The organism is Bacillus sp. 123MFChir2 (genome assembly GCF_000383235.1).
Classification (GTDB): Bacteria; Bacillota; Bacilli; order Bacillales; family Bacillaceae_G; genus Bacillus_A.
Genome location: NZ_KB910948.1, coordinates 1 through 57671, shown reverse-complemented (window position 1 = coordinate 57671; position 57671 = coordinate 1). Strand labels below are relative to the sequence as shown.

The window sequence follows — 57671 nt, the reverse complement described above, 5'->3', positions numbered from 1 at the left end:
ATAAGAATTAAAAGTTTAGTAAGCATGAAATAAAAAATTTTTATGCTTATTTTTTGTAAGTATTATTATGTCATATATAATTGACATTTCCTTTATTTCACTATAAGATGTCATATATAAATGACAAAAACATACAGGGGGCTTGTATTTGAATAATGTTCGAAAATATCGAAAGCAGGAAGGGCTTTCTCAGTTGGAGTTAGCTAAAAAAGTCAATGTTGCTAGACAAACAATCAATTTAATTGAGAACAATAAATATAATCCTTCTTTAGCTTTATGTATTGAATTGGCGAAAGCATTAAAAACAGATTTAAATACTTTATTTTGGGAGGAGAGTTAAACAATGAAAAATGAATGGAAAGAAAAAATATATTTAAATTTCATAGGAGCGATGAGTGAGAGAGACGAATATCAAAAACAAGAGATAAATAAGGAATTAGCTGTGGCAGGAGTACTGTTATGGTATTTGAATATGTTAGTGATGGTTATCATGTTGGTAGTTGATACGATTCATAACACCATATCGATAGGGACGATAATTGTTTTTGTAGTTAATATGATTTATGTAAACTATTTAATATGGAAGGTACAAAAGAAGAGATTAAATGAAACAGAGTGTGCCACAGAAGAAGAATATTTGGAAAGAAAAAAACAGTTAAAAAAATCTGGTTTAAAAGCGGGACTACTTTGGGGATTTCAAATGTTCGTTTTAATGTGCTATATTTTTCCTTATTTAGGTTCAGAGGAAATATCTATTTCTCGATATGATGTGATTATATGGAGCTGTGGAGGAGTATTTTTCGGACTATCTATGTATGGAATAGGATTGCTTAATTTGAAAAAATTGTATTAGAGAATAAAAATATCATATATTATGTTTCTTGAAAATGTCATTGAAATGTCTTTATCTGTTCTAGTGCAATAAAATGAATTATGCTATGATGTGAACAAATATAAGCTATCTATCGGAGGGATTCGTATGCCGCATGTTGTGTTTCGTGGAGTTACCACTGAACAATTAAAGAGTATAAGCAAACCATTAGTAGAAGAACTCGCAGAAATTTGTGAGTGTGGTACGGATAATTTTACGCTTGAACTACCGAATTCTACATCTATATTCAACGGAGAAGAAATAGAGGTCTTTCCTCTTATTGAGGTGAAATGGTTCGAGCGTGGGCAGGAAGTTCGTGATCAGTTTGCTAAGGCTATTACTACATATTTAATGGATTTTGGGCTTCCTGAAGTAGAGGTTGTGTTTACGGTTTTCACAGAGTCAGCGTATTATATTAATGGAAAGCATTGCGCAAGTTAAAGCTATAAACTTTTATACATAGGAGGAAGTAGATATGATCGTTACAACAACTTCTGCTATTCAAGGAAAAGAAATTGAAGAGTATATTGATATCGTAAACGGCGAAGCAATTATGGGAGCGAATATTGTTCGTGATTTATTTGCTTCTGTTCGTGACATTGTCGGCGGACGTTCTGGTGCTTATGAAAGTAAATTAAAAGAAGCACGTGATATTGCAATGGAAGAAATGAAAAGTCTTGCAGCGCAAAAGGGTGCAAACGCAATTGTTGGCATTGATGTTGATTATGAAGTAGTTCGCGAAGGCATGTTAATGGTAGCTGTAAGCGGAACGGCAGTTAAAGTTCGATAAGAGAATGATTTTATGAACCCTTTCTCAACTAGGAGGAGGGGGTGAATCGTTTAAACTATTAGGGACTGACCTAGGTCAGTCCCTAATAGTGTGTTTGGCGTGTCTAATGTTGTCGAAGCGCCGATATATCAGAGGATAGATTTTTTACATTGTTGAATTTGACATAGCAATTGCTCATATTCGTTTTCAAGAGTGTTAATATCATCGCGGCGTTCTGGCATCGAAATGCGTCCAATTACTTCTGTTAATTTTGTTTGCAGACGCAGTAGTTCTTGCTCTGCTGGATTAATAGAAGATTGTTCAGTTCTTTTCGTATACTGCTCGTAATTGCCTTGAAAGATCCGCGGTTCGTCTTCATCTAGGTGTAAAATGTGGTCGGCAATTTTATGAACGAAGGCGCGGTCGTGACTAATGAATAGTACAGTCCCAGGATAATGTTTTAGCATGTGCTCTAGTTCTTCTTGCGTAGCGAGGTCTAAATAGTTTGTCGGCTCATCAAGAAGAAGCACATTGTAGTCGCCTAAGAAGATTTTTGCTAGTGCGACCTTTACGCGTTCGCCTCCGCTTAAGACGTTTACTCGTTTATAAACATCTTCTCTTCGAAATAGGAGACGCGCAAGGATTGTCCGTACGAACGCTTCGTCATAACGCGTTTCTTCCATCACGTTTTGTAAAATGGTTTTGTCGTTTTGTAAAATAGCTAATGTTTGTTCAAAGTAACCAATTTTACAGCTTTTTGAAAGCTGAATTCCTCGTTCTTTTGTTTGCATCATATGAAATAGCGTTGTTTTTCCACTTCCATTTTTTCCGAGAATAGCAAGCTTTGCACCTGGAACGATACTTCCGTTTATATTGTTAAAAAGGGTGCGGCTACCCATTTTTTTCGTAACCTTATTAAATTGCACAGCCGTTTTACTATGAATGGGTGCATGGTATTGTATATCAAACTTTGTATACGCAATTTCTTTTGGTTTTTCTTTCTTTTCCAATTGCCCTAATCTTGTTTCTAATGCTTTGGCGGCTTTTTGGACGTTGCTTTGGCTATAAGCTGCGCCCATTCTGTATAGCTTAGATTCAGAAGAACTAAAGCTTGATCGGATTTTTGTCATACCGGAAGCTCGCTGTTGTCTGTTTACAATTGCTGTTTCTAAGCGATGTTTTTCTTTCGTATATTTTTCATATTCCGCTTGCTCGTGCTGCCTTTGCTGCTGCTTTTGTTCCCGGTAGCTTGTGTAATTGCCTTTATATTCACGAACAGTACCATCTTCAATTTCGATCATCTTTGTACAAATGGCGTCTAATAAGGCGCGGTCATGAGAAATTAAAATAATCGCTCCCTTATAAGATTGTAGTGCCTGCTCTAGTTGTTCTGTGCCATGCATATCAAGATGACTTGTTGGTTCATCAGCAAATAAGATAGATGCTTCTTGTTCAAGAGCGTGAGCAATTTTTAAACGTCCGCGTTCGCCGCCGCTCATATTCGTTGTGATATGAGAAATACCCCATTGTCCTTTTGCAAGAGAAGAGGCTGCTTCTAGTGTTTCCTCATGGAACTGTGGAATGATGGCAATCGAACCGTAATGAGTAATCGTTCCTTCATCAGGTGCTATTTCTTTACTTAATATTTGTAATAGCGTTGATTTCCCGGCGCCGTTTACACCGACGATTCCAATGCGATCGTGCGCATGGATATCAAGTGCTTGTAACGTAAATAAAGTGCGGTCACCAAAGCTTTTTTCAATGTTTCGTGCTGTTAAAATGGTCATAAAAAAACCTCCCTAGTTTCACTAGAGAGGATAGATTTCACCCGTAGTATGTAAAAAGAGATGCACAAAAAAGCTGTACACGTATTTTTACATGTTCCTGTCAAAAGAAAGTTATCGACAAAAGGGCAGACTAATCCTCTTCTAGTTTTCATCATTTTGTTTCACTATTTGTGATGGATGAATAAAAAGAGAATTAGAACTTCATTGGTCGATGTACCTTCCTTTCATAATTTTATCTTTATTGTATGCATTTGGATGTTCGTTTGTCAAATCATTCTGTTAATTTATCTTAAAAATTTGATTATATAGATTGACCTTTTCGATTGCGTCTTTGTCATTTACAATCTCTTCTGGTGCATTGGCAGACCCATGATACATGATATAACCTTCAAAAGAAGCGCCGACAAAGTCAAAACTGTGTAATGAGCGGAAGTGCTGTTAATTTGTAACTACTCAGTCGTACATTTCATTTAGAAGTTTGGTAAGGGGTATGATTCCAACGAAAATGCGCCCCATTACCTATAGAAAGCTATTTTCATTTTCTAGCATATAGATTACTGTCATGAAGATAAAAATGGACCTACACCTCGCTACCTCTCTTTGTTTTAAAACGTTGCGCGTGGCAGGAAAAGGCCCTGATCGCTTCTATGCATGGCCAGTCCCTCAGGACCATTTAAAAAGATGCTTTTCTGCCTTTTTTCATAGAGTGACTGAGTAGTTACGTTAATTTTGGATTGTCACTGCTGTTGATTCGCGAAGTTTTGCACATGATCTAAAAATATTTGAATCGCTTTAGAAGGAATGAAATATTTTCCACGTACAATGGAGAATGGACGCGTAAGCTTTTCATTTGGAACAGGTATGTGGCATACTTCACCAGCTTGCAATTCTTTACGCACTGTCCAGTCTGATAAAATGGCAATGCCAAGTCCGGCAGCAACGGCTTCTTTTACACTTTGAATGCTGCTAAATGTGAAGTAACGCTTCATTTTTAAATGGTGGTCGTGAATAAAGCGGTCACTGTAAGCTCTCGTTCCTGAACCGGTTTCGCGGAGCACCCAAACTTGGTCTTGCAGCATGTTTGTTTGAATCGGGCTTGTCAGTGTCAGAGGATGATTTGGCGGAACGACAAGTTTCATTTCATCTTCCATAAATGATTCTACATCTACATCTGTGTAGATAACTTGCCCTTCTACTAAGCCGATATCTAGCTGATTCGAGCGAACGCCCTGTAATACCTCATCAGTATTCGAGATAAAGGTATGCACTTCAACGCGTGGATGTTCTTGTGCGTAGTTTGCTAATATTTTCGGAAGAAGATACTCTCCGATTGTAAAACTAGCGCCGATGCGCAGTGTCCCTGTAACGATATTATGAAGTTCATTAATTTCTTGTTTTGCTTCTTCATACAGTGTCAGCATTTGTTTAGCATGTATGTATAAAATGTTTCCCGCCTCTGTGACTTGGACATGTTTTGGTGAGCGCTGAATGAGCGTTGTGCCGAATTCATTTTCTAAATTGCGAATGTGCATACTTACACCTGGCTGGGAAAGGTTCAACATTTCAGCAGCTCTTGAAAAATGTTTTTGTTCTACGACTGTTACAAAAATTTTTAAAATGTCTGTGTTTATGAGACCCAGTCCTTTCGTTTTTAAAATTTTATCGTAACTACTCAGCTATACATTTTATTTAGAAATTTGGTAAGGGGTATGATTCCAGTGAAAATATGCCTCTTATTACCTAGAGAAAGTTATGTTCATTTTTCAGCATATAGATTGCTGCTCGTTAATGCGGGGTAAAAATGGACTTACACTTTGCTGTCTTTCTTTGTTTTAAAACTTTGCGCGTGGCAGGAAAAGGCCCTGACCGCTCCTATGCATGGCCAGCTGCTCTCGCCCATTTAAAAAGAAAAGGGGTTTATGTCAGTTTTTTAATTTATATTTATCATAGTTACATTCTATCATAAGTTTTATTGATGATTGAAATAGTATATTGGTATTAAACTTATGATTAAAATGCTTTTATAATGAAAGTAGAACGAACATGTATGTTACAAGATAGGTATTGGAGTGGTAAAAAGTGAATCAAATGATAGCGTTAGAAAAGGAGAAGCGTTTCGGATTTGCACAGGGCATTGGGATTACGTTACTCATTGCGATTGCTGCAAAATATTTGGCGCAGCTCCCGTTTTTAAGTATTATGGGCCAATTGGTCATTGCTATTCTAATCGGAATGATATGGAGAGCGGCAATTGGTGTGCCGCATCAAGCGATTGCGGGAACGAATTTTGCGAGTAAAAAATTACTGCGTCTCGGAATTATATTACTCGGTATGCGATTAAATTTAGTTGATATTGCAAAGGCGGGTCCAAAGGTATTGGTCATGGCTGCAATTGTTATTACATTTACGCTTACTGTTGTATATGCGTTAACCCGTTTTTGTAAAGTAGAGAAGAAGCTTGGCATTTTAACAGCATGCGGAACAGCGATTTGCGGGGCAGCGGCTGTTGTGGCAATTGGACCACAAGTCAAAGCAAAGGATGAAGAGGTTGCGGTGAGCGCAGCAATCGTTGCGATTTTAGGGACAATTTTCACATTAGCATATACACTACTATATCCTGTGCTTAACTTGTCTCCGTATGGATATGGTGTTTTTTCCGGGGCAACATTGCATGAAATTGCGCATGTTATTGCAGCGGCAGCACCTGGCGGCAGTCAATCGGTTGATATTGCAGTCATTATGAAATTAACGCGCGTTGCCTTTTTGGTACCTGTAGCAATTTTAATTGGCATATGGTTTCAGCGCGGAGAAGAAACGGGAGAGAAAAAATCTTGGCGCGATATTCCAATTCCGTGGTTTATTTTTGGTTTCCTAGCAGTGAGTGCGTTTCATTCACTAGGAATTATACCTGAAAAAATCGCAAGTGATATTGTTGTTATTTCTTATATGCTTATGGCGATGGCAATGGCGGGGCTTGGTTTAAATGTTGAATTTAAGACATTTCGTAAGCTCGGAACGAAAGCATTTGTTGCCGGACTAATTGGATCGGTATTACTTTCTGTTCTTGGGTATACGCTTGTGTATGTGTTGCATTTTGTGTAGAGGATCGATTGTTTAGTTCGTAAAATAAGAAAGGGACAATATTGTTTTCTGATAATATGAGATGTATAATGTAGCTGTAAGGCAATACCTTTATTTAATGGTTTTAACTGATTAATTCAGTGCATAATAATAAAGGACAGAATGCTGCGAACATTCTGCCCGATTTGTAACTACCGCTGTTAGGTGGTTGGTTGCAAAATCATATATTACTTGTTCTTTGAACCACCTTTTCTACGTTTGGCTGACGTTGAGGTGGTTCTTTTACGTTTATTATTGCCTTTTACTAGCTTATTTGCATAAGCTGTCGCAAAAGTTGTGACGAACACCGCTACGAATAGTTTCGTAGCATCCTGCAATAATTGTTGTAAAAACTCCATTCGGTTCACCTCCTTTCCCTCTAAAAGTAGAGAAAGAAAGGTACAACCTCCCACCGCGCGTCCTCAGTTACTAACTACATTATACTGTAATGCCTAAGCAGAGAGAAGTTCATATTCAAACATTAATTATTATATCGTAGCTACTCAGTCCCTTTATGAAAAAAGGCAGAAAACTACTTTCTTTTTAGGTTGGTGAGAGCGACTGGCAGTGCGATCTTTTTCGCAATTTGTGCCTGGGAGAAACGAAAGCTGAAAAATCTTGAAGATGATGAATAAGAATGATTGCGATAAGAGCTGTTTACAACAAATTTGATGTAAACAGCTTTTTATTTTGATAAATCCTCTTGAAACTGACGTTACGTCACCTTATATAATGAAAATGAGAGGGTGATGGAAATGATTTCTATACAGCAACTAACGAAGGAAACGGGCGTTACGGTAAGAACACTTCGGTATTATGATCAAATTGGTTTGTTAGAGCCGAGTGGAAAAACGGAAGGTGGTCATCGGTTATATAGTGAGCCTGATGTATTGAAATTGCAGCAGATTTTGTTTTTTAAAGAAATGGGATTCGCATTAAAAGAAATCACGAATATGTTGGAAACAGAGCGTGTAAATTTCAAAGAGGTTTTGCAAAAGCAATTGTTGTTCGTACGAGAAGAGCAGCAGAAGCTTTCGAGTATAGAGAAAATGATGCAAGCTGTTTTACATTCTACTGAGCTGGAAGGGGACTTGAATTGGGATATTATGTTTGAGCTTATGCAGCTTTCACAACAGTCCCCGCGAATGCGTCAGCAATTTCAGCAACAAGTATTTTCACAGGAAGAAGAACACTTACTTAAAAATTTGCCAAACATGAGTGAGCGAAATGAAGAAGTACAAGAGTGGATTCTTTTACTAAAACGAATGCGTCAGTTTATGCAAAAGAAGAGAGCGCCAAGTGATGCTGAAGTGCAAGGAATTACTGGAATCATCTCAGAGAAATGCAGGGAGATGGCAAACGGTGATGAATCGTTTTTAGATAAATTGTGGGAAGTGCGTAAGTCAAAAGAAGATTCGAAAAGGATGAATATGTATCCAATTGAAGAAGAGCTTTTGCAGTATATGGATGAGGCTTTTGAATTGTATATAGAGGGAGTGGGGAAAGTATGAATATATTAACCGAGTATCGCTGGGCATTTTTAATTGGCGCTGAAATTGTATTTTGGAGTGCCGCAATTAGTTTCTTTTTACTGCGGTATGCTTTTCGATTGCGTAAAGCAAGTTTCATAGCAGGGATTGTATTATTGCTGAATGAATTATTTATTTTAGCGTTAGGTGTCGTTGATTATTATGAAACAGGGGAGATTTCTCAATTTCAAATTATTATCGTCATCATCTTATTGTATGCTGTTTTTTACGGAAAGAAAGATTTAAGGAAGCTAGATTTACGTATCCAACGAGTAATTGCAAAGTGGCGGGGAGAAGTATTGCCAATGATAGAGGAACCAGTAGAATTAACGGGCTGGGCACATACGAAGCAAGAGTTGCTCCATTGGGTGCCTCACTTTATTATATTTGTGGGTGTACACATTGTATTTTTCTTTCTGTATGGACTAGTACCACTTGAAAACATATCAAGCTGGGAAGCTGATGTGTTTTCAAATGAAACTGCGAATCGTGTGAGTAAAGTGTGGAGAATCGTTTTCGGTGTAGATACGCTTATTACGTTTTCTTACGTAGTTTTTCCGAAAAAGAAAAAAGAGGTGCTGTCTCGTTAAGGACAACACCTCTTTTTGTTTATTATGCAACGTCTTCTTTTTGTTCATTTTTCAACGTACTATTTTTGTAACCGTAGCTGAAATATACAACTAATCCGATAATTAACCAAACGACAAAGCCAATCCATGTTGTTGCTGGAAGTTGCAATGTTAAGTATCCGCAGAATAGAACCGCTAATATCGGAAGCAATGGTACGAATGGGACTTTAAAGGCACGGGGCAGGTCAGGCTGTTTTTTGCGTAAGATGATAACGCCGATTGATACAACGATGAATGCGAATAATGTACCGATGTTTGTTAACTCTGCTAGCTTGTCTAATGGAACGAATCCAGAAAAGAAAGCAACCATAGCTGCTGTAATCCAGCTGTTCATAACAGGTGTTTGCGTTTTTTTGTTTACGCGAGAAAATGCTTTTGGTAGTAAGCCATCACGGCTCATTGCATAAAATAAACGAGTTTGTCCATATAGCATAACGAGTAATACTGTTGTAATCCCAGCAATTGCTCCTAAAGAGATAAGTCCAGCAACCCAATCTTGATGAATATATTGCAGTGCAAATGCAACAGGGTTCTTTACGTCTAATTGATTGTAGGGAACGATTCCTGTCAATACTAATGAAACAACGATATATAAGATTGTACAGATTGCTAAGGAAGCGATAATACCAATTGGCATGTTACGCTGTGGATTTTTTACTTCTTCAGCAGCTGTTGATACAGCGTCAAATCCGATATAAGCAAAGAATACAGTTGCCGCTCCAGTAGTTACGCCAGAGAAACCAAATGGCATGAATGGTGTCCAGTTCTCAGGTTTTACATAGAACGCACCAACGCCGATGAATAGAAGAACAACAAATACTTTGATAGCTACCATAACCGCATTAAAACGCGCTGATTTTTTTGCGCCTCTTGTTAATAAAAATGTCATGATGAAAATAATACAAATTGCGGGTATATCTACGTATGTGCCAGCTGCAGGATTATAAGCGCTTGTTAAAGCGTGCGGCAGTTGAATGCCAAATCCAGATAATAATCCTTGGAAATATCCTGACCAACCAGATGCAACGGCTGAGGATGCTAGGCCGTATTCTAGAATCAAGTCCCAACCTAAAATCCAAGCAATGATTTCTCCAAATGTTGCATAGCTGTAAGTGTACGCGCTACCTGATACTGGTACAGTTGAAGCGAACTCGGAATAACATAATGCCGCAAACACGCAGGCTAAACCGGATAAAATAAACGATAAAATAAGTGCTGGTCCTGCATGTTTTGCTGCTGCAACGCCGGTAAGAACGAAAATACCTGTTCCAATAATAGCGCCGACTCCTAACATTGTTAAATCAAATGCACCTAGCTCCTTTTTTAAAGAAGTGCCTTTCTGCTGCGATTGCGCTAGCAGTGCCGAAATCGATTTTTTTCGGAATAGATTCATATAAGCTCCCTCACTCTCTTGTTGTTAAAATATTCTGAACTTTAAGTTCGATTTGTCGTATAATGTCGAATCTTTAAACGTATTGTAATATGAAAAGAGGGTGTTGTAAATACAAAATTTTTAGAAAATTTAACCTATGCAAAAAAATAATAAATTTCTTGTCGATATTTGTATAAGTATTTTTGTTGCTACACTAAGTTATTTCATTTTGAATGGTAGTATAAAGCGAAACTTCTTCCTGCCCGCGAATAGTGGGATGAAGTCAAAATGGGTTGGAGAGGATTAAGATGAGAAAAGGAATTGTCTTATTGTGTTTGCTATTCTACATAGGCGGTTTGACGGGGTGTTTATCCTCTGTAAAAACGGGAAATCAGAAAAATGATGAAACAAAAGTCGATAAAAAGAGTGATATCATCGTAAAAATAGGTGGAGCTTCTAATTTAGATAAGTTTCAGCGGTTTTTAACTCATGTGAAAAATGGTAAAGCTGATAAAGTGCGTATTGTAAATTATACAGATGAAGGGGATCCGATTTTTCAAACATTAGATTATGATGGAATCAATATAAACTATCTTTTTGATGATTCCAACGACAAATTTGGAGGAAGTAAAAAAGGGAAAAAAGTGATGTGTGTAAAGGGATTATGAAAGAAAAAAGCGATGAATCTGTAAGTTATAAATTAAGTGAATGTAAAGAAAATCATAAGAATATGAGCTATTTTTTGCTGGAGGTACCTCATGAATAACTATGGGAAGATGCTGAGTAAATAAGCATCTTTTTTGTTGTTATATTTTGAATTTGTAGAAATGGTGTCGAATTGTTTATCGAATATCTGTTCGTTTTTTTGGTTTTTTTATGAGCGTTCGTGTTAAAATGAAAATACAGATTTTTTACGAGGAGGGCGGATTTATTTGGAGCATCAATTTGAGATTGTCTCAGAATATTCCCCGCAAGGTGATCAGCCAAAAGCGATAGAGAAGCTTGTAGCTGGGATTAAAAACGGTAAGAAACATCAAGTGTTGCTTGGAGCGACAGGGACGGGTAAGACATTTACAATTTCAAATGTTATTAAAGAGGTGAAAAAGCCAACACTTGTAATGGCTCATAATAAAACGTTAGCAGGACAGCTATACAGTGAGCTCAAAGATTTCTTTCCGAACAATGCGGTGGAATATTTTGTTAGTTACTACGATTATTATCAACCGGAAGCATATGTACCGCAAACCGATACATTTATTGAAAAAGACGCAAAAATTAATGATGAGATTGATAAATTGCGTCACTCAGCGACGTCGTCTTTATTTGAAAGAGATGATGTCATTATTGTAGCCAGTGTGTCTTGTATTTACGGTTTAGGTTCTCCAGAAGAGTATAGTGAGCTTGTTGTCTCTTTACGCGTTGGTATGGAGAAAGATCGCAATCAATTGCTTCGTGAACTTGTTGATGTGCAGTATGGCCGTAATGATATTGACTTCCAGCGCGGGACGTTTCGCGTGCGCGGTGATGTAGTTGAAATCTTCCCAGCATCTCTTGATGAGCACTGTATCCGAATTGAATTTTTCGGGGATGAAATTGATCGCATCAGGGAAGTAAATGCATTAACAGGTGAAGTATTAGCGGAACGTGAACATGTGGCAATCTTTCCGGCATCTCACTTCGTTACACGCGAAGAAAAAATGAAAGTTGCCATTGAAAATATTGAAAAAGAATTAGAAGAACGTCTAAAAGAATTAAATGATAACGGTAAATTGTTAGAAGCGCAGCGGATTGAGCAGCGGACACGTTACGATTTAGAAATGATGCGTGAGATGGGCTTTTGTTCTGGAATTGAGAACTACTCCCGTCATTTGACGCTCCGCCCTGCTGGTTCAACACCATATACATTATTAGATTATTTTCCGAAAGATTTTCTCATCGTAATGGATGAGTCGCATGTATCAGTGCCGCAAGTAAGAGCGATGTATAACGGAGATCAGGCACGTAAGCAAGTGCTTGTTGATCATGGATTCCGTCTGCCATCAGCACTTGATAACAGACCGCTTATGTTTGAAGAGTTTGAAGAGAAAACCAATCAAGTTGTGTATGTATCAGCAACACCGGGTCCATATGAACTAGAACATTCCCCGGAAGTCGCGGAACAAATTATTCGTCCAACAGGGCTATTAGATCCAGAAATTGATGTAAGGCCAATTGAAGGGCAAATTGATGATTTACTAGGAGAGATCCAAGAGCGAATCGCGAAAAATGAGCGTGTATTAATTACGACATTAACAAAGAAAATGTCAGAGGATTTAACAGATTATTTAAAAGATGTTGGGATTAAAGTAAACTATCTTCATTCTGAAATTAAAACGTTAGAGCGGATTGAAATTATTCGCGATCTGCGTCTTGGCAAGTTCGATGTGCTTGTCGGTATTAACTTGCTTCGAGAAGGACTCGATATTCCAGAAGTGTCGCTCGTAGCTATTTTAGATGCGGATAAAGAAGGATTTCTTCGTTCGGAGCGCTCGCTTATTCAGACGATCGGCCGTGCAGCTCGTAATGCAAACGGTCATGTTGTAATGTATGCTGACCGAATTACAAAATCGATGGGAATCGCAATTGAAGAAACGAAGCGTCGTCGTCAAATTCAAGAAGCATATAATGAAAAGCACGGAATTGTACCGAAAACAATTCAAAAAGAGGTGCGTGATGTTATCCGTGCAACGATGACAGCGGAAGATACGGAAACGTATGAAGCAGCGCCGCTATCGTCTAAGAAAATGACGAAAAAAGAACGAGAAAATGTAATTGCAAAAATGGAAGCGGAAATGAAGGAAGCTGCAAAAGCGCTTGATTTTGAGCGGGCAGCTGAGCTTCGGGATCTATTATTAGAATTAAAAGCAGAAGGGTGAAGACAATGGGTAAAGATTTTATCGTTGTAAAAGGTGCGAGAGCCCACAACTTAAAAAATATAGATGTCACCATTCCAAGAAATCAGCTTGTTGTTGTAACAGGGCTATCTGGTTCAGGGAAATCGTCGTTAGCGTTTGATACGATTTATGCAGAAGGACAGCGCCGGTACGTAGAATCGCTATCGGCGTATGCGCGGCAATTTTTAGGGCAAATGGATAAACCAGATATTGATGCAATTGAAGGGTTATCGCCGGCCATTTCAATTGACCAAAAAACGACGAGCCGTAACCCGCGCTCAACAGTTGGAACAGTGACGGAGATTTCCGATTACTTACGCTTATTATTTGCGCGTGTGGGGACTCCGATTTGTCCAAATCATGGCATTGAAATTACATCGCAAACAATTGAACAAATGGTAGATCGTATTTTAGAATATCCAGAACGCACGAAGTTGCAAGTGCTCGCACCGATTGTATCAGGTCGTAAAGGTGCGCATGTGAAGCTATTAGAAGATATTAAAAAGCAAGGGTATGTCCGCGTTCGTGTTGATGGAGAAATGCTTGATATATCAGAAGAAATTACGCTAGATAAAAATAAAAAACACTCCATTGAAGTTGTCATTGACCGGATTGTAGTGAAAGAAGAAGTTGCCGGTCGCCTTGCCGATTCATTAGAAACGGCTTTGAAACTTGGTGAAGGCCGCGTTTTAATTGATGTGATTGGAGAAGAAGAGTTGCTGTTTAGTGAGCATCACGCTTGTCCGTATTGTGGATTTTCTATTGGCGAACTTGAGCCGCGCATGTTTTCTTTCAATAGTCCGTTCGGTGCGTGTCCGTCTTGTGATGGTCTTGGTTCAAAGTTAGAAGTAGATCTTGAGTTAGTCATTCCAAACTGGGATTTATCATTAAACGATCATGCAATTGCACCTTGGGAACCGTCAAGTTCGCAATATTATCCGCAGTTGTTAAAGTCTGTTTGTAACCATTATGGCATTGATATGGATGCGCCGGTAAAAGATATTCCGAAGTATTTGTTTGAAAAGGTGTTATACGGAAGCGGAGATGAAAAAGTGTATTTCCGTTATGTGAATGACTTTGGTCAAGTGAAGGAAGGCGACATTGTTTTCGAAGGTGTCATTCCAAACATTGAGCGCCGTTACCGAGAAACGAGCTCTGATTATATTCGTGAGCAAATGGAAAAATATATGGCGGAGCAAGCTTGTCCGAAATGTAAAGGCGCTCGTTTGAAGCCAGAAACCTTAGCTGTTTTTGTAGGTGGAAAAACGATTGCTGAAGTCTCGCAGTTTTCTGTGCAAGATGCGCACGAGTTCTTTACAAATATTGAATTAACGGAAAAGCAACAAAGTATTGCGAAACTTATTTTGCGTGAAATTAAAGAGCGTCTTAGCTTCTTAATTAACGTGGGACTTGATTATTTAACGCTTAGCCGTGCAGCTGGAACATTATCGGGCGGAGAGGCGCAGCGTATTCGCTTAGCGACGCAAATCGGTTCGAGCTTAACGGGCGTATTATATATTCTTGATGAACCTTCCATTGGTTTACATCAGCGTGATAACGATCGCTTAATTCAAACACTGAAAAATATGCGTGATTTAGGAAACACGCTTATTGTAGTTGAGCATGATGAAGATACAATGATGGCGGCGGATTATTTATTAGACATTGGTCCTGGTGCAGGGATTCACGGCGGGCAAGTCGTTTCAGCTGGGACGCCGCAAGAAGTAATGGATGATGACAATTCGTTAACAGGACAATACTTATCAGGTAAAAAGTTTATTCCAGTTCCGCTGGAGCGCCGCAAAGGTGATGGACGTAAGATTGAGGTTATTGGAGCGAAGGAAAATAACTTAAAAAATGCGAAGATGTCATTCCCGCTAGGCACTTTTGTTGCTGTGACGGGTGTATCTGGTTCGGGGAAAAGTACATTAATTAATGAAGTGCTATATAAAGCAGTGGCTCAAAAACTATATAAATCGAAGAGTAAGCCTGGTATGCATAAGGAAATTAAAGGCCTTGAGCATTTAGACAAGGTAATTGATATTGATCAATCACCAATTGGGCGTACACCGCGTTCTAATCCAGCAACATATACAGGTGTGTTTGATGATATTCGTGATGTGTTTGCACAGACGAATGAAGCGAAGGTCCGCGGTTATCAAAAAGGACGTTTTAGTTTTAACGTGAAAGGTGGCCGCTGTGAAGCGTGCCGCGGTGATGGGATTATTAAAATTGAAATGCACTTCTTACCAGATGTGTACGTTCCGTGTGAAGTTTGTCATGGAAAACGTTATAATCGTGAAACATTGGAAGTAAAATATAAAGATAAAAACATTTCTGACGTGTTAGAGATGACAATTGAAGATGGGGTAGAGTTCTTTGTGAATATCCCAAAAATTAAGCGTAAGCTCCAAACGCTTGTGGATGTAGGGCTTGGTTATATGAAGCTCGGTCAACCGGCAACGACGCTATCAGGCGGAGAAGCGCAGCGCGTGAAGTTAGCATCTGAGCTGCACCGTCGTTCAACAGGCCGCACGTTGTACATTTTAGATGAACCGACAACAGGGCTTCATGCACATGATATTGCTCGTCTATTAAAGGTGCTTGAGCGCCTTGTTGAAAATGGTGAAACGGTACTTGTTATTGAACATAACTTAGATGTTATTAAAACGGCAGATTATTTGATTGACCTCGGTCCTGAAGGCGGCGATAAAGGTGGGCAAATTGTTGCAACAGGTACGCCGGAGCAAGTTGTGAAAGAAGAGCATTCTTACACAGGCAAGTATTTAAAAGGTGTTTTAGAACGTGATACAGCACGTATGAAAGAAAAAGTGAAGGAAGTAGAATTAACACAGTAAAGGAACATGTAACAGAGAGGCGATGCTTCTCTGTTACATGTTTTCTGTTATCCCGCTATTCGTGGGCAGTAATCCCCCACCTCAAGATTGAGAGAGAAACAAAGAAGATAGGTAGGGGATAACTGTCCGTAAAAGCCCGATCGGGCAGGCTTTCCATCAGTGGGGGGAAACTCCCCACTGATGGAAGTTTCACTTTATATGCATCCAAAGGGGATGAAGATGTGGATTCTACCGAAAAAGTGTTAGCCTCTTGTTGTTATTTTAGTATTTTTGTGGCTCCGTTGTTATTTCCAATCATTGTGTACTTTGTTGTTCCTCATGAAGAAGTGAAATCTCATGCAAAGAAAGCACTCATTTCGCATTTATTACCGTTCTTTTGTTTATTTCTCGTTTTTCTACTTGGATTTATGATGAACACACCAGAACAATTGGGTGTGATGGTGCTTATTGCACTGTTGTTATTTGGATTTGTGAACCTTGTTATTTTTATCTGGAATATTGTCAAAGGTGTACAGTTGCTTGCGAATGAGTAAAGGATTGTTTGTAAGGAGAATCTTATATGCGGTTTCATTTGTTCTTGGTATTTTTGGCGGAGTTGACGTATTATTGTTAGTATATAAATCCACTTTGATTTTTTACGTACAAATCGAAGCCATGCAGAATACAACATGCCTGCTCCTTTTGATTTAAACCTGGTATGTGGCAGGAAAAGGCCCTCCCCTATAAAAAAAGGAGTTTGTATGTCGTTTTTTTAATTTGCATTTATATATGTAGTTTGAGTATTCATTGTCCCTAGTGAAAAGGAAGTGTAAAGAACATGAGATTGATTTTATCACTTATTGTAAATAGTATTGTGCTAATTGTTGTATCAGGTCTTCTTAAAATATTTGCACCAGGTGCGTTTGAAATAGCGAATATACAAACAGCAGTGATTGCAAGCGTTATTTTGTCTCTTTTAAATGTGTTTGTTAAACCGTTATTAATTTTAATTACGCTTCCAATTACTGTGTTAACATTTGGGTTCTTTTTAATCGTTATTAATGCAATTACGCTAGAAATTACCGATTCGATACTTGGTGATGCGTTTAATTTATCTGGATTTGGCGCAGCAATTATGGCAGCGATCTTTATTTCAATTTTAAATATGTTAATTGAGAAAGTGATCATTGAACCGTTATATGAGAAAGACTAATCGGACGACAGAAAGTATCCAACAAAACGTAAAACATTTTGCGCAAAGCGTGGAATGTTTTTTTCTTTTTCAAAAGAAACTGTATTTCTTGTTTTAAGCAAAAAATGGTACAATAGCGGGTAGAGTGGTAGTACGCTGCCTAGATACATTCCGCAACGTGGAGGTTTATATATGCCAAAAGTTCGTACGAAAGATTTAATTGAACATTTTCAGTTAGAATTAGTAAGTGGTGAGGAAGGAATTCATCGTCCCATTGATACAAGTGATTTATCACGACCTGGAATTGAAATGGCAGGTTTTTTCACATATTATCCAGCCGATCGTGTGCAGCTTCTTGGGAAAACCGAGCTTACTTTTTTTGATACTTTAACAGTTGAACAAAAGAAAAAGCGCATGCAAGCGCTTTGTACAGAAGAAACACCGTGCATTATCGTAACGCGCGGTCAGGATGTACCAGAGGACCTAATGCAAGCATCTCGTCAGACCGGCGTGCCGATATTATGTTCACCGTTAAAAACGACACGTTTATCCAGCCGTTTGACGAACTATTTAGAAAGTAAATTGGCGCCAACAACAGCCATCCACGGTGTATTAGTTGATATTTATGGCGTTGGTGTAATGATTACAGGACAAAGTGGTGTCGGGAAAAGCGAAACAGCACTTGAGCTTGTGAAGCGCGGACATCGTCTTGTTGCTGATGATAGTGTAGAAATTCGCCAAGAAGATGACGATACACTAGTCGGAAGTTCACCGGAGTTAATTGAGCATTTACTTGAAATTCGTGGACTTGGCATTATTAACGTTATGACGTTATTTGGTGCAGGTGCAGTGCGTAATCATAAACGTATTTCACTTGTGATTAATCTTGAGATTTGGGATCAAAAGAAGAACTATGATCGCCTTGGCTTAGATGAAGAAAAAATGAAAATTATTGATACAGATATTACAAAGATTACTCTACCAGTACGACCTGGTCGAAACCTAGCTGTCATTATTGAAGTAGCAGCGATGAACTTCCGTTTAAAACGTATGGGCGTCAATGCAGCGCAACAATTTTCAGAGCGTCTTATGAGCGCAATTGAACTAGGGGATTAAAATTAAATACCAAGTGAAACTTCCATTAGTGGAATAGAAAGGGTGTAGAGAATATGCTGTTAGGGTCTGTACCGCAGCTTGATCGCGTAGCAATTCAGCTTGGGCCGTTTCCGATTTATTGGTATGGTGTCATTATTGGTACGGCTGTGTTGCTTGGATTATGGCTTGCAACCCGCGAAGGAAAGCGTCTCGGTATTCCAAAAGATACGTTTATTGATTTGGTCCTAATTGCAGTGCCGATTGCAATCATTTGTGCACGTGCATACTATGTTATTTTCGAATGGGACTATTATTCCCAAAACCCGAGTCAAATTATTAACATTCGTCAAGGCGGTTTAGCGATTCATGGCGGATTAATTGGTGCGGTTCTTACCGGAATTGTATTTGCAAAAGTACGCGGTCTATCTTTTTGGAAGCTAGCAGATATCGCAGCGCCAAGTATTTTACTTGGACAAGCGATTGGCCGCTGGGGAAACTTTATGAACCAAGAAGCTCATGGCGATGAGGTAACGCGTCAATTTCTTGAAAGTTTACATTTACCGCAGTTTATTGTCAATCAAATGTATATTGATGGTGTATATTACCATCCAACATTTTTATATGAATCACTATGGAATTTTGCTGGGGTTATTTTACTTCTATTTCTTCGGAAAGCAAATTTACGCCGCGGAGAGCTATTTTTCACATATTTAACTTGGTACTCTATCGGTCGTTTCTTTGTAGAAGGATTGCGTACAGATAGTTTAATGCTTGGTCCGCTTCGCATTGCGCAAGTCGTATCCATTGTCTTAATTCTCGTCTCTATCATTTTTGTTGTTGTGAGACGCAAAATGGGGTATGCGGATAAACGGTATTCAGAAAAATAATGATAGAAATTCAGTGGTGAATGAGGAAAAAGTAGCGTCATACATGCGGCGCTGCTTCTTTTCATATCCTGCTTGTAAGAGCCCGATTGGGGGGCTCTTACAAGTAACTTTGAATGGAAGTTTCACATATAACAACTAAGGGCGTGGAAAAGATGAACATCAATACAGTGTTATTTGATTTGGATGGAACGTTGATTAATACAAACGAACTTATTATCTCTTCATTTTTATATACTTTAGAAAAGTACTATCCAAGTCAGTATAAGCGCGAGGATGTACTGCCGTTTATTGGTCCATCATTGCATGATACATTTAGTAAAATTGATGAAAACCGAGTTGAAGAACTCATTCAATGTTACCGTAACTTTAATCATGAACATCATGATGAGTTAGTAGAAGAGTATGAAACAGTGTATGAAACTGTTCAGGAATTGCGAAAGAACGGTTATAAGGTTGGGATTGTAACAACGAAGGCGCGCCAAACTGTCGAAATGGGATTAAAGTTATCGAAATTAAAACAGTTTTTTGATGTTGTGGTGACAATTGATGATGTAGAGCATGTGAAGCCGCATCCAGAGCCGATTCAAAGAGCGTTGCAATTATTAGAGGCAAAGCCGGAAGAAGCGTTAATGGTAGGAGATAATCATCACGATATTGTCGGCGGACAAAATGCTGGCGTGAAGACAGCAGCTGTTGCATGGACAATTAAAGGACGCGAATATTTAGAGTCTTATAAACCGGATTATGTATTAGAAAAAATGAGTGACTTGTTAACGATTTTGCCTCACTAAACCGACAACAAGCCCCTTTTTTAGGTGGTAGAGAGGGATCTGGCCATGCATAGAAGCGGTCAGGGTCTTCTTCTGCCACACGCGAAGTTTAAACAAAGGGAGAAAGTAGCAGACTCCTTTTTTCTGCATAGCAGTGACGTATAGAAAATGGATTTATAGTAACGAAGTGGAGCGCAAAAGGGGAGAGAATGGTGCGACGGACAACACGCTATCCTATGTCAGGAGCAAATTCATTATGGAACGTATATAAGACTGTTTCATTTTGGAAAGTGATGAGAAACTTCATTGTCATTCAAATTGCGCGTTATACTCCATTTTTACGGATGAAAAACTGGTTATATCGCACATTTTTGCGGATGAAAGTTGGAGAGCAAACTTCTTTTGCCCTTATGGTTATGCCGGATATTATGTTTCCAGAGAAAATTACGGTGGGGCGTAATTCGATTATTGGTTATAATACAACATTATTAGCTCATGAATATTTAATTACAGAATATCGCCTTGGTGAAATTATCATTGGAGACGAAGTAATGATAGGAGCAAATTCAACTATTCTACCGGGAGTTGTCATTGGAGACGGAGCGATTGTTTCAGCTGGTACACTTGTTCATCGTGATGTACCGGGCGGTGCTTTTGTTGGTGGAAATCCGATGCGTGTTATTTATACGAAAGAGGAAATGGCAGCGAGAAAAGGGAAATGTTAGAAATGTAACATTTTCCTTTTCTTTTCGGTAATGAAAAGGAAATATTTGCGTATAATATACTGTTTTGTTTTTAGAAGAATCGTTTATACTTATAGATAGAAGAATGAAATAATGGAGGATCTATGGGGAAAAATCAAGAAATTCATAAAGATAACGGACAAGTTATTTCTTTTAATCAATTAGCCGATTTCTTTTATGATAAAGGAATGAAGGCTTATCGTAACCATCATTTAGCCGATGCAATTAAATATTTTAAAAGAGCGGCACAAAGTCAGAAAGAGCCGTTTATTTTATGTCAATTAGCAACGGCATTATCAGAAGCGGGAGATTATCACGAATCGAATCAAATTTTTTTACAAATTGTTCGTACGGGTGAACAAATAGAAGAATGCTATTATTTTATGGCAAATAATTATGCGTATCTTGGTTTATTCCAACAAGCAAAAAAGTATGCAGAGCGGTATTTAGAAGTTGCGACGGACAAAGAATTTATTGAAGAAACGATGGAACTTTTAGAGATTATTGAAGAAGAAGAAATGGATGCACCGGAACTTGAAGATGAAGATGGATTAATTGTGATGCAAGAGCAAGCAAATCATTATATTCGGAACGGTCAATTAGAAGAGGCGATTGCTACGCTTGAAGGCGTTATAACGGAATATCCGGAATTTTGGTCGGCACATAATAATTTAGCAATTGCTCATTTTCAGCTTGGCAATGTTGATCAAGCATTGAAAATGACAGAGTTAATTTTAGAGAAAAATCCAGGGAATATTCATGCCTTATGTAATACGCTTATTTTTCTATATTCTATTGGGGAACATAAGCAAGTAGAAAAGTTAGCAGAACAACTGGAGACAGTGTATCCGATGTCGTTTGAGCATCGTGTAAAACTAGGGACAACATTTGCGACAATTGGTCGTTTTGAAAGTGCATATAAATGGTTAAAAGTTTTAAAGCGTCAAGGTTACGAAGGTGATGTTAGTTTTTATTATTGGTTCGCATATTCTGCTTACATGGTAAAAGATGAACAAACAGCAGAAAAAATGTGGGCGCACGTTGTGGATTTACATCCTGATAAAAAAGGGAAGGAGCCTTGGAATGCTATTAATTTAGCAGATGAAGGCCAAAATATTTTATTTGGAGAACTGCAGCAATCATTTCAGCAAAGTGAAACGTTAGAAGAACAAATGCTAGCTTTATATTTAATGAATGAGCTGACAACACCAGAGAAAGTTGGCTTTTTCTTTGATGTGATGCAATCTCCTAAGCGTGTTCCAATCGTATCACAGCTCGCGCACTATTTCTTTTTAATTAATAGTCATAAAAGTATTCCACAAGAGCTTCAGCCGTTTGAACAATGTGTTCATATTGCTGATGCTTTATACAACTATACAAACAAAGATGATGAGCTGATTGAAGAGTGTTTACATCTTTGGTTTTGTACATTTATACGCTTATATACGAGCGGAACGGCGTTTACAAATGTATATGGCTGGTCAGCGGCAGTTGAATATATTGTAAGAGGCGAATGTCACGATAAGTTGACGCAGGCAGAGCTTGGGAATATATATAATGTATCGGTAGCAACTGTACGAAAGTATGTGCAAGCAGTAAGATGTGTGCATGAGTAAAGTGAAACTTCCATCAGTGGGGTGGGTTCATCGCTCCGCTGATGGAAAGCCTGTCCAATCGGGCTTTTACGGGAAGTTTTCTTCCCTGTGCTTACCCCGCATTTACTGCCCACGAATAGCGGGGTAAGAGCAAGCAAATCATTGGGAAAAAAACATTGCCGGCAGTATAATGAGGGTATTACAAGAGCGTTAAGAACAGGAGATGAAGAATATGGCAGAAGAAAAAATTTATGATGTAATTATTATCGGAGCTGGCCCGGCAGGAATGACAGCAGCTGTGTATACATCTCGAGCAAATTTAAGTACGTTAATGTTAGAACGCGGCATTCCGGGCGGACAAATGGCAAATACAGAAGAAGTAGAAAACTATCCAGGTTATGACCATATTTTAGGACCAGACTTATCAAATAAAATGTTTGAACATGCGAAGAAATTTGGTGCAGAATATGCATATGGTGATGTGAAACAAATTGTCGATGGAAAAGAATATAAAACAGTAATTGCTGGAAAGAAAGAATATAAAGCACGCGCCATTATTGTTGCAAGTGGTGCGGAATATAAGAAAATTGGTGTGCCAGGCGAGAAAGAACTTGGCGGACGCGGCGTATCATACTGCGCAGTATGCGACGGTGCATTCTTTAAAGGGAAAGAGCTTGTCGTTGTTGGCGGCGGCGACTCGGCTGTTGAAGAAGGTGTGTATTTAACACGCTTTGCAACGAAAGTAACGATTGTTCATCGCCGTGACCAATTGCGTGCACAAAAGATTTTACAGGACCGTGCTTTCCAAAATGAAAAAGTTGATTTTATTTGGAACCACACTGTAAAAGAAATTAATGAAACAAACGGAAAAGTAGGCAGCGTAACACTTGTAGATGTAAATAGTGGTGAAGAGCAAGAGTTTAAAACAGAAGGCGTATTTATTTACGTTGGGATGTTACCACTTTCTAAACCATTTGCAGAGTTAGGTATTACAAATGAAAATGGTTATATTGAAACAAATGAGCGTATGGAAACAAAAGTTCCTGGTATTTTCGCAGCTGGCGACATTCGTGAAAAAATGCTTCGCCAAATTGTAACAGCAACAGGCGATGGAAGTATTGCAGCGCAAAGTGCACAGCATTACGTGGAAGAGCTGTTAGAAGAACTAAAAGTAGAAAAATAATAACTCGAGAAGAGAAGTTGCCTTTACTGAGGTAGCTTCTTTTTCATTTGTCGGCGGATAGTGTACGGCGACTTATATAGGATTTGCGCTTGTATCATATTTTAGTAAGAAATAAGTGATTGAGGGATAGTCCTCGATCACTTATTTTTTTTATTTGTAAAAGCTTAAACCCATTCTTTTTAAGGGAGGAGATGAGAGCAGCGATCAGGGCCTTTTTTTGCCACATGCGATTCCTAAAACAAAGGGAGGAAGCGAGTGGAGGGCATATTGTATTCTGCATAGCATAGACTTCTGTGTCGGAAAACAGATTAGTTATTATTTTTTATTAATATTTTTTGTATTTTTTACCAATAATATGAAAAAAGATAAATTTTAAGAAGCTATTTGCGATTATACATGAGTCATTTCCATAAATAGCTGTCGATGTAATAAAAACAAATGAAACTGAAAATGAATCTAATTTAATTGAGAAAAAATGTTTGAATGCGAATTCCATAACAGAAAATCAATTCATTATTCGGTTTTGCTATGTACTTTGTCTGTTATGAAATTGATTCACATAAGTAAAAAAATGAAAAGAATTATTGCCTTTATTTTTCTAGTTTACCTCGCCATTCGCAAACAGTAAGTCTCTTGTCACAAAACAGAGGAGAAGATAGGTGGGGACCTATTTGGAGGTGTCTATATGAAAGTGTCGGTATTTATTACTTGTCTTGCTGATGTCTTTTATCCAGAAGTAGGAAAGGACGTTGTTGAGATTCTTGAAGATTTAGGCTGTGAAGTCGATTTTCCTAAAAAACAAACTTGCTGTGGTCAGCCTGCTTATAATAGCGGATATCAGAAGGAAACGAAAACGGCCGCAAAGCATATGATTGAAGCATTTGCTGGTTCAGAATATGTTGTGGCACCATCAGGATCTTGCGTTATGATGGTTCACGAGTTTTCAAGTTTATTTTCTGAAAGTGAAACAGAGTGGCGCGAAAAGGCTACGGAACTTGCAAAGAAAACATATGAATTTACACAGTTTATTGTAGAAGTGTTGGGCAAAGAAGCTTTAGGTGCAAAGCTTCATAAAAAAGCAACTGTTCATACATCGTGTCATATGAGCCGATTAATGAATATAAAAGAGCCTCCGCAAACATTATTAAAACATGTAGAAGGATTGGAAGTTGTTCCATTGTCCCATAATTATGATTGCTGTGGATTCGGTGGTACATTTGCAGTGAAGATGGCGGAAATCTCTGAGGAAATGGTTGAGGAAAAAGTAAAACATATTATGGAGACGGGTGCGGAAGTGTTAATCGGGATGGATTGCAGTTGTTTAATGAATATAAAAGGGCGCTTAACCCGTCATGGTTATCCAATTGAAGTGAAGCATATTGCGCAAGTATTAAATGAGGATAGAGAGGGGATCTAAATATGGGGATGAAAATTGGGAACGATCCTTTTCATAAACGTGCTGAAACAGGTATCGGGGATCAATTCATGAGAAATGCAGTTAAGAAAGCGCAAGATGGTCTTAGAAGTAAGAAATTAAAAGCGACTGAGAGCCTTGGGAATTGGGAAGAATGGCGTTCTTTAGGAGAAGAGATCCGAAAGCATACGTTAGAAAATCTTGATTATTATTTATATCAACTCACGGAAAAGATTGAGGAAAATGGTGGTTCTGTGTATTTCGCAGATACTGCTGAAGATGCAAGGGAATATGTAAAAGGAATTATAAAAAAGAAAAATGCGAAAAAAATTGTAAAGTCAAAATCTATGGTAACGGAAGAAATTAGTCTAAATGAAGCAATTGAAGAAGTTGGAGGGGAAGTATTAGAAACGGACCTAGCGGAATTTATTTTACAAATTAATGATCATGATCCACCATCACATATCGTTGTTCCGTGTCTTCATAAAGATAAAGAAAGCATTTGTGAGTTGTTTAAGGAGAAAATAGGCTATACCGGAACAGCTGATCCTGAAAAAATGGCGAGGTTTGTCCGAAACTATTTGCGTAATGATTTTTTAACAGCGGATGTAGGCGTGACAGGATGTAATTTTGCCGTTGCGGAGTCTGGGTCTATTTCAATTGTAGCGAATGAAGGGAATGCCAGATTAGTTACGACGATTCCGAAAACGTTAATTACCGTGATGGGAATGGAGCGGATTGTTCCAACATGGGAAGAGCTTGATGTGTTAGTGACACTTCTGTGCCGAAGTTCTGTCGGGCAAAAGTTAACAAGTTATATTACTGGTTTAACGGAACCTGGGGGGACAGATGGACCAGAGGAGTTTCATTTAGTAATTGTTGATAACGGCCGTTCTAATATTTTAGGGACAGAGTTTCAAAGTGTGTTGCAGTGTATTCGCTGTGCGGCATGTATTAATGTGTGTCCAGTATATCGTCATATCGGAGGACATGCATACGGCTCAATCTATCCCGGGCCAATTGGCGCTGTATTAACACCGCTTTTAGGCGGATATGATGAATACAAGGATTTACCTTATGCATCTAGCCTTTGCGGCGCTTGTACGGAAGCGTGCCCGGTGCGAATACCTTTACATGAATTATTACTTCAGCATCGTAGGCAGATTGTAGAGGAAGCGAAAAAGTCTCCTGTAGCTTGGGATATGGCGATGAAAGGCTTTGAAAAAATGGTGAAGAGTTCGAGGTCATTCTCGTTAGCGGCAAGGACAGCTCCGTATGCATTAAAGCCTTTTACAAAAGGAGACAAAATTGAGCGCGGGGTAGGACCGTTAAAAGCTTGGACAAAAGCAAGAGACTTTCCAGCTCCGAAAAAACAACTGTTTAGAGATTGGTTTGAAAAGCGGTCAAGGGAGGATCGATAATGGCCATTCAAAATCGCGAAACATTTTTAGCTAAGCTATCCGAAAGACTTGGGAGAAAACGTCCAGAAACCGTAGAAAAACCGAGCTGGTCTGTTGCTCCGCAATGGGGCGTTTTTGACGGATTAACGAAGGATGAGCTTGTATTGAAGTTGATGGAACATTGTGAAACGATACATACAGAAGTTCTGAGAACAAAAAAGGCTAATCTGGCAGAAACATTACACTCCTTTATGAAAGAATGGAATATCAAATCTGTTATTTATTCAAATGATGAACGGTTCGATGAATATAATCTTAGTAATACGTTTATAAATGAAGGGGCAATGCATTTTCACAAATGGGATTTAGCCCATAAGGAAGAGAGTATTGAATTCGCGAAAACAGCTGATCTTGGAATTACATTCTGTGATATTACTCTTGCGGAATCAGGAACCGTCGTTTTATATAATGATGGAATGAAAGGCAGACATGTCAGTCTTCTTCCAGAATCGTATATTGCCATTGTCCCGAAGAGCACGATTGTCCCGAGGTTAACACAAGCTACAAAGACGATTCATCATCAAAATGTTGAGGGTGAAGCCCCTCCATCTTGTTTGAATTTTATCTCAGGTCCGTCAAACAGTGCAGATATTGAAATGAATCTTGTCGTAGGGGTACATGGGCCAATAAGAACAGCGTATATTATTGTGGATGATCAATAATTATGAGGATTTTACTATAAGGTGATGGGAATAGTCTTCCGTCACCTTTTTTCATTTGCTTTAGACATGGGGTTCCTTCGTTGTGACAAACTGTATTTGATAGTATAATGAAGGAAGTATATAATGGGGATTTCTCCGTTAGTAGTTGAGGTGAGGAAGTTTGCAAAGAGTGACAAACTGTGTGTTAATTAAGGATAATGAAGTTCTTCTATTACAAAAGCCTCGTCGCAATTGGTGGGTTGCTCCAGGGGGTAAAATGGAGCGCGGGGAAACGGTGAGAGAATCAGTTGTTCGCGAATATCGCGAAGAAACGGGTATTTATTTGAAAAATCCAGCATTAAAAGGTGTCTTCACTTTCGTAATCCAAGAAGGAGACAAGGTTGTTTCTGAATGGATGATGTTTTCTTTCTTAGCGACAGATTTTGCAGGAGAAAATAAACTGCAAAGCGAAGAAGGGATAATAGGCTGGCATACATTTGATAAGATTGATGAGTTGCCAATGGCACCGGGAGATTATCATATTATTGATTATTTAATTAAAGGAAATGGTATTATTTACGGTACATTTGTATATACACCAGATTTTGAATTACTTTCGTATCGGTTAGATCCGAGTTAAGCGATGAGGAGGGATATAATGGACGCGCATAATGATATTAAAATGGTTATTATTACAGGAATGTCCGGAGCAGGAAAAACGGTTGCCCTGCAAAGCTTTGAAGATCTAGGATATTTTTGCGTGGATAATTTACCGCCTATGTTGTTGCCGAAGTTTGTTGAATTAATGGCAGACTCGAAAGGGAAAATGAATAAAGTAGCGCTCGGTATTGATTTACGTGGCCGAGAGTTCTTTGATCATTTATGGGGAGCGCTTGATGATTTAACAGAACGCACATGGATTATTCCGCATATTTTATTCTTGGATGCAAAAGATAGTACACTTGTAACTCGTTATAAAGAAACAAGGCGTTCACATCCACTTGCTCCAACGGGCCTTCCGTTAAAAGGAATAGAAGCTGAGCGTTCGTTATTAACAGATATGAAGGCGCGTGCGAATATTGTACTTGATACGTCGGAATTAAAGCCGAAAGAGCTAAGAGAAAAGATCATTCAATTATTCTCAACTGAGGGTGAACAAGCATTTCGTGTAAATGTGATGTCATTTGGATTTAAATATGGTATTCCAATTGATGCTGATTTAGTATTTGATGTTCGTTTTTTACCAAATCCATACTATATTCCACATATGAAGCCATTAACAGGTCTTGACGAGGAAGTATCGTCGTATGTGCTGAAATTTAACGAAACGCACAAATTTTTAGAGAAGTTAACAGACCTTATTTCCTTTATGCTTCCGCATTATAAGCGCGAAGGAAAAAGTCAGCTTGTTATTGCAATCGGATGTACAGGAGGGCAACATCGATCCGTTACACTTGCAGAATATTTAACGCAACATTTGAAGCAAGAATATACAACTCATGTATCTCATCGTGATGTGGAGAAGAGAAAGGGACATTAAGAGATGGGAAAAGAGAGGAAACCGAAAATCGTTATTATGGGAGGCGGAACGGGACTATCCGTTTTGCTACGCGGTTTAAAAAAGTATCCTGTCGATATTACAGCGATTGTAACGGTTGCTGATGATGGAGGAAGTTCTGGGAGACTTCGCGATGAATTAGAAATCCCACCTCCTGGAGACATTCGTAACGTGCTTGTTGCGTTGTCGGATGTGGAGCCTCTTGTAGAGGCGTTATTTCAGCATCGTTTTACATCGGGAGAAGGATTAACAGGACATGCGCTTGGAAATTTATTGTTAGCTGGAATGACAGCTATTACAGGTGATTTCTTTCATGCCATTACGGAAACGAGTAAAGTGTTAAATGTGAGAGGTCGTGTACTTCCAGCTGCAAATCAAAGTGTTGTTTTGCATGCGGAATTGGAAGATGGTCAAATTGTAAGCGGGGAATCAAAAATCCCGTATTCCGGGAAAAAAATTAACCGTGTCTTTCTAACGCCAGGGGAAGTAGAACCGCTTCATGAAACATTAATGGAAATTCAAAGAGCTGATTTACTTCTATTTGGACCAGGAAGTTTGTATACAAGTATTTTGCCGAATTTAATGGTGAAAAAAATTGGGGATGCAGTACTTCGGGCAAAAGCAAAGAAAGCATACGTTTGTAATGTTATGACCCAAGCTGGTGAAACAATGGGATATACAGCGTTTGACCATGTGAAAGCATTGCATGATCACCTTGGGGAAGCATTTATTGATACAGCAATTGTGAATGATGAACCAATTCCATCTAAACTATTAGGACGTTATGCAGAAGAAATGTCGGGGCAGGTTGCAATTGATGAAGAGCGTTTTGCCGCACATAATATTAAGTTGATTAAAGGTTGTTTAGCAAAGTATGATGATCAAGTTGTGCGTCATGATACGATAAAGCTAGCTTCGATTTTATATTCATTAATATAACTTGTCAGCTTGAAAAAGCTTGCATGGTATAAGGCGTTACTTCTTTGAGGTAACGCTACAAATTCATTTAGGGTAGTAATTATTGTTAGGAGGTGAAACGGTTGTCCTTTGCATCAGAAACAAAGAAGGAGCTAACAAAGCTCGAAATGAAGGAATGCTGTGAGAAAGCAGAGTTATCAGCATTACTTCGTATGAACGGTTCACTCTCCTTTTCAAATCGTCGTGTAATCATTGACATTCAAACGGAAAATGCAGCGATTGCTCGAAGAATTTATACATTATTGAAAAAAGGATATAACGTGACAGTTGAACTACTTGTCCGTAAGAAAATGCGCTTAAAGAAAAATAATGTGTACATCGTTCGTTTAGTTGAAAAAGCGCGTGAGATTTTATTAGATTTGCACATTGTACGAGAGGACTTTTCGTTTATTCGTAATATTTCACAAGAATTGATTGAGAAAAAGTGTTGTAAACGATCGTACTTACGCGGGGCATTTTTAGCTGGCGGTTCCGTTAATAATCCAGAAACATCCTCGTATCATTTAGAAATTTTCTCGTTATACAACGAACATAATGATGCGATATGTGAACTGATGAATGAATTTGCGTTAAACAGTAAAACGTTAGAAAGGCGAAAAGGGTACATTACGTATTTAAAGGAAGCGGAAAAAATTACCGAGTTCTTAAATATTATTGGGGCTCATAGCGCTCTTTTAAGGTTCGAAGATATTCGAATTGTGCGTGATATGCGTAATTCTGTAAATCGTCTTGTGAACTGTGAAACGGCAAACTTAAATAAAACGATTGGTGCAGCTTTAAGACAAATTGAAAACATTCGTTATATTGACGAGACTGTTGGACTGGATTTTTTACCAGATAAATTACGTGAAATCGCAGAGCTGCGTATCAATTATCAAGATGTTACATTGAAAGAATTAGGAGAAATGGTATCTGGGGGAAACATTAGTAAATCGGGTATCAATCATCGGTTGCGTAAAATTGATGACATTGCGGAGAAATTACGCGCTGGTGAAGCGGTTGTAAAAAAATAAAAGGCAAAGGGGAATGGAACAGTGGTTCAAAAAAGGATAGAGGTGCTGTTGAAGACTGGATTACAAGCACGTCCGGCGGCGTTGTTTGTACAAGAAGCAAACCGTTTTCAAGCTGATATTTTTATGGAGAAAGACGGGAAAACGGTCAATGCTAAGAGTATTATGGGGATTATGAGCTTAGCTGTTGGATCTGGATGTGAAGTTACGATTACGACAGAAGGATCAGATGAGACAGAAGCATTGGCAGCACTTGTTGCTTATGTGCAAAAAGAACAATAAAAAGCTATCGCGAATGTGCGATAGCTTTTTATTGTGCGTTGCGTTTCCGATACGTCTGTCGAACGTCGTTGAAGGGTTTTTATCCCACTATTCGTGGGCAGTAAGGACTGAGGAAACACGGGGAAGAAAGCTGCTCATAAAGGCCTGATTAGTGAGAGATTTCCATCAGTGAGAAAAGCGTCACTGATGGAATTTTCACTTTATCCTGTGTCGAATTGCCGATAAATGAAAAAGAGCTATCGTAGATGATAGCTCTTTTCTTATGATCTAGCTCCAGCGGCTAGAATGGTCGGTGGCTTCGCTTCTTCCGCCGAGGTAAAAAGCACCTCTTTGTCAGAAGCTCCATCCCCCTCTCATTCTGAGCAAGCCGCTTCCGCTTTTCTTATGATCTAGCTCCAACGGCTAGAATCTCCGGTCGTTTCGCCCCCTCGGACGAGGTAAAAAGCACCTCTTTGTCGGTGGCTCCAACGTCCTGCGATTCTGAGCAAGCCGCTTCCGCTTTTCTTAGCGGTTTGTAAAGATTTTGTCAATTAAGCCGTATTCTAATGCTTTTTCTGCTGTCATGAAGTTGTCACGCTCTGTGTCGCGCTCAATTACTTCTAAATCTTGACCTGTACGCTCAGCAAGAATTTTGTTTAGTTTATCGCGTAAGAATAGGATACGTTTTGCAGCGATTTCGATTTCCGTCGCTTGTCCTTGGGCACCACCAAGTGGTTGGTGAATCATAACTTCACTGTTTGGAAGCGCGAAACGTTTTCCTTTTTCACCAGCTGCAAGTAAGAAAGCACCCATAGATGCAGCCATACCGATACAAATTGTAGATACGTTTGGTTTAATGAATTGCATTGTATCGTAAATTGCCATACCAGCTGTAATAGAGCCACCAGGACTGTTGATATATATATGAATATCCTTTTCTGGGTCTTGTGATTCTAAGAATAAAAGCTGAGAAACGATAGAGTTTGCTACGTTGTCATCAATTGCGCTACCAAGCATGATGATACGGTCTTTTAATAAACGAGAGTAAATATCATAAGCACGTTCCCCGCGATTTGTTTGTTCGATAACTGTAGGAATTAAATTCATGTGTAACTTCCTCCTTTAACACATTTGTTAGTTTTATAATACAATTATGGTCAATAAAGGTCAAACGAAACCACTTCAGTTTAAGAAAATATGTACGTGTATCATGTTAATTCGCTATAAATGAGGAATTCCCTTCTTCTGTACCTTCCTCATCATAACCGAATTGAGTGAATTTAAACATACCCATAAAAACCCCCTCTTTTTTTAGGTGGTCGAGAGCATCTGACCATGCATAGAAGCGGTCAGGGTTCTTTTCTGCCACGCGCGAAGTGAAAACAAAAAGGGAGAGCGAGCGTAGATTCTCTGTTCGATGCATGGCAGTGATTTATCTCCCCACTGATGGAAGTTTCACTTTATATAGACATAAAAAAGAACGCCGTTACATATATAAGCGTTCTTTTCCGTACTACTCTTTCAGTAAATACGTTACTTTATTTAAAATTTCCTCTAGCTTCTTAGCGTTGTTTACATACATGTTCGCGGCGGTACTTGATTTCGTTTCTAAAGAAAAGAGTTCAAGATCAGCGTGACACTTCTTTAAGGAAGCGAGTAATAATGGTTTATCTTGGGGAGAAGGCATTTGAATTTTATCGTTGTATATGTCGACAGTGAGTTGGCCGTAGGAGTCGACTTGTCCAATGAATACGTTGTCGATTGCAACTCCTATTTTTTCGAGTTCAGTGCGAACCCAAGCACGGTTATGGCCACTTGCTGCAAGAGGTTCATCTATTATGTTTCCGTCCATAATGACTGTTTGTGTTTCTTTTTCATTTGGTAATTTTAATCCGATATCTTTTGCAGTTAATGGTTGTCTGTCTTTCTTTAATAATACGTTTAATTCACCGCTAGGCTCTAATATAGCAAATTCAACATCGGTTATGTTGAATACATCTTTTTTTCGCAGAAGCTCTAGTAGTTCGTCGCTTGTATATTTTTCCTTTTTTAAATTATCTTCGAGCACTTTGCCATCTTTTATAAAAATGGTGGATTTACCCTCTACAAAATCTCGCACTGTTTTATTTTTTAAGGAAATTAGTCCTGCGAAAAAGGGTATGACCGCAAAAACCAGCATACTAGAAATACCGTGGAAGAAGTTTTGTTCCAATCCTGTCGATACTTCTGCCGCAATATCACCAATCGTCATACCCGCTATGTATTCAAAAAAGGAAAGTTGAGAGATTTGTCTTTTGCCAAGCCATTTCGTAATGGCGAATAAAACAATTAAGACAAATAAAGAACGTATAATGACAAGTGGCCATTCTGGTATGTGAATGTCAGGCATGTATATTCCCTCCAGTCTTCCTAAAATCCTTTATATTGTGGTTCTTCTCGTTCTAATGTTGAAACTCGCCCTTGTACATCAGTAATTATACTATCCATCTCTAACATACATTCATGAAAAACGCGCTTTGCTTCTTGATCAGCAGAGTTTTGTGAAAGGGCACTTAAACTTGCTTGTGCGCCTTTTAAACTAGCGAGGCATGTTTTTACACTTGCAACAACGGTCATGAGAACACCTCTTATCCTTTTGGTTTAAATAATAAAGCTCCAATGAATCCGAAAATAATTGCGGCAGATATACCGGCACTTGTTACTTTAAACATCCCTGTTATAACACCAATAATGCCATGTTCAGCTGCTTCCGCCATTGCACCGTGAACGAGAGCGTTCCCAAAGCTTGTAATAGGAACCGTTGCGCCTGCTCCGGCAAAATCAATTAATGGTTCATACAAATTAAATCCATCTAATATAGCCCCAATGACAACAAGTGTCGACATTGTATGAGCAGGGGTGAGTTTGAAGACGTCGAACATAACTTGCCCAATGACACAAATGAGGCCGCCAATTACAAAAGCCCAAAAAAAGATCATGTATTATATACCTCCAACTTCAATGGATACTGCATGAGCGATACAAGGAATCGTTTCTTGTTGCTGGAAAGTTAATGGGGAAAGTAAAGCCCCAGTAGCAACTACAAGTATTTTGCGAAACTCTCCTTTTTTCATTCGGTTTAATAAATGCCCATACACAACAGTTGCTGAGCAGCCTGGCCCGCTTGCTCCTGCTAAAATAGGCTGGTTGTCTCTGTAAATAAGTAATCCGCAATCTTGAAATTGTTCGCTTCGTATAGATGTTCCCTGCTTACGTAGTAAGTCAAAGGCAATTTCGCGTCCTACATGTCCGAGATCACCCGTTACAATTAAGTCATAGTAGGATGCATCGATTTGTCGTTCTCTTAAATGTGCTTCTATCGTGTCGACAGCAGCAGGAGCCATAGCCCCTCCCATATTTAGCGGGTCGGTTAATCCCATATCGATCACTCTGCCGATTGTTGCTGATGTTACGCAAGGGCCATCTCCTTGGTCGCTTAATAAGGCAGCGCCCGCTCCTGTTACTGTCCACTGCGCAGTAGGGGGTTTTTGACCTCCATATTCAGTTGGATATCTGAACTGTTTTTCTACAGCAGTATTATGGCTAGATGCTCCTGTTAATAAATATTTTGCTCCTTTTGCATTTATGATGCTGGCACCTAAAGCGAGTCCTTCCATCGAGGTAGAACAAGCGCCGAATAATCCAAGATAAGGAGTACCGAGTGTCCGGCAAGCAAAGCTAGAAGGCGTAATTTGATTAATTAAATCTCCTGCTAGGATAAATTGAATATCTTCTTTCCGAAGTTGTGCCTTTTCTGTGGCCCTGCTGCAAGCTTCTTCGAATAAAACTCGATGTGCTTTTTCGTAGGAGTCTTGTCCTAACCATAAATTATCATGCAATGTATCGAAATCATCGGGGATGTTGCCGTTCGCTTCAAATGGTCCGCCAATGACACCAGTTGATATAATGACAGGCTTGTTGTCAAATACCCATGTTCGGTGGCCTTGTAACATTTAAAACCCTCCCCATTGAACTAGAATTGTTCGAATTAGTGCAATTACAAATGCAGAAAATACACCGAATAAAATAACAGATCCGGCTAGTTTAAACATATTCCCGCCCACTCCAAGTACAAAACCTTCCGTACGATGCTCAATACAAGCTGATATGACGGAGTTTCCAAATCCGGTAACAGGAACGGCTGTACCTGCCCCGCCAAACTGAGCTAATCGATCGTATACACCGAAACCTGTTAAGAGCATGGAAATAAAGATCATTGTCGCTACAGTTGGATTCCCCGCAGATCGTTCCGTAAAATCGAAATAAGTAATATAAAATGTGGAGATTAGTTGACCGATTAAACAAATGAATCCACCTACAAAAAAAGCTTTTATACAATTTTTGAGAACAGGACGCTTTGGTTCACGCTGCTGTTCAAATTTTTTATATTCTTGTTGCACTGGCGATAAGTCTTTGTTTTGGCTCGACATATGAATCCATCCTTTTCTATGTTGAAAAGTATTATTAAATATCGGAATGCATTTCTTCTTTAACTACTTTTAGTTGTTTTTTTATTTCTTTCTTATCTGCTTCTTTGTTTTTAATCTTCGTTTCTAATTTATCTAGCAACATGAAAACTTTTTTATCCATACTGACGTAAACTTTTAAATTAGGATACGTCTTTTTTAATGTCTGTTTCATTTCCTTTTTTAATTTCTTTAGTTGAAAGCGTTCGTGGTGCTCTGGTTTCGCGGCTACGTATAGTTCGTTATTGAAGTTAACCGATTTAACATCAATGACTTCCTCCATATTAAAAATCTGATCTTTCGCTTGATTTGCGATGGATTGATCAATATTCTCCATACTGACATTTTTTAATGGTGTATCTTTTTTATTTGTTTGGTGCTCTTCTTTTTCGTTTGCTTCTTTTTTTACTTTTTTATCTAGTGGACTGTTACAGCCGCTTAGGAAACTGAAGAAGAGAAGGAATAACAAAGTAATAATTCTAAATTTTCTCATTGTATCATTCCATTTCTATAGCTCTATGTAATTTGAGGTGAAAAAAGGATGATATTGTATCACCCTTTTTTCGGTTCAGCATAAAGCGGGTATTATTCCGTTTAATAAAAACGCCCTTTACTGCTGTGTGTATTGAGGTTCTTCTTGTTGAACCTCTTGAACGCGCGGAGATAAAGAATCAATAATGGATTGCGTTTGTTGTGCTGCGCTTTGGAATAATTGCTTCGCTTGTTGGTTATCAGTATCAAGAGCGAACCCTTCTAAGCTCGCTTGTGCACTTTTTAATCCTGAAACAGTTTGTTTAAGTTTCGTAATTACAGTCATAACGTAATTCCTCCTCTAGTTGAATTGAATTTCAATCATTAGAATTTGTGAATGTGTGTTGAAATATAATTACCAATTTTAGGGTTTTTAAAAGTACATATTTTATATTTCGTTGTTCAAAATATTATGTATCAATTCAAATCAGGAGAATAAAATGAGCAAATAGTGATTAAAAGGAGAAAGAGTTATGGATCATCACACTTTAGTTAGATGGTTGGAAGCGGTGTTAATTATAGTTGCATTACTTGCAATTTGGTTTTCTGCAAGTAATTTCAGTAGTGTGAAGCGTTTTTTAATTGGTCGTCCGATGCGAACGTCAGAGCTTCATGCGCACCATAACAAATTATTTTGGTTAATTGCGCTACCTATCCTTTCGGCAGATTTGTATTCATCTGTTGCGTATGGGCCTGAATCCGGAATGACAGAGCTGGAAGGACTTGGTCCTGATGCGAAATGGTTGATTATGCCGATTACCATTTCGACTATCGTTCTTTTAGCAATTTTAATTGTGTCGTATATTATGGGGATTTTGGCATATCCAAACGGCGGGGGAGCGTATGCGATTGCGAAAGATAACTTCAAGCAGCGCTGGGTTTCTCTTGTCGCCTCTAGTTCTTTGCTTGTTGATTATGTATTGACTGTAGCGGTATCTGTATCTGCAGCGATAGAAGCAGTTTCTTCTGCGTATCCTGTAGTTGTTCCATATGAAACGATTTTGGCGATTTTATGCGTCGTTATCTTAGTACTTATAAACTTGCGCGGGGTAGCAGAGTCAGCTCGCGTATTTGCTTGGCCGACATTCGGTTTTATGATTTGTATGTTAATTTTAATTTTCACAGGATTTTTTGATGAATTTCGTCACGGGGTTGTTCAACCGAGTACACCGAGCTTTGGGACAGTTCCAGAAGGCTTAACAACTTTATTAATTTTGAAAGCGTTCAGTTCGGCTTGTTCAGCACTTACAGGAATTGAGACAATTTCAAATGCAGTTCCTATTTTTAGAGAACCGCAGCAAAAAAACGCAATTAGAACATATATTGCTTTAGGTGTTATCACAGCTGTGACACTTTTAGGATTTTCGTACCACTTGTATGTGAAGGGTGTTACCCCAGATCCGCACAACACGATGTTGTCACAGTTGACGGGTATGTATTTTGGACACGGAATTTTATATCAAGTGATTATATGGTTTACGTTTATTGTGTTAATTTTAGCGGCAAACTCCACATTTACGGGATTTTCTCAGCTTGCTGCGATTGTAGCGGCAGACGGATATTTGCCTCGAAGTTTAACAAATCGCGGAGATCGTTTAGGGTATTCGAATGGAATTATTGCGCTAGCGTCGTTGGCATGTATTTTGATCATAGCGTTTCATGCGCATACGAATGCGTTAATTCCGCTATACGCAATCGGTGTGTTCCTTTCGTTTACAGTAGCGCAAATTGGTTTAATGCGCCGCTGGAAACGAGTAAAAGGATCGCATTGGAAAATTAAGTTTACAATTAATACAGTTGGTGCTGTAATTACATCAATCGTTGCCGTTATTTTTGCTGTTACGAAGTTTACAGGCGGCGCCTGGGTTGTATTAGTTGTCTTACCTATTATTATTTTCATTTCAATGTCCATTCACAAACATTATGAAGATGTTGCAAAAGAATTGCGCATCGATATGCAAACGGTACGTCCAGAAGCAAGTGATGTAGTCACGCTTGTTTTAGTGTCAGGTGTCCACCGTGTTGTGAACAACACGATATCTTTTGCGAAGAGTGTAGATGTTGATCCGATTGCTGTATACGTTGGTTTCGATAAGGAATCTATAAATAAAATGGAGAAAAAGTGGAAAGACTGGGGAACTCCTTGTAGACTAGTCGTTCTACGCAGTAAATATCGTTCTATTCTTGAACCGCTGAATCGTTTTATTAAAACAATAGAGGCGAAACAAAAAGATGGGGGACATATCCATATTATTATTCCGCAGTTCATTCCGCACAAATGGTGGCACAATGCATTGCATAACCAAAGTGCACTTCTTCTGCGCATGTGGTTTATGCGCAATAAAGATATTGTCATTACAACAGTCCCGTATCATTTGCATAAATAATATCGTTTCATTATATACGGCCTACATCACGTAACGATGTAGGCCGTATATTGTATATCAGTCATTGCGACATAAGAAGTAATTGCTTCCAAAACGAAGATATCGTATAATAAACAGTGCGCGATAGGATAAAAAGAAATCCTTTTGCAGTAGAATGATCATGCGCCCATAGCTCAGTCGGATAGAGCGGTGGTTTCCGGTACCACGTCTGCCGGGGGTTCGAATCCCTCTGGGCGCGTCGAAAAGTCCTAACTTACATTTGTAGGTTAGGGCTTTTTATTTTGTAGTGATAGTATGTAAGTGAAATTTATGTTATTATATCTAAAATTAGTAGTTGATATTAGTATTTAGTATATATTTTTAAGAAGTTGGTGTTATTTTCTTTCAATATTATTCATTTTTCGGTTGTAAGATGCAAATTTCATTAATACATATAAGTTAACAATATTTTGGAATGGGTATCTGTGCAGGATTCTCCTTTTTATAAACTTATTGTACAATAGAAGTGAGGGGGAGATTAGGGTGAAAGCAGGTCTTTTACAAGAACAAAGTTTACGTTTGGCAATGACGCAAGAGTTAAGACAAGCGATTACAATGCTCCAGTACAATGTGCAGGAATTAACGGAGTTTTTGTATGAGCAATCGCTGGAAAATCCCCTTATTGAGCTAAATGGCTTTGACAGGGAAAAGAAAAAGAGTAAAACAACGAGTAAACAAACTGAGAATCAAATGGAAATCTACAGTGTCGATTCTACAACGATTCAACAGCATTTAGTAAACCAATTACAGTATTATAAAATAGATGAAGAGCAAAGAAAAATTGCCTCATTTATTATTTTAAATGTGGATGAGAATGGGTACTTACAAGAAACAAATGAGGAATTAGCGGCGCTATTAGCGGTATGTATAGAGAAAGTAAATAGCTGTATGGAGCTTGTTCAATCATTAGAGCCAGCAGGGGTAGGAGCGAGAAATATTCAAGAATGCCTATCCATCCAATTAAAGCGCTTACAAAAAAGAAACACTTTAGCGGAAATGATTGTATATGAATATTTTGCATATTTCGTAAAGAAAGATTGGCGCAAATTAGCAAATGTATTGAAGTGTAGTACGGAAGAATTACAATACGCTGTTCATGTGATTACATCGCTGCAGCCAAAACCAGGTTTGGCGTTTTCTTCGGAGAAGCCGATGTACATCGTTCCAGATATGGCAGTGAAAAAAGAAGGGAATCGCTTGGTGATTCAGATGAATGAACGTAATATGCCGAGAATTGAAATTCATTCAGAATATAGTGAGCTCCTTCATAATAGTGAGAGTGACGTCGCTTCTTATGTTTCGGAAAAATATCAGCATGTGCAATGGATTATGCGTAGTTTAAAACAAAGAAAGCAAACGCTTTTAAATGTAATGGAAGTAATTATTGAAAAGCAGCGCGATTTTTTTATGAATGGTCCGCAATATTTAAGGCCGCTTGCGTTAAAAGAGGTGGCTGAAATATTAAGCGTCCATGAGTCAACGATTAGCCGAGCAACGCGCAATAAATATGTGCAAACGCCGTATGGTTTATTTGAAATGAAGGCTTTCTTTAGCAATGCAGTAGCAACAACAGAAGCCGAGGCAATTTCAACGAAGAGAGTGAAGCAGCTCATCGGGGAGTTTGTAGAGAAAGAAAATAAGAAAAAACCACTTTCAGATCAAAAGATTTCAAAAATGTTAGAAGAAGAACACGAAATTGTTGTTTCGCGCAGAACGGTAGCGAAATATCGCGAGCAGTTAAATATCCCAGCTTCTTCGCTGCGAAAAACGATTGTATAGGTGATGAATATGGAGGTTATTCTATATACAAAAGAAGAATGTGGTCTTTGTCAAAAAGCAAAAAAACTTCTGCAAGAGCTCCAAGATGAATACGTATTTGATTTGAGGGAAATAAATATTTATGAGGATGAAAAGCTGTTAGAGAGGTATCATCTTATGATCCCAGTCGTTGAAGTTGAAGGAGAAGAGGTAGAATATGGGGTTATTCACAAAGATGTCATAATAAACAGCATAATTCGTGCGATAAGAGTTGAATAACTTTAGATCTCCTGTTACAATAATAAATGTAGCAGGGATTATTTTTTTACTCCATGCGGGACACAATATGTCACTACGGGACATATAATGACCATATAGAGAATGAACCAATGTAGTGAGGAGATATAATACGATGCGCTCATGGATTCAGTACACAAAAAAATTATTACCTGATCTGCTACCTGTTATGCAAAAGAGAATGCAAATTCTTCAGTACATCCGGTTAACACAACCTATTGGTAGGAGAAATTTATCTGCAAGTCTTGGTATGACAGAACGAGTATTACGAAGTGAAGTGCAGGTTTTGAAAGATGAGAACTTGATTCACGTCGCCTCTTCTGGAATGACATTAACAGAAGAAGGAACAGCTGTTGTTCTTGCTTTGGAAGACTTTATGAAAGAAATTTCTGGTTTGAAGGTTTTGGAAAAGCAGCTTAAGGAAAGATTAGACTTGGATGAAGTTTTCGTTGTCCCTGGTGATAGTGATGAATCACCTTGGGTCAAGCTGGAGATGGGCCGCGCTTGTGCCTCTTGTATAAAAGATCGTCTAACAGCGAATAATATCGTTGCTGTGACTGGAGGAACCACGATAGCTGCCGTAGCTGATATGATGCAAATGGACTGCAAAGATCTACATATGCTATTTGTCCCAGCGCGCGGTGGAATAGGAGAGAGTGTTGAGCTAGAAGCAAACACAATTTGTGCGAAAATGGCACAAAATACGATGAGTAATTATCGCTTATTGTATGTTCCTGACCACGTAAGCAGCGAAGCATACGCATCCATTGTGACAGAGCCTTCTGTGAAAGAAATTCTTGAGTTGATTCGATCTTCCAACATTGTCATTCACGGAATCGGTGATGCCTTAACAATGGCGCGTAGAAGAAGTACTTTAGAAGCAGATTGGATGAAAATTAAAGAGAACAAAGCAGTCGGCGAAGCTTTTGGATACTACTTCAACGAACAAGGTGAAGTTGTTCATAAAGTAAAGACGGTTGGCATGCAGCTTGAAGATTTAGGACATGTATCTCATGTCGTATCAGTTGCTGGAGGTTCATCAAAAGCAAAAGCGATTCAAGCAGTAATTAAACAAGGACACACTTCGTTACTGATTACAGACGAAGGTGCAGCAAAAGAGTTAGTAAGGGGTAAATAACCCTTAACATACATCCCCCAAGGAGGAAATTAAAATGACTAAAATTGGTATTAATGGATTCGGCCGTATCGGACGTGTGGTATTCCGCGCAGCTCTTAACAACCCTAACGTGGAAGTAGTAGCAATCAACGACTTAACAGACGCTAAAACTTTAGCTCACCTTTTAAAATATGACTCTGTTCACGGAACAGTAAATGCAGAAGTATCTGCTAACGGCGACAGCATTATCGTTAACGGTAAAGAAATCAAAGTTATCGCTGAGCGCGATCCAGCTCAATTACCATGGAGCGACTACGGCGTAGAAGTAGTAGTAGAATCTACTGGCCGTTTCACTAAAAAAGCAGACGCTGAGAAACACTTAGGTGGATCAGTTAAAAAAGTTATCATCTCTGCACCAGCTTCTGACGAAGATATCACAATCGTTATGGGTGTTAACCACGAGCAATATGATGCAGCTAATCATAACGTAATCTCTAACGCTTCTTGTACTACAAACTGCTTAGCTCCATTTGCTAAAGTATTAAACGAAAAATTCGGTGTAAAACGTGGTATGATGACAACTATTCACTCTTACACTAACGATCAACAAATTTTAGACTTACCACATAAAGATTTACGTCGTGCACGTGCAGCAGCAATGAGCATGATCCCAACTACAACTGGTGCAGCGAAAGCAGTAGCATTAGTATTACCAGAACTTAAAGGTAAATTAAACGGCGGTGCAGTTCGTGTTCCAACTGCTAACGTATCTCTTGTTGACTTAGTTGTTGAACTTGAGAAAGAAGTAACAGTTGAAGAAGTAAACGCAGCATTCAAAGCAGCAGCTGAAGGCGAATTAAAAGGTATCCTTGGATACAGCGAAGAGCCATTAGTATCTATCGACTATAACGGATGCACAAGCTCTTCTACAATCGATGCATTATCTACAATGACTATGGAAGGCAACATGCTTAAAGTTCTTTCTTGGTACGACAACGAAACTGGTTACTCTAACCGCGTAGTTGACTTAGTAGACTATATCGCGTCTAAAGGTCTTTAATTCATAAGTTTATACGTAATAAATGACAAAACGAGGGAGAGGGTTTGTTCCCTCTCTCTCCTTTCGTTTTATAAGCAAATGTGATAAGCTTTTGAATGGGTTTTGTCAATCCTAACTAGTCGGAGGGAAATCCAATGAACAAAAAATCAATTCGTGACGTAGATTTAAAGGGTAAACGAGTATTTTGCCGCGTTGATTTCAACGTACCAATGAAAGAAGGCAAAGTTACAGACGAGACTCGTATTCGTGCAGCTCTTCCTACAATTCAATATTTAGTAGAGCAAGGTGCGAAAGTGATTTTAGCAAGCCATTTAGGTCGTCCAAAAGGACAAGTGGTAGAAGAAATGCGTCTAACTCCAGTAGCAGTACGTTTAGGTGAGCTTCTTGGTAAAGACGTGAAAAAAGCGGACGAAGCATTTGGGCCTGCTGTACAAGAAATGGTTGCAGCAATGAACGAAGGCGACGTATTAGTTCTTGAAAACGTGCGTTTCTATGCGGGCGAAGAAAAGAACGATGCTGACCTTGCAAAAGAATTTGCAGCTCTTGCTGATATCTTTGTAAATGATGCATTCGGTGCAGCTCATCGTGCTCACGCTTCTACTGCAGGTATTGCAGATTACTTACCAGCAGTATCAGGTTTCTTAATGGAAAAAGAATTAGATGTATTAGGTAAAGCACTTTCTAATCCAGATCGTCCATTTACAGCAATCATCGGTGGTGCGAAAGTAAAAGATAAAATCGGTGTAATACGTCATCTACTTGATAAAGTTGATAACTTAATCATTGGCGGCGGACTTGCTTATACATTTGTAAAAGCATTAGGTCATGAAATTGGAAAATCTCTATGTGAAGATGACAAAATTGAACTAGCAAAAGAGTTTATCCAACTTGCAAAAGAAAAAGGTGTAAACTTCTACATGCCAGTTGATTGCGTGATTGCAGATGAGTTTTCTGAAACTGCAAACCGACAAGTTGTAGATATCGATTCTATTCCTGCTGATTGGCAAAGTTTAGATATCGGACCGAAAACAAGTGCAATTTATGCAGATGTAATTAAAAGCTCTAAGCTTGTTGTATGGAACGGACCAATGGGCGTATTTGAAATGGCTCCATATGCAGAAGGTACGAAAGCGGTAGGACAAGCATTAGCAGATGCAGAAGGTACATACTCTGTTATCGGCGGTGGTGACTCTGCAGCAGCTGTTGAACTATTTGGTATGGCTGATAAAATGAGCCACATTTCTACTGGCGGCGGTGCATCATTAGAATTTATGGAAGGTAAAGAACTTCCTGGTGTAGTTTGTCTTAACGACAAATAATTAGCAGCCAAGAAAAAGGACGGTGCAAAGCATGCGTAAACCAATTATCGCAGGTAACTGGAAAATGAATAAAACTCTATCTGAAGCAGTTAGCTTCGTAGAGGAAGTAAAAGGTCAAATCCCGGCAGCGGCGGCTGTTGATGCAGTTGTTTGCTCGCCAGCTCTTTTCTTAGAGCGTCTTGTAGCAGCTTCAGAAGGAACTGATTTACAAGTAGGTGCACAAAACATGCACTTCGAAAAAAATGGTGCATTTACTGGCGAAATTAGCCCAGTGGCACTTAGCGACTTAAAAGTGAGCTACGTAGTACTTGGCCACTCTGAGCGTCGTGAAATGTTTGCTGAAACAGACGAAACTGTAAACAAAAAGACTCTTGCAGCATTTGAACATGGTTTAACACCAATCGTTTGCTGTGGTGAAACGTTAGAAGAGCGCGAAAGCGGAAAAACATTTGATCTTGTAGCAGGTCAAGTGACAAAAGCACTTGCAGGCTTAACAGAAGAGCAAGTAAAAGTAACTGTTATCGCTTATGAGCCAATTTGGGCAATCGGTACAGGTAAATCTTCTTCTGCACAAGATGCAAACGAAGTATGTGCACACATCCGTAAAGTTGTTGCTGAAGCGGTCTCACCGGCAGCGGCAGAAGCAGTTCGTATTCAATACGGCGGTAGCGTAAAACCTGAAAACATTAAAGAATACATGGCACAATCTGATATCGATGGTGCTTTAGTTGGCGGCGCAAGCTTAGAGCCTGCTTCCTTCTTAGGTCTTTTGGAGGCGGTAAAATGAGAAAGCCAACAGCTTTAATCATTCTTGACGGTTTCGGTTTACGTGAAGAAACATACGGGAATGCTGTAGCACAAGCTAAGAAGCCTAATTTCGATGGTTACTGGAGCAAATTCCCTCACACAACACTAACAGCGTGCGGTGAGGCAGTAGGTCTTCCAGAAGGTCAAATGGGTAACTCTGAGGTAGGTCACTTAAATATTGGTGCCGGCCGCACTGTATATCAAAGCTTAACACGTGTGAACGTTGCAATTCGTGAAGGTGAATTCGATCAGAACGAAACGTTCCAAAGTGCAATGAAACACGTAAAGGAAAAGGGTACAGCTCTTCATTTGTTCGGTTTACTTTCTGATGGCGGTGTGCATAGTCACATTGACCATATGTTTGCTCTTCTTCGCTTAGCTGCAAAAGAAGGCGTGGAAAAGGTATATATCCATGCGTTCTTAGATGGCCGCGATGTTGGTCCGCAAACAGCAAAAGGTTATATCGATGCAACAAATGAAGTAATCAAAGAAACAGGAGTAGGACAGTTCGCGACAATCTCCGGTCGTTACTACTCCATGGACCGTGACAAGCGTTGGGATCGCGTTGAAAAATGTTACCGTGCCATGGTGAATGGCGAAGGCCCTACTTACAAAACAGCATATGAGTGTGTGGATGACTCTTATGCAAATGGTATCTATGATGAATTCGTATTGCCGTCTGTAATGGTAAATGAAGATGAAACGCCAATTGCAACAATCAATGATGATGATGCAATCATCTTCTACAATTTCCGTCCAGACCGTGCAATTCAAATTGCTCGTGTATTTACAAATGAAGATTTCCGTGAGTTCGATCGTGGTGAAAAAGTACCTCGTATTCCAGAATTCGTTTGTATGACACACTTTAGTGAAACGGTAAAAGGTTACGTAGCGTTCAAGCCAATGAACTTGGATAATACGTTAGGTGAAGTTGTTTCACAAGCGGGATTAAAACAACTTCGCATTGCAGAAACTGAAAAGTATCCGCACGTTACATTCTTCTTTAGCGGTGGTCGTGAGGCTGAATTCCCAGGAGAAGAGCGTATTTTAATTAACTCACCTAAGGTTGCAACTTATGACTTGAAACCTGAAATGAGCATTTACGAAGTTACGGACGCTTTAGTAAATGAAATTGAAAATGATAAGCATGATGTAATCATTCTTAACTTTGCAAACTGTGACATGGTTGGCCATTCTGGGATGATGGAACCAACAATTAAAGCAGTAGAAGCAACTGATGAATGTTTAGGAAAAGTTGTAGAAGCGATTCTTGCAAAAGATGGTGTAGCACTTATTACTGCTGACCATGGTAATGCTGATGAGGAGTTAACTCCAGAAGGCACACCGATGACTGCTCATACAACGAACCCGGTTCCTTTCATCGTGACAAAAGAAGGTATTGAGCTTCGCGAAGGCGGTATTTTGGGAGATATCGCACCAACAATGCTTACACTTCTTGGCGTTGAACAGCCAAAAGAAATGACAGGTAAAACAATTATTAAATAATTACTCATATAAAAGGAGAGAAATAATATGCCAGCAATTTTAGATGTTTATGCTCGTGAAGTTTTAGACTCTCGTGGTAACCCAACTGTAGAAGTAGAAGTATACACAGAAAGCGGTTCATTCGGACGCGCATTAGTACCAAGTGGTGCATCTACGGGTGAATACGAAGCAGTAGAATTACGTGACGGTGACAAATCTCGTTACCTTGGTAAAGGTGTTCTTAACGCAGTAAATAATGTAAATGAAATTATCGCTCCAGAAATCGTTGGTTTCGACGTAACTGACCAAGCTGGAATCGACCGTGCTATGATCGAATTAGACGGCACTCCAAACAAAGGTAAACTAGGCGCTAACGCTATCCTTGGTGTATCTATGGCAGTAGCTCACGCAGCAGCTGACTATGTAGGTCTTCCATTATACCGTTACCTTGGTGGATTCAATGCAAAACAATTACCAACTCCAATGATGAACATCATCAACGGTGGTTCTCACGCTGACAACAACGTAGACTTCCAAGAGTTCATGATCTTACCAGTTGGTGCACCGTCATTCAAAGAAGCAATCCGTATGGGTGCTGAAGTATTCCATGCATTAAAAGCTGTATTACATGACAAAGGTCTTAACACAGCAGTAGGTGACGAAGGTGGATTCGCTCCAAACCTTGGTTCTAACCGCGAGGCATTAGAAGTAATCATCGAAGCAATCGAAAAAGCTGGTTACAAAGCTGGCGAGAACGTATTCTTAGGAATGGACGTTGCTTCTTCTGAGTTCTACAACAAAGAAACTGGTAAATATGATCTTACAGGTGAAGGTCGTAGCATGACTTCTGCAGAAATGGTTGATTTCTATGAAGATCTTTGCAACAACTTCCCAATCATCTCTATTGAAGATGGTTTAGACGAAAACGACTGGGATGGCCACAAGTTATTAACTGACCGTCTTGGCAAAAAAGTTCAATTAGTTGGTGACGACTTATTCGTAACGAACACACAAAAACTTGCTGAAGGTATCGAAAAAGGTATCTCTAACTCAATCTTAATTAAAGTTAACCAAATCGGTACTTTAACTGAAACTTTCGAAGCAATCGAAATGGCTAAACGTGCTGGTTACACAGCAGTTGTATCTCACCGTTCTGGTGAAACTGAAGATGCTACAATCGCTGACATCGCAGTTGCAACTAACGCTGGCCAAATCAAAACTGGTTCTATGAGCCGTACTGACCGTATTGCGAAATACAACCAATTATTACGCATCGAAGACGAACTAGGCGAAATCGCTGTTTACGATGGTTTAAAATCTTTCTACAACTTAAAGAAGTAATTTCTGTAAGGTAGAATAGTGTTGCTTTTCACCTCCTATCAATGTGGATATCCACATTGATAGGAGGTTTTTTGTATACAGAAAAACCGCTGAAAAATAAAAAAGTACTTGGCAACGATTTCGATTTCCGATATAACTAAGAGTAAAATTGGTTATGGAGGAATATTTTATGAAAAAAATAATTACGGTTTCTAGTTTTGTACTTCTTATAGGAGCAGGATGCAGCAGTGAAAAAACTACAAAGACTGATGAGCCTAAAACAGTAGCGGTACAAAAAGAAAAAGTGAAAGAGAAAGAGAAAGAGAAAGAACTAACAGCAAAAGATATTTTTACGAAGGCTACTGATAATTTTAAAAAAGAAGAACATGTTACGATGACATGTGATTTGAATACGAAGGCTTTAAATATGTCGGTAGACACGAAAATAAAAGCGCAGTTTGAGCCGAATAAAGGAAACTCCCGAACTGAAATGAATATGAATGATACAAATGTTATTATCTTTGACGTAGGTGGAAAGATTGCTGCGGAAGTAAAAGATCCGAATTCAGGAAAGTTTGTCCCAGTTCCAGCAGATCAATTAAATCAAGTGAACGCGAATGATTTCAAAACATCTAAAAATACGATAGAAGAACTCGAGAAAACGTTACAACTGACAGATAAAATGAAAGTTGAGAAAGATGGAGATAAATATAAACTTTCATTTCAGTTAAATGGACAAGAAGCAAAAGACTATTTATTCAGTGTTAATGCGAATGCGAAAAAAACATTTGAAAGACAACAGGCAACTGTTGATTCACTGCATGTGGAGTATATCATTACAAAAGAATTTAAAATTGAATCTATTAAGACAAATGCCGAGATGAAAGCGAATAAAGACGCCCTTCAGATTGTAGGAGATACAAAAATTTCTTATAATGAAAAATTCGATCCAATTCAATTACCAAAAGGAAACTAATAGAATTTCTTGCGAAAAAACAATTGCGAAGTGAAGCAATTGTTTTTTTGTGTCACTCGAAAATTTTGAAAATATAAACTTTATATACAAATGAAAAATACAGATTGCTAATAACGTTTACAAATACAGTAAAAATAGGAATGAAAGCGCATACCACATCGTGTTTTATTTGTCAATCAGATAAATTGCAGGTTTTTACAATTTGTACTATGATAAATGTAGAAAATGTCAAGAATTGCATAATGAAGGATGATAGACAGATGAATTTTACAAAAATTATTGTCCAAGTAGCAATACTTTACGTATTGTATATGATTGGAACGTGGATAGAAGGAGCGCTTCATCTTCCGATTCCAGGGAGTTTAGTAGGGATGTTTTTGTTACTGATATTGCTTGGTTTGAAAGTCCTTCCTGTGAAATGGTTTGAATTAGGAGCAGAAACATTGGTTGCTCTTATGCCATTTTTACTAATCCCTCCAACCATTGGTTTAATGAATTATGGTTCTTTTTTTATGAATAAAGGTATTTCATTGTTCATTACTGTTGTCGCGAGTACGTTTTTAATTATCATTGTAGCAGGGCATACAGGACAATATTTGGCGAATAGAAAGGAAAAAGAGACACAATGAGCATAGTAATTGGAATTGGTTGGGTTATGTTAACGATGTTATTGTATCAACTAGCAAAGAAGATTTATAAGTGGTTTCCAACGCCGTTTACGATTCCCATGCTTGTCGCAACAGCTTTAATGATTATCTTGTTAATTGTATGTGATATACCATATCAACAATACATGCAAAGCGGCGGAGGCTGGATTTCGAAATTGCTTGGGCCTGGTGTAGTAGCGTTTGCGATTCCTCTTTATAAACAACGCGGCGTTTTGAAGAAGTACGTTGTCCCAATTGCTGGTGGTGTACTGGTAGGAACAATTGTTGCCATTGCAAGTGATCTAATGATTGCAACTGTTATGGGAACAGATAAAAGTTTAATTTTATCTTCCTTACCGAAGTCTGTAACGATGCCAGTAGCTATGAGTGTGTCAGAAGAAGTTGGCGGTGTACCATCGTTAACGGCTGCTTTCGTAGTAGTTGCCGGGATATCTGGAACAATTTCTGGTCCTCTTTTATTAAAGTGGAGCAGAGTGACAAATTCTGTTGGAAGAGGAATTGGCTTTGGCTGTGCCTCTCATATTATGGGCGTTATGCGTGCGATGAAAAATAATGAGCACGAAGGTGTAATTGGTTCGGTAACGATGACATTAACAGCAATTTTAACATGTTTGCTTGGCCCATTATTTGCGGCGATTTTTATTTAACCTAGTGAAGTATCGGGCTGGTAAGAGCGTATGAGACGCTCTCGCTTTTCCCATCCTTTTATGTTACATTTAAAGTAACTGAAACTTTAGGAGGCATGTAAAGTGCATACGTTTTTATCAGTTTTACTTATTATTGTATCGCTGTTATTAATTGTACTTGTATTAATGCAATCTAGTAAGAGTGCTGGTTTATCCGGTGCAATTTCTGGCGGCGCTGAGCAATTATTCGGCAAGCAAAAAGCACGCGGAGTAGAAGCTGTATTAAACCGCATTACAGTTGTTCTTGCTGTACTATTCTTCGTGTTAACATTTGCTGTTACGTATTTACAAGTCTAAATGAAAAAGATTCACCTTTTTGGGGGATCTTTTTTTTATTTTATTCGGAGAAAATTTCTAATTAGATTATGGAAAAGAAACTATGTTAAACTATGGATAGACTACAAATTTTTAAAATGATATAAAAGCCTTTTTTTAGGTTTGTCGAGAGGAACTGGCGATGCGTAGAAGTGGTCAGTGCCTTTTTCTGCCACGTGCGATGTTTGAAACAAAGGGAGCGGGCGAGAGCAGGTCTTGTTTTGTTTTGGATAGCGGTGATTTGTGTGTTGGAAAATCGGCAAAAAAGTGCCTTTTCATTTAAGGTTTGTCAAGAGGAACTGGCCGTGTGTATTGTGCACGGCAGCAACTTATGTGTCGGAAAATTAAAATGGACATATATATGAGGATTACATTATAGAGAGAGAAGGAGAAAGAGGAATGAAACTAGCATCCCCAAAACCATTTACATTTGAAGCGGGAGAACGTGCAGTTTTACTATTACATGGTTTTACAGGAAATTCTGCTGATGTTCGTATGCTTGGACGTTATTTAGAGACAAAAGGCTACACATGTCATGCTCCGATTTATAAAGGTCATGGTGTACCACCAGAACAGCTTGTGCACACGGGTCCAGAAGACTGGTGGAAAGATGTAATGGAAGCATATCAACATTTAAAAGATAAAGGATATGAAAAGATTGCAGCTGTTGGCTTATCGCTTGGCGGTGTCTTTTCATTAAAACTTGCTTATACAATGCCGATTATCGGAGTGGTACCAATGTGTGCCCCAATGTACATTAAAAGCGAAGAAACAATGTACCAAGGTATATTAGCGTACGCGCGCGAATATAAAAAGCGTGAGCGTAAATCACCAGAGAAGATTGAAGAAGAGATGTTTGCGTTTAAACAAACACCGATGGACACGTTAAGAGCACTGCAAGATTTAATTCGCGATGTGCGCAATAACATTGACATGATTTATGCACCAACATTTGTTGTGCAAGCACGCCATGACGAAATGATTAATACAAATAGCGCAAATATTATTTATAATGGAGTAGAATCAAATGTGAAAGAAATTAAGTGGTACGAAGATTCTACACATGTAATTACGCTTGATAAGCAGCGTGATGAGCTGCATGAAGATGTATATAACTTCTTGGAGCAACTAGACTGGTAGGATCTAGTTGCCTCTTTTTTACGTATATACATACAAGTTGAAAAGTCGATAGAAAACCCCTTTTCTTTTAAGGGTTTGCGAGAGGAACTGGCGATGCGTAGAGGCGGTTAGTGCCCATTTGTGCCACGTGCGAGGTTAAAACAAATGGATGAAATGAGTTAGGATTACTTTTTGTTTACATGGCAGGAAGTTATATGCTAAAAACCGAACCCATAAACGCTTTTCATTTAGTGAGGACGAGAGGAACTGGCCATGTGTAGAAGCGGTTAGTGCCTGTTTTACTTTCGTAGCAGTGATTTATAGGTGAAAAATCAAAATGGATGTATATAAGGCAACATCATTTATATATGGTTATCTTTTCGGATACAATATAAAATACGAGGATTTAGAAGGAGGTTTTTGTACTTGGAGGAAATGATGAAAGAAAATATCGATAAGTTGTTATCGTTTATGAAAGAAGAAGCATATAAACCGCTTACTGTGCAAGAGTTAGAGGAAGCGTTCGGTATTGAAGATGCGGCGGATTTTAAAGAGTTTGTGAAGGCGCTTGTCATTATGGAGGAAAAAGGACTTGTTGTGCGGACAAGAAGTAATCGTTACGGTCTTCCAGAGAAAATGAACTTAGTGCGCGGAAAACTGATTGGACATGCCCGCGGTTTTGCATTTGTCGTGCCGGAAGAAAAAGGAACAGATGATATTTTCATACCGCCAACAGAATTAAAAGGTGCACTGCACGGTGATACAGTACTAGCGCGTATTAGTTCAGAGTCAAGCGGTTCGCGTAAGGAAGGGACAATTGTTCGTATTATAGAGCGCGGAACGAAAGAATTAGTTGGTACATATACAGAATCGAAAAACTATGGCTTTGTGCTTCCTGATAACAAACGCTGGACAAGCGATATTTTCGTTCCAAAAAATGCTTCTATGGGTGCAGTAGAAGGTCATAAAGTTGTTGTGAAAATTACAAGCTATCCGCAAGATCGTTTAAGTGCCGAAGGAGAAGTTATTCAAATTCTTGGTCATAAAAACGACCCAGGCGTTGATATTTTATCTGTTATTCATAAGCATAACTTACCGCTTGCGTTCCCAGCAGATGCAATGGAGCATGCGAACAGTGTACCGGAAATGATTGATGAGAACGATTTACAAGGGCGCCGTGATTTACGAGATCAAACAATTGTTACAATCGATGGTGCGGATGCGAAAGACTTAGATGATGCGGTTACAGTAACGAAGCTTGAGAATGGCAATTACAAGCTTGGTGTACATATTGCGGATGTAAGTCATTACGTGACAGAAGGTTCCGCAATTGACAGCGAAGCAGCTGAGCGCGGAACGAGTATTTATCTTGTAGACCGCGTAATCCCGATGATTCCGCATCGTTTATCTAACGGCATTTGTTCATTAAATCCAAAGGTAGACCGCTTAACTTTATCTTGTGAAATGGAAATTAATGAGCAAGGGGAAGTAGTGAAGCATGAAATTTTCCAAAGTGTGATTAAAACAACGGAGCGTATGACGTATTCTGATGTGAAGCGCATTTTGGATGATGAAGATGAAGAATTAATGACGCGTTATGAGCCGTTAGTCCCAATGTTCCAAGAGATGGGTAAACTAGCTGCTATTTTACGTGAAAAGCGTATGCGCCGCGGAGCCATTGACTTTGACTTTAAAGAAGCGAAAGTGTTAGTGGACGAAGAGGGCAAACCAACAGACGTTGTATTGCGTGAGCGTTCTGTTGCGGAAAAGCTTATTGAAGAATTTATGCTAGTAGCAAACGAAACAGTTGCAGAGCATTTCCACTGGATGAACGTACCGTTTATGTACCGCGTTCACGAAGATCCGAAAGAGGATAAATTAGAGCGTTTCTTTGAGTTTATTACAAACTTTGGATATGCAGTAAAAGGCCGTGGAAATGAAGTGCATCCGCGTGCGCTGCAACAAATTATAGAGATGGTACAAGGTCAACCAGAAGAGGTTGTTATTTCAACAGTTATGCTTCGTTCTATGAAGCAAGCACGCTACGATGCGGATAGTTTAGGTCACTTCGGTTTATCGACAGAGTTTTATACACATTTCACATCACCAATTCGTCGTTATCCAGATTTAATTGTGCACAGATTAATTCGCACGTATTTAATTAACGGAAAAGTGGACAATGAAACACAAGCAAAGTGGCGTGAAAATTTACCAGATATTGCGGAGCATTCTTCTAATATGGAGCGCCGCGCTGTTGAAGCAGAGCGTGAAACAGATGAATTGAAAAAAGCAGAATATATGCTTGATAAAGTTGGTGAAGAATACGACGGGATTATTAGCTCTGTAACAAACTTCGGTTTATTCGTCGAACTTCCAAATACAATTGAAGGTCTTGTTCATGTTAGCTATTTAACAGATGATTATTATCGTTATGATGAGAAGCATTTTGCGATGATTGGTGAACGAACAGGGAACGTCTTCCGCATTGGTGATGAAATTACAATTCGCGTAATCAACGTAAACAAAGATGAACGCGCAATTGACTTTGAAATTGTCGGCATGAAAGGCAGTGTGAAACGACAACGAAAAGATCGTCCTGTTGTCATTGAACAGCCGAAAGGAAATAGAAAAAAACGCGGTGATCGTGATAACAAGCGCGGCGGACAAGGAAAAGAATCAAACCGTAATGGAAAACAAAGCGGAAGCAAAAAGAACAAGCCATTCTTTGAAAATGCACCGAGCTTTAAGAAGAAAAAGAAAAAACGTAAGTAAGAAAGAAGCCATATATGGCTTCTTTCTTCATATTTTGCTACAATAGTACAAATGAAGGGAGGCAAAGATAGAGATGCCAAAAGGTCAAGGGAAGGTCATTGCACAAAATAAAAAAGCATATCATGATTACTTTATTGAAGAAACATATGAAGCAGGTCTTGTCCTTCAAGGAACAGAAATTAAGGCGATTCGCGCTGGCCGTGTAAACTTAAAAGATGCCTTTGCACGTGTGCAAAATGGTGAAGTATGGGTACATAATATGCACATTAGTCCGTATGAACAAGGAAATCGTTTTAACCATGAGCCGCTTCGTACAAGAAAGTTACTTCTTCATAAAAAAGAAATTTTAAAGCTAATCGGATATACGAGAGAAACAGGCTATACGCTTGTACCGCTTAAAATTTATTTGAAAAATGGATTTGCGAAAATGGCACTTGGTTTAGGTAAAGGTAAAAAGCAATACGATAAGCGCCATGATTTAAAAGAAAAAGAAGCAAAACGTGAAATTGCACGTGTATTCCGCGATCGTCAAAAGATGTAATACAGAAATTTACAATTGCAAAATGACGATCGTGTGCTATAATAACAAATGTAAGGCCAGTTGAACATTGAAAAACAGCTCAATAGTAGCTATCACGAATATACTTCGTATGCTCCATTTCTTATATGGGGACGTTACGGATTCGACAGGGGTAGTTTGAGCTTAGGTTGCGAGTCGAGGGGATCGGCCTCGTTAAAACGTCAAAGCCAATAACTGGCAAACAACAAAACAACTTCGCTTTAGCTGCTTAATAACAGCTTTTAGCGGTTCGCCCCTCCATTGCCCATGTGGTAGGGTAGCGGACTCACTCTAAGTGGGCTACGCCGGCGTTCACCGTCTGAGGACAAAGGAAGAGAACAACCAGACTAGCAATTCGGAAGCCTGTCGATAGGCCGAAGAGTTTGCGAAATGCCAATATATCGACTACACTCGTAGAAGCTTAAGTGCCAATACTTTTGGACGTGGGTTCGACTCCCACCGTCTCCACCAATACATATTTGGTGGTTTTTTTATTTTTATTTGTAAGTTAAAGCATAAATTGTCCGATTTGGACAGTTTATGCTTTATTTTATATATGGCCAAATTATGCTTAAAGTAAAACCTTTGGTAATATATTTTGAATAGTAGTAATAAAAAAGAATTAAAAATGTATAATTTTTATATAACGAATAAATATTTTGTAGAGATATGATAATTAGATTAAAAATTTATACATTAAATGGTATTCTATAAATAAAAAGGGTTGCAGGGGGATACAATGGCATTAAAATCTAAAAAAGATATAGAAGAGTTTCATAAGCGTACTTCTAAAAAACTTAGGGATATTGAAACAAAAAAAGAAGATGACCCAGCTTTTACAATTCCAAGATTGAAAGAAGATTCGCAATGTGTTATTGATGTGAAAGAGTTATTAGATGAACTGTTTAGTAATATTATTACATATAAACAGGATTATGGTTTGAAATGGATGAAAGGATTAGAAAATTACATTGAAGATAAGAAATTCATTAAAACATATGCGAATCATATTCGTGGAAATATTGTATCTGTAGAGTTATTTGGTCACTATGGTTCAGAATTAACATTTGAGCATCCTGCTGTTATACTGCATGACAACAAGAATTTGATGTTAATTGCACCGGTATCCACTCCAAAGCATGGAGATCAGGATGAGTTACATATTGATGTAGGTGAATCTCATGGTTTTAAACATGAGTGTGCAGTTTTATTAGATTCAATACGGGTTATTGATAAGAGAAGAATTCGTAAAGTGTATGAGAAAGATAATATTAATAGTAATGTGGGAAAAGACAAGCTGGATGAAATAGACAGTGTATTATTAAAACATTATTTACCAAAAGTATATGCAGAGCATATAGAATTAAAGGCCAATTTGAAAGAAAAACTAGAACAAAATAGTACTTTAAGTGCAGACTTAGAGAAAACAAAAAATGATTTAGAGAATCAACGAGCGCTTTATGAGCAAGCAAAAAAAGATTTGGAGGATTTATATAAAAGACTTCAAGAACAGGAACAACTTCAAAAAATTAAATAAAGTTTATTGCAAAAACAAACATGACTAATTATAATAAAAGTAGATACTTTGGGTTATAACACCCCCGCGCAACTGAGCGCAGCATGGCCAAAAGGGAAATTTTCCTTAACCCCCCCTACTGTAGGTAAGTAGGGGGGGTTTTACTATATAAGGAGGTTGACTATGAAATATTCTCGTGATGTGGTATTCAACTATTTAGATGAATATATAAATAATATTAAAGGGCAATTGGATACATACAAAACAAAAAATCCACTATTAAAATCTTATATTTTTGAAACATTTAATGAGGATTTGGTCACTTCTTCCAATGGTTGGTTAGAGAATTCTTTAGACCTCAATATAATATTGAATCGTGAAAAAGTTTTATATAAGCAAATAGATGAAAAGTTCTTTGTATTAGGGAATAAAAAGAGTCCATTTGGATTTTTAGAAATAATTAATAATAGATTTTTTGTTATATATTCTATAGATAACGCTGACTATTCAGATAAGGTGGCCAATAATATAGTTAAGAATTCTTCTTTGGTAGATTCTTTATGGGTTTCAGGAAAGATGTTTAATTCATTCTTACATCAAGTGAAAAATCAGCACCATTTAAACAGATATATTAAGATGAACTTTGAATATCAGAATATTTATAATCTACATGTGAATGAAGGGCAATTAGAATATAAAGAGGATTATGTGATGGAGGAGCCTACGAAGATATCTTTATCTAAAGAAATTGGTGAAATAACAGAACATATTGATTTGATTCGTAAAATTCTTCCAGAATTTAATTCTATTACTTCGATGAGATTTCCGACTCTTTGTAAGGGTGGAAAAGGTGGACATCATTTTTATTACAACGGGAAAGTTACCAATCGTTCTAATAATTTTATGGACCATAGGCATCAGATATTTGAGACGGTTAATACGTATCAGAAAATTACTGAGGACATTGAGAGTAATGTTTGGTTAGATTATGAGTTAATTAAGTCCCCAAATAATCAATATAATTTTTCATTTCAAGGTAGTCCAATTGTTTTTAAATTTGGTAAAAGATTAAAGAGGAATGTATTTAGAAATTTCATTGAGAGTACATTTCCAAAAGGTAAAGAACCGTTCAAAATTTTAGCTGAACCACAATGGATTTCTGAAGAAAGAGTACATATATATGGTGTGGATTTACATTTATGGCAAGAGGTTATGATGGATCTGAGTTTAGATGAATTTACAGTATTTATTCCAAAAGGAACTTGTGGTAATACCGTACATAGATTGGCAACTAATTTTCAAAAGTACTTAGATCCTACGATTGAGATATGGATTGGAAATGAAAAATACGAAAATGTAATAAATAGAAATATGCATCCTTTTGTTGGGAGAGATAATTTTAATGTCTAATATTAATCCTTTATTTCAACTAAATGTATTTATACATATAGCCATGAATTATCCTGAGAATTCAAATGTATATCCATATTTATATAAGAAGGGCTATTATATTAAATCTATAGGGCAAAGTTGTAAACGCTAAAATAAAATTGACAGTTTTCGCTAAGAAACCTTTTACACTTTAGCTCATTAAAACCAATTTTCTAGTAAACTGAAAGTATCTGTTTATTGGAGGTTGGGGATTTGGAGGAGAAGTTAATGCTATACTTGAAAATTCGTCAATTACATGAGAAGAAATTTAAAGTTGCACAAATTGCAGAAGAGCTAAAAATCTCACGACCTACGGTCTATAAATACTTGGAAATGACGTTTGAGGAAGTAAAAGAATATTTAGTGGATC

58 protein-coding genes, 1 tRNA gene, 1 other RNA gene and 1 pseudogene (1 of these 61 running past the window's edge) are annotated in these 57671 nt (G+C 38.4%); 48 read left to right on the top strand and 13 right to left on the bottom strand.

Annotation, left to right across the window (positions count from 1 at the left end):
* The 5 genes from H280_RS0113920 to H280_RS0113900 all read left to right on the top strand — a co-directional run.
* Positions 1–4 carry the final stretch of a CPBP family intramembrane glutamic endopeptidase gene (locus tag H280_RS0113920; protein WP_020061746.1) on the top strand. The gene continues 704 nt to the left of window position 1, outside the view, so only the last 4 of its 708 coding nucleotides appear in the window; its start codon lies off the left edge, out of view; the stop codon is at positions 2–4.
* A gap of 144 nt (positions 5–148) precedes the next feature.
* Positions 149–340 carry a helix-turn-helix transcriptional regulator gene (locus tag H280_RS0113915; RefSeq protein WP_020061745.1) on the top strand — a complete coding sequence of 64 codons (192 nt, stop codon included), beginning with the start codon at positions 149–151 and terminating at the stop codon, positions 338–340.
* Between the two features lie 3 nt (positions 341–343).
* Entirely contained in the window at positions 344–853 is a 510-nt protein-coding gene (locus H280_RS0113910; protein WP_020061744.1) for a DUF3278 domain-containing protein, read from the top strand.
* 126 nt (positions 854–979) lie between these two features.
* On the top strand, positions 980–1312 hold the full coding sequence (locus tag H280_RS0113905) for a DUF1904 family protein (protein WP_020061743.1): 333 nt from the start codon (positions 980–982) through the stop codon (positions 1310–1312).
* A gap of 34 nt (positions 1313–1346) precedes the next feature.
* A complete protein-coding gene (locus tag H280_RS0113900; protein ID WP_020061742.1) occupies positions 1347–1661 on the top strand; it encodes a heavy metal-binding domain-containing protein in 315 nt (104 codons plus the stop codon).
* Positions 1662–1789: 128 nt separating this feature from the next.
* On the opposite strand, the gene abc-f is transcribed toward H280_RS0113900, so the two are convergent.
* Positions 1790–3427, bottom strand: coding sequence for a ribosomal protection-like ABC-F family protein (gene abc-f, locus H280_RS0113895; RefSeq protein WP_020061741.1), 1638 nt, complete (start codon positions 3425–3427; stop codon positions 1790–1792).
* A 737-nt stretch (positions 3428–4164) separates the two neighbouring features.
* The gene (locus tag H280_RS0113885; protein ID WP_028411239.1) at positions 4165–5058 is read right to left on the bottom strand and encodes a LysR family transcriptional regulator; all 894 of its coding nucleotides are present in this window, start codon (positions 5056–5058) and stop codon (positions 4165–4167) included.
* Between the two features lie 457 nt (positions 5059–5515).
* On the opposite strand from H280_RS0113885, the gene H280_RS0113880 reads away from it, so the two are divergent.
* A complete protein-coding gene (locus H280_RS0113880) occupies positions 5516–6529 on the top strand; it encodes a YeiH family protein (RefSeq protein ID WP_442852826.1) in 1014 nt (337 codons plus the stop codon).
* A gap of 206 nt (positions 6530–6735) precedes the next feature.
* Here H280_RS0113880 and H280_RS26145 read toward each other — a convergent pair whose 3' ends face one another.
* Positions 6736–6906 carry a hypothetical protein gene (locus tag H280_RS26145; protein WP_020061737.1) on the bottom strand — a complete coding sequence of 57 codons (171 nt, stop codon included), beginning with the start codon at positions 6904–6906 and terminating at the stop codon, positions 6736–6738.
* Positions 6907–7296: 390 nt separating this feature from the next.
* Between H280_RS26145 and H280_RS0113870 the strand changes: the two genes are divergently transcribed.
* Both H280_RS0113870 and H280_RS0113865 read left to right on the top strand, forming a co-directional pair.
* Positions 7297–8058: a MerR family transcriptional regulator gene (locus H280_RS0113870; RefSeq protein ID WP_028411238.1), complete on the top strand. Its 762-nt coding sequence runs from the start codon at positions 7297–7299 to the stop codon at positions 8056–8058.
* On the top strand, positions 8055–8666 hold the full coding sequence (locus tag H280_RS0113865) for a hypothetical protein (protein ID WP_020061735.1): 612 nt from the start codon (positions 8055–8057) through the stop codon (positions 8664–8666). Before H280_RS0113870 ends, H280_RS0113865 begins: the two co-directional genes overlap by 4 nt.
* Before the next feature lie 22 nt (positions 8667–8688).
* On the opposite strand, the gene H280_RS0113860 is transcribed toward H280_RS0113865, so the two are convergent.
* The gene (locus H280_RS0113860) at positions 8689–10098 is read right to left on the bottom strand and encodes an amino acid permease (protein WP_020061734.1); all 1410 of its coding nucleotides are present in this window, start codon (positions 10096–10098) and stop codon (positions 8689–8691) included.
* Between the two features lie 287 nt (positions 10099–10385).
* Here H280_RS0113860 and H280_RS23625 point away from each other — a divergent pair, with 287 nt between their 5' ends.
* The 19 genes and pseudogenes from H280_RS23625 to H280_RS0113760 all read left to right on the top strand — a co-directional run bounded on the left by H280_RS23625 (position 10386) and on the right by H280_RS0113760 (position 30655).
* Positions 10386–10745, top strand: a complete 360-nt coding sequence (locus H280_RS23625) for a DUF4362 domain-containing protein (protein WP_020061733.1) — start codon at positions 10386–10388, stop codon at positions 10743–10745.
* A gap of 264 nt (positions 10746–11009) precedes the next feature.
* Complete coding sequence (gene uvrB, locus H280_RS0113850) at positions 11010–12992, top strand: excinuclease ABC subunit UvrB (protein WP_020061732.1); 1983 nt, start codon at positions 11010–11012, stop codon at positions 12990–12992.
* Between the two features lie 5 nt (positions 12993–12997).
* A complete protein-coding gene (gene uvrA, locus H280_RS0113845) occupies positions 12998–15868 on the top strand; it encodes an excinuclease ABC subunit UvrA (RefSeq protein WP_020061731.1) in 2871 nt (956 codons plus the stop codon).
* A 221-nt stretch (positions 15869–16089) separates the two neighbouring features.
* Entirely contained in the window at positions 16090–16401 is a 312-nt protein-coding gene (locus H280_RS0113840) for a DUF4870 domain-containing protein (RefSeq protein ID WP_020061730.1), read from the top strand.
* A gap of 284 nt (positions 16402–16685) precedes the next feature.
* The gene (locus tag H280_RS0113835) at positions 16686–17060 is read left to right on the top strand and encodes a phage holin family protein (RefSeq protein ID WP_020061729.1); all 375 of its coding nucleotides are present in this window, start codon (positions 16686–16688) and stop codon (positions 17058–17060) included.
* 171 nt (positions 17061–17231) lie between these two features.
* A complete protein-coding gene (gene hprK, locus H280_RS0113830) occupies positions 17232–18155 on the top strand; it encodes an HPr(Ser) kinase/phosphatase (protein ID WP_020061728.1) in 924 nt (307 codons plus the stop codon).
* A gap of 53 nt (positions 18156–18208) precedes the next feature.
* Positions 18209–19021, top strand: coding sequence for a prolipoprotein diacylglyceryl transferase (gene lgt / locus H280_RS0113825; protein WP_020061727.1), 813 nt, complete (start codon positions 18209–18211; stop codon positions 19019–19021).
* A 152-nt stretch (positions 19022–19173) separates the two neighbouring features.
* Complete coding sequence (gene ppaX, locus H280_RS0113820) at positions 19174–19812, top strand: pyrophosphatase PpaX (RefSeq protein ID WP_028411237.1); 639 nt, start codon at positions 19174–19176, stop codon at positions 19810–19812.
* A gap of 191 nt (positions 19813–20003) precedes the next feature.
* Positions 20004–20516, top strand: coding sequence for an acyltransferase (locus H280_RS0113810; RefSeq protein WP_028411236.1), 513 nt, complete (start codon positions 20004–20006; stop codon positions 20514–20516).
* Positions 20517–20638: 122 nt separating this feature from the next.
* The gene (locus tag H280_RS0113805) at positions 20639–22150 is read left to right on the top strand and encodes a tetratricopeptide repeat protein (RefSeq protein ID WP_020061723.1); all 1512 of its coding nucleotides are present in this window, start codon (positions 20639–20641) and stop codon (positions 22148–22150) included.
* A gap of 211 nt (positions 22151–22361) precedes the next feature.
* Positions 22362–23312, top strand: coding sequence for a thioredoxin-disulfide reductase (gene trxB / locus H280_RS0113800; protein WP_020061722.1), 951 nt, complete (start codon positions 22362–22364; stop codon positions 23310–23312).
* A gap of 685 nt (positions 23313–23997) precedes the next feature.
* Positions 23998–24729, top strand: a complete 732-nt coding sequence (locus H280_RS0113795; RefSeq protein WP_020061721.1) for a (Fe-S)-binding protein — start codon at positions 23998–24000, stop codon at positions 24727–24729.
* A gap of 2 nt (positions 24730–24731) precedes the next feature.
* A pseudogene (locus H280_RS0113790) lies at positions 24732–26181 on the top strand (LutB/LldF family L-lactate oxidation iron-sulfur protein).
* The gene (locus tag H280_RS0113785) at positions 26147–26848 is read left to right on the top strand and encodes a LutC/YkgG family protein (protein ID WP_020061719.1); all 702 of its coding nucleotides are present in this window, start codon (positions 26147–26149) and stop codon (positions 26846–26848) included. Before H280_RS0113790 ends, H280_RS0113785 begins: the two are co-directional and overlap by 35 nt.
* A 160-nt stretch (positions 26849–27008) precedes the next feature.
* Entirely contained in the window at positions 27009–27467 is a 459-nt protein-coding gene (locus H280_RS0113780) for an NUDIX hydrolase (RefSeq protein WP_028411235.1), read from the top strand.
* Positions 27468–27485: 18 nt separating this feature from the next.
* Positions 27486–28367, top strand: coding sequence for an RNase adapter RapZ (gene rapZ, locus H280_RS0113775; protein WP_020061717.1), 882 nt, complete (start codon positions 27486–27488; stop codon positions 28365–28367).
* Positions 28368–28370: 3 nt separating this feature from the next.
* Complete coding sequence (locus H280_RS0113770; RefSeq protein ID WP_020061716.1) at positions 28371–29324, top strand: gluconeogenesis factor YvcK family protein; 954 nt, start codon at positions 28371–28373, stop codon at positions 29322–29324.
* Between the two features lie 101 nt (positions 29325–29425).
* A complete protein-coding gene (gene whiA / locus H280_RS0113765; RefSeq protein WP_020061715.1) occupies positions 29426–30376 on the top strand; it encodes a DNA-binding protein WhiA in 951 nt (316 codons plus the stop codon).
* Positions 30377–30397: 21 nt separating this feature from the next.
* Positions 30398–30655: an HPr family phosphocarrier protein gene (locus H280_RS0113760; RefSeq protein ID WP_020061714.1), complete on the top strand. Its 258-nt coding sequence runs from the start codon at positions 30398–30400 to the stop codon at positions 30653–30655.
* A 504-nt stretch (positions 30656–31159) separates the two neighbouring features.
* On the opposite strand, the gene clpP is transcribed toward H280_RS0113760, so the two are convergent.
* The 9 genes from clpP to H280_RS0113715 form a co-directional block, all read right to left on the bottom strand.
* Positions 31160–31741: an ATP-dependent Clp endopeptidase proteolytic subunit ClpP gene (gene clpP / locus H280_RS0113755; protein ID WP_020061713.1), complete on the bottom strand. Its 582-nt coding sequence runs from the start codon at positions 31739–31741 to the stop codon at positions 31160–31162.
* 106 nt (positions 31742–31847) lie between these two features.
* The gene (locus H280_RS23620) at positions 31848–32057 is read right to left on the bottom strand and encodes a hypothetical protein (protein WP_020061712.1); all 210 of its coding nucleotides are present in this window, start codon (positions 32055–32057) and stop codon (positions 31848–31850) included.
* Positions 32058–32147: 90 nt separating this feature from the next.
* Complete coding sequence (locus H280_RS0113745) at positions 32148–33023, bottom strand: DUF421 domain-containing protein (RefSeq protein WP_020061711.1); 876 nt, start codon at positions 33021–33023, stop codon at positions 32148–32150.
* 20 nt (positions 33024–33043) lie between these two features.
* Positions 33044–33250 (bottom strand): DUF1657 domain-containing protein, encoded by a 207-nt coding sequence (locus H280_RS0113740; RefSeq protein WP_020061710.1) that lies wholly within the window; start codon positions 33248–33250, stop codon positions 33044–33046.
* A gap of 11 nt (positions 33251–33261) precedes the next feature.
* Positions 33262–33612, bottom strand: a complete 351-nt coding sequence (spoVAE, locus tag H280_RS0113735) for a stage V sporulation protein AE (RefSeq protein WP_020061709.1) — start codon at positions 33610–33612, stop codon at positions 33262–33264.
* A 3-nt stretch (positions 33613–33615) separates the two neighbouring features.
* Positions 33616–34626 (bottom strand): stage V sporulation protein AD, encoded by a 1011-nt coding sequence (spoVAD, locus tag H280_RS0113730; RefSeq protein WP_020061708.1) that lies wholly within the window; start codon positions 34624–34626, stop codon positions 33616–33618.
* Complete coding sequence (gene spoVAC, locus H280_RS0113725; protein ID WP_020061707.1) at positions 34627–35103, bottom strand: stage V sporulation protein AC; 477 nt, start codon at positions 35101–35103, stop codon at positions 34627–34629. It abuts the gene before it with no gap.
* Positions 35104–35137: 34 nt separating this feature from the next.
* A complete protein-coding gene (locus H280_RS0113720) occupies positions 35138–35632 on the bottom strand; it encodes a YhcN/YlaJ family sporulation lipoprotein (RefSeq protein WP_020061706.1) in 495 nt (164 codons plus the stop codon).
* 117 nt (positions 35633–35749) lie between these two features.
* A complete protein-coding gene (locus tag H280_RS0113715; RefSeq protein WP_020061705.1) occupies positions 35750–35956 on the bottom strand; it encodes a DUF1657 domain-containing protein in 207 nt (68 codons plus the stop codon).
* 187 nt (positions 35957–36143) lie between these two features.
* Between H280_RS0113715 and H280_RS0113710 the strand changes: the two genes are divergently transcribed.
* The 21 genes from H280_RS0113710 to H280_RS25120 form a co-directional block, all read left to right on the top strand.
* Positions 36144–38057: an APC family permease gene (locus tag H280_RS0113710; protein WP_020061704.1), complete on the top strand. Its 1914-nt coding sequence runs from the start codon at positions 36144–36146 to the stop codon at positions 38055–38057.
* A gap of 162 nt (positions 38058–38219) precedes the next feature.
* Positions 38220–38295, top strand: a tRNA-Arg gene (locus tag H280_RS0113705).
* 284 nt (positions 38296–38579) lie between these two features.
* On the top strand, positions 38580–39875 hold the full coding sequence (gene rpoN / locus H280_RS0113700) for an RNA polymerase factor sigma-54 (protein ID WP_020061703.1): 1296 nt from the start codon (positions 38580–38582) through the stop codon (positions 39873–39875).
* A 9-nt stretch (positions 39876–39884) separates the two neighbouring features.
* On the top strand, positions 39885–40133 hold the full coding sequence (locus tag H280_RS0113695; RefSeq protein WP_020061702.1) for a glutaredoxin family protein: 249 nt from the start codon (positions 39885–39887) through the stop codon (positions 40131–40133).
* 133 nt (positions 40134–40266) lie between these two features.
* Complete coding sequence (locus tag H280_RS0113690; protein WP_020061701.1) at positions 40267–41289, top strand: sugar-binding transcriptional regulator; 1023 nt, start codon at positions 40267–40269, stop codon at positions 41287–41289.
* Positions 41290–41323: 34 nt separating this feature from the next.
* A complete protein-coding gene (gene gap / locus H280_RS0113685) occupies positions 41324–42328 on the top strand; it encodes a type I glyceraldehyde-3-phosphate dehydrogenase (protein ID WP_020061700.1) in 1005 nt (334 codons plus the stop codon).
* Positions 42329–42462: 134 nt separating this feature from the next.
* On the top strand, positions 42463–43647 hold the full coding sequence (locus H280_RS0113680; RefSeq protein WP_020061699.1) for a phosphoglycerate kinase: 1185 nt from the start codon (positions 42463–42465) through the stop codon (positions 43645–43647).
* Positions 43648–43678: 31 nt separating this feature from the next.
* Positions 43679–44434, top strand: coding sequence for a triose-phosphate isomerase (tpiA, locus tag H280_RS0113675; protein ID WP_020061698.1), 756 nt, complete (start codon positions 43679–43681; stop codon positions 44432–44434).
* Positions 44431–45960: a 2,3-bisphosphoglycerate-independent phosphoglycerate mutase gene (gene gpmI, locus H280_RS0113670; RefSeq protein WP_020061697.1), complete on the top strand. Its 1530-nt coding sequence runs from the start codon at positions 44431–44433 to the stop codon at positions 45958–45960. Before tpiA ends, gpmI begins: the two co-directional genes overlap by 4 nt.
* Before the next feature lie 27 nt (positions 45961–45987).
* Entirely contained in the window at positions 45988–47280 is a 1293-nt protein-coding gene (gene eno / locus H280_RS0113665; RefSeq protein WP_020061696.1) for a phosphopyruvate hydratase, read from the top strand.
* Between the two features lie 169 nt (positions 47281–47449).
* On the top strand, positions 47450–48235 hold the full coding sequence (locus tag H280_RS0113660; protein WP_020061695.1) for a DUF6612 family protein: 786 nt from the start codon (positions 47450–47452) through the stop codon (positions 48233–48235).
* Positions 48236–48495: 260 nt separating this feature from the next.
* Positions 48496–48864: a CidA/LrgA family holin-like protein gene (locus tag H280_RS0113655; protein ID WP_020061694.1), complete on the top strand. Its 369-nt coding sequence runs from the start codon at positions 48496–48498 to the stop codon at positions 48862–48864.
* The gene (locus H280_RS0113650) at positions 48861–49550 is read left to right on the top strand and encodes an LrgB family protein (protein WP_020061693.1); all 690 of its coding nucleotides are present in this window, start codon (positions 48861–48863) and stop codon (positions 49548–49550) included. The genes H280_RS0113655 and H280_RS0113650 overlap by 4 nt, the downstream gene beginning before the upstream one ends.
* A 102-nt stretch (positions 49551–49652) precedes the next feature.
* A complete protein-coding gene (gene secG / locus H280_RS0113645) occupies positions 49653–49886 on the top strand; it encodes a preprotein translocase subunit SecG (protein ID WP_020061692.1) in 234 nt (77 codons plus the stop codon).
* Between the two features lie 417 nt (positions 49887–50303).
* Positions 50304–51044 carry an alpha/beta hydrolase gene (locus H280_RS0113640; protein ID WP_020061691.1) on the top strand — a complete coding sequence of 247 codons (741 nt, stop codon included), beginning with the start codon at positions 50304–50306 and terminating at the stop codon, positions 51042–51044.
* A 414-nt stretch (positions 51045–51458) separates the two neighbouring features.
* Positions 51459–53795, top strand: a complete 2337-nt coding sequence (rnr, locus tag H280_RS0113630; RefSeq protein ID WP_442852825.1) for a ribonuclease R — start codon at positions 51459–51461, stop codon at positions 53793–53795.
* Positions 53796–53868: 73 nt separating this feature from the next.
* A complete protein-coding gene (gene smpB / locus H280_RS0113625) occupies positions 53869–54336 on the top strand; it encodes an SsrA-binding protein SmpB (protein ID WP_020061688.1) in 468 nt (155 codons plus the stop codon).
* Positions 54337–54463: 127 nt separating this feature from the next.
* Positions 54464–54825, top strand: a transfer-messenger RNA (tmRNA) gene (gene ssrA / locus H280_RS25125).
* 268 nt (positions 54826–55093) lie between these two features.
* Positions 55094–55891, top strand: coding sequence for a type II toxin-antitoxin system PemK/MazF family toxin (locus tag H280_RS23615; RefSeq protein ID WP_020061687.1), 798 nt, complete (start codon positions 55094–55096; stop codon positions 55889–55891).
* A 162-nt stretch (positions 55892–56053) separates the two neighbouring features.
* Positions 56054–57280, top strand: a complete 1227-nt coding sequence (locus H280_RS0113615; protein WP_020061686.1) for a hypothetical protein — start codon at positions 56054–56056, stop codon at positions 57278–57280.
* A gap of 249 nt (positions 57281–57529) precedes the next feature.
* On the top strand, positions 57530–57671 hold a 142-nt coding region (locus tag H280_RS25120; protein WP_155895010.1), incomplete at its 3' end, for a helix-turn-helix domain-containing protein.

What these genes read in the sequence shown, in the direction of transcription:
- eno (WP_020061696.1), top strand. Translation starts at nt 45,988, where the DNA reads ATGCCAGCAATTTTAGATGTTTATGCTCGTGAAGTTTTAGACTCTCGT.
- H280_RS0113870 (WP_028411238.1), top strand. Translation starts at nt 7,297, where the DNA reads ATGGAAATGATTTCTATACAGCAACTAACGAAGGAAACGGGCGTTACG.
- H280_RS0113720 (WP_020061706.1), bottom strand. Translation starts at nt 35,632, where the DNA reads ATGAGAAAATTTAGAATTATTACTTTGTTATTCCTTCTCTTCTTCAGT.
- ppaX (WP_028411237.1), top strand. Translation starts at nt 19,174, where the DNA reads ATGAACATCAATACAGTGTTATTTGATTTGGATGGAACGTTGATTAAT.
- H280_RS0113640 (WP_020061691.1), top strand. Translation starts at nt 50,304, where the DNA reads ATGAAACTAGCATCCCCAAAACCATTTACATTTGAAGCGGGAGAACGT.
- trxB (WP_020061722.1), top strand. Translation starts at nt 22,362, where the DNA reads ATGGCAGAAGAAAAAATTTATGATGTAATTATTATCGGAGCTGGCCCG.
- H280_RS0113805 (WP_020061723.1), top strand. Translation starts at nt 20,639, where the DNA reads ATGGGGAAAAATCAAGAAATTCATAAAGATAACGGACAAGTTATTTCT.
- H280_RS0113910 (WP_020061744.1), top strand. Translation starts at nt 344, where the DNA reads ATGAAAAATGAATGGAAAGAAAAAATATATTTAAATTTCATAGGAGCG.
- uvrA (WP_020061731.1), top strand. Translation starts at nt 12,998, where the DNA reads ATGGGTAAAGATTTTATCGTTGTAAAAGGTGCGAGAGCCCACAACTTA.
- H280_RS0113905 (WP_020061743.1), top strand. Translation starts at nt 980, where the DNA reads ATGCCGCATGTTGTGTTTCGTGGAGTTACCACTGAACAATTAAAGAGT.
- H280_RS23625 (WP_020061733.1), top strand. Translation starts at nt 10,386, where the DNA reads ATGAGAAAAGGAATTGTCTTATTGTGTTTGCTATTCTACATAGGCGGT.
- H280_RS0113865 (WP_020061735.1), top strand. Translation starts at nt 8,055, where the DNA reads ATGAATATATTAACCGAGTATCGCTGGGCATTTTTAATTGGCGCTGAA.
- H280_RS0113660 (WP_020061695.1), top strand. Translation starts at nt 47,450, where the DNA reads ATGAAAAAAATAATTACGGTTTCTAGTTTTGTACTTCTTATAGGAGCA.
- spoVAD (WP_020061708.1), bottom strand. Translation starts at nt 34,626, where the DNA reads ATGTTACAAGGCCACCGAACATGGGTATTTGACAACAAGCCTGTCATT.
- H280_RS23615 (WP_020061687.1), top strand. Translation starts at nt 55,094, where the DNA reads ATGGCATTAAAATCTAAAAAAGATATAGAAGAGTTTCATAAGCGTACT.
- lgt (WP_020061727.1), top strand. Translation starts at nt 18,209, where the DNA reads ATGCTGTTAGGGTCTGTACCGCAGCTTGATCGCGTAGCAATTCAGCTT.
- H280_RS0113795 (WP_020061721.1), top strand. Translation starts at nt 23,998, where the DNA reads ATGAAAGTGTCGGTATTTATTACTTGTCTTGCTGATGTCTTTTATCCA.
- H280_RS26145 (WP_020061737.1), bottom strand. Translation starts at nt 6,906, where the DNA reads ATGGAGTTTTTACAACAATTATTGCAGGATGCTACGAAACTATTCGTA.
- spoVAC (WP_020061707.1), bottom strand. Translation starts at nt 35,103, where the DNA reads ATGTCGAGCCAAAACAAAGACTTATCGCCAGTGCAACAAGAATATAAA.
- H280_RS0113785 (WP_020061719.1), top strand. Translation starts at nt 26,147, where the DNA reads ATGGCCATTCAAAATCGCGAAACATTTTTAGCTAAGCTATCCGAAAGA.
- H280_RS0113690 (WP_020061701.1), top strand. Translation starts at nt 40,267, where the DNA reads ATGCGCTCATGGATTCAGTACACAAAAAAATTATTACCTGATCTGCTA.
- H280_RS0113715 (WP_020061705.1), bottom strand. Translation starts at nt 35,956, where the DNA reads ATGACTGTAATTACGAAACTTAAACAAACTGTTTCAGGATTAAAAAGT.
- hprK (WP_020061728.1), top strand. Translation starts at nt 17,232, where the DNA reads ATGCCAAAAGTTCGTACGAAAGATTTAATTGAACATTTTCAGTTAGAA.
- H280_RS0113710 (WP_020061704.1), top strand. Translation starts at nt 36,144, where the DNA reads ATGGATCATCACACTTTAGTTAGATGGTTGGAAGCGGTGTTAATTATA.
- H280_RS0113655 (WP_020061694.1), top strand. Translation starts at nt 48,496, where the DNA reads ATGAATTTTACAAAAATTATTGTCCAAGTAGCAATACTTTACGTATTG.
- tpiA (WP_020061698.1), top strand. Translation starts at nt 43,679, where the DNA reads ATGCGTAAACCAATTATCGCAGGTAACTGGAAAATGAATAAAACTCTA.
- rnr (WP_442852825.1), top strand. Translation starts at nt 51,459, where the DNA reads ATGATGAAAGAAAATATCGATAAGTTGTTATCGTTTATGAAAGAAGAA.
- abc-f (WP_020061741.1), bottom strand. Translation starts at nt 3,427, where the DNA reads ATGACCATTTTAACAGCACGAAACATTGAAAAAAGCTTTGGTGACCGC.
- H280_RS0113860 (WP_020061734.1), bottom strand. Translation starts at nt 10,098, where the DNA reads ATGAATCTATTCCGAAAAAAATCGATTTCGGCACTGCTAGCGCAATCG.
- H280_RS0113615 (WP_020061686.1), top strand. Translation starts at nt 56,054, where the DNA reads ATGAAATATTCTCGTGATGTGGTATTCAACTATTTAGATGAATATATA.
- H280_RS0113880 (WP_442852826.1), top strand. Translation starts at nt 5,516, where the DNA reads ATGATAGCGTTAGAAAAGGAGAAGCGTTTCGGATTTGCACAGGGCATT.
- rapZ (WP_020061717.1), top strand. Translation starts at nt 27,486, where the DNA reads ATGGACGCGCATAATGATATTAAAATGGTTATTATTACAGGAATGTCC.
- H280_RS23620 (WP_020061712.1), bottom strand. Translation starts at nt 32,057, where the DNA reads ATGCATCGAACAGAGAATCTACGCTCGCTCTCCCTTTTTGTTTTCACT.
- gap (WP_020061700.1), top strand. Translation starts at nt 41,324, where the DNA reads ATGACTAAAATTGGTATTAATGGATTCGGCCGTATCGGACGTGTGGTA.
- H280_RS0113900 (WP_020061742.1), top strand. Translation starts at nt 1,347, where the DNA reads ATGATCGTTACAACAACTTCTGCTATTCAAGGAAAAGAAATTGAAGAG.
- H280_RS0113650 (WP_020061693.1), top strand. Translation starts at nt 48,861, where the DNA reads ATGAGCATAGTAATTGGAATTGGTTGGGTTATGTTAACGATGTTATTG.
- H280_RS0113695 (WP_020061702.1), top strand. Translation starts at nt 39,885, where the DNA reads ATGGAGGTTATTCTATATACAAAAGAAGAATGTGGTCTTTGTCAAAAA.
- H280_RS0113745 (WP_020061711.1), bottom strand. Translation starts at nt 33,023, where the DNA reads ATGCCTGACATTCACATACCAGAATGGCCACTTGTCATTATACGTTCT.
- smpB (WP_020061688.1), top strand. Translation starts at nt 53,869, where the DNA reads ATGCCAAAAGGTCAAGGGAAGGTCATTGCACAAAATAAAAAAGCATAT.
- H280_RS0113835 (WP_020061729.1), top strand. Translation starts at nt 16,686, where the DNA reads ATGAGATTGATTTTATCACTTATTGTAAATAGTATTGTGCTAATTGTT.
- H280_RS0113680 (WP_020061699.1), top strand. Translation starts at nt 42,463, where the DNA reads ATGAACAAAAAATCAATTCGTGACGTAGATTTAAAGGGTAAACGAGTA.
- gpmI (WP_020061697.1), top strand. Translation starts at nt 44,431, where the DNA reads ATGAGAAAGCCAACAGCTTTAATCATTCTTGACGGTTTCGGTTTACGT.
- clpP (WP_020061713.1), bottom strand. Translation starts at nt 31,741, where the DNA reads ATGAATTTAATTCCTACAGTTATCGAACAAACAAATCGCGGGGAACGT.
- H280_RS0113770 (WP_020061716.1), top strand. Translation starts at nt 28,371, where the DNA reads ATGGGAAAAGAGAGGAAACCGAAAATCGTTATTATGGGAGGCGGAACG.
- H280_RS0113740 (WP_020061710.1), bottom strand. Translation starts at nt 33,250, where the DNA reads ATGACCGTTGTTGCAAGTGTAAAAACATGCCTCGCTAGTTTAAAAGGC.
- spoVAE (WP_020061709.1), bottom strand. Translation starts at nt 33,612, where the DNA reads ATGATCTTTTTTTGGGCTTTTGTAATTGGCGGCCTCATTTGTGTCATT.